General features: G+C 61.0%; 52 protein-coding genes and 4 pseudogenes (2 of these 56 cut by a window edge). 26 read left to right on the plus strand and 30 right to left on the minus strand.

Translation table 11 applies throughout. From position 1 onward, the window contains the following. The 5 genes in view from tssL to QA639_RS09045 are tightly spaced (at most 45 nt apart) and all read left to right on the plus strand, a layout consistent with a single transcriptional unit that may run on beyond the window. A protein-coding gene (gene tssL / locus QA639_RS09025; RefSeq protein WP_283089576.1) for a type VI secretion system protein TssL, long form crosses the window boundary here: on the plus strand, positions 1–1,086 show its 3' portion. The gene continues 129 nt to the left of window position 1, outside the view; only the last 1,086 of its 1,215 coding nucleotides appear in the window; its start codon lies beyond the left edge, outside the window; it ends in the stop codon at positions 1,084–1,086. 45 nt (positions 1,087–1,131) lie between these two features. Continuing rightward, positions 1,132–4,683 (plus strand): type VI secretion system membrane subunit TssM, encoded by a 3,552-nt coding sequence (tssM, locus tag QA639_RS09030; RefSeq protein ID WP_028335408.1) that lies wholly within the window; start codon positions 1,132–1,134, stop codon positions 4,681–4,683. Next, entirely contained in the window at positions 4,680–5,381 is a 702-nt protein-coding gene (gene tagF, locus QA639_RS09035) for a type VI secretion system-associated protein TagF (RefSeq protein ID WP_028335409.1), read from the plus strand. The genes tssM and tagF overlap by 4 nt, the downstream gene beginning before the upstream one ends. Before the next feature lie 6 nt (positions 5,382–5,387). Next, a complete protein-coding gene (locus QA639_RS09040; RefSeq protein WP_028335410.1) occupies positions 5,388–6,164 on the plus strand; it encodes a PP2C family protein-serine/threonine phosphatase in 777 nt (258 codons plus the stop codon). Further along, positions 6,161–7,966: a serine/threonine-protein kinase gene (locus QA639_RS09045; protein ID WP_028335411.1), complete on the plus strand. Its 1,806-nt coding sequence runs from the start codon at positions 6,161–6,163 to the stop codon at positions 7,964–7,966. The genes QA639_RS09040 and QA639_RS09045 overlap by 4 nt, the downstream gene beginning before the upstream one ends. Positions 7,967–7,974: 8 nt before the next feature. Here the strand turns inward: QA639_RS09045 and QA639_RS09050 are convergent, their stop codons facing one another. Both QA639_RS09050 and QA639_RS09055 read right to left on the minus strand, forming a co-directional pair. Next, entirely contained in the window at positions 7,975–8,955 is a 981-nt protein-coding gene (locus QA639_RS09050) for a DUF4424 domain-containing protein (RefSeq protein ID WP_283089578.1), read from the minus strand. Between the two features lie 88 nt (positions 8,956–9,043). Beyond that, positions 9,044–9,325, minus strand: coding sequence for a hypothetical protein (locus QA639_RS09055; RefSeq protein WP_157347071.1), 282 nt, complete (start codon positions 9,323–9,325; stop codon positions 9,044–9,046). A gap of 186 nt (positions 9,326–9,511) precedes the next feature. Here QA639_RS09055 and QA639_RS09060 point away from each other — a divergent pair, with 186 nt between their 5' ends. From QA639_RS09060 to QA639_RS09070, 3 genes are all read left to right on the plus strand, one after another. After that, positions 9,512–11,233, plus strand: a complete 1,722-nt coding sequence (locus QA639_RS09060) for an NHL repeat-containing protein (protein WP_283089579.1) — start codon at positions 9,512–9,514, stop codon at positions 11,231–11,233. Positions 11,234–11,391: 158 nt separating this feature from the next. Next, the gene (locus QA639_RS09065; RefSeq protein WP_028335415.1) at positions 11,392–13,170 is read left to right on the plus strand and encodes a caspase family protein; all 1,779 of its coding nucleotides are present in this window, start codon (positions 11,392–11,394) and stop codon (positions 13,168–13,170) included. Positions 13,171–13,190: 20 nt separating this feature from the next. Beyond that, complete coding sequence (locus QA639_RS09070; protein ID WP_028335416.1) at positions 13,191–13,835, plus strand: DUF4384 domain-containing protein; 645 nt, start codon at positions 13,191–13,193, stop codon at positions 13,833–13,835. A 207-nt stretch (positions 13,836–14,042) separates the two neighbouring features. Here QA639_RS09070 and QA639_RS09075 read toward each other — a convergent pair whose 3' ends face one another. Continuing rightward, positions 14,043–15,884: a caspase family protein gene (locus tag QA639_RS09075; protein ID WP_283089580.1), complete on the minus strand. Its 1,842-nt coding sequence runs from the start codon at positions 15,882–15,884 to the stop codon at positions 14,043–14,045. A 627-nt stretch (positions 15,885–16,511) separates the two neighbouring features. On the opposite strand from QA639_RS09075, the gene QA639_RS09080 reads away from it, so the two are divergent. Together QA639_RS09080 and QA639_RS09085 are read left to right on the plus strand one after the other, a co-directional pair. After that, positions 16,512–17,069 (plus strand): zinc metalloprotease, encoded by a 558-nt coding sequence (locus tag QA639_RS09080; protein WP_028335418.1) that lies wholly within the window; start codon positions 16,512–16,514, stop codon positions 17,067–17,069. A 636-nt stretch (positions 17,070–17,705) separates the two neighbouring features. Beyond that, positions 17,706–19,037, plus strand: coding sequence for a tyrosine-type recombinase/integrase (locus QA639_RS09085; protein WP_283089581.1), 1,332 nt, complete (start codon positions 17,706–17,708; stop codon positions 19,035–19,037). Here QA639_RS09085 and QA639_RS09090 read toward each other — a convergent pair. Continuing rightward, positions 18,982–19,338 (minus strand): hypothetical protein, encoded by a 357-nt coding sequence (locus QA639_RS09090; protein WP_283089582.1) that lies wholly within the window; start codon positions 19,336–19,338, stop codon positions 18,982–18,984. The genes QA639_RS09085 and QA639_RS09090 overlap by 56 nt on opposite strands. A gap of 461 nt (positions 19,339–19,799) precedes the next feature. Between QA639_RS09090 and QA639_RS41715 the strand changes: the two are divergent. Continuing rightward, positions 19,800–19,925, plus strand: a pseudogene (locus tag QA639_RS41715) (erythromycin esterase family protein); the annotation flags it as partial. Between the two features lie 67 nt (positions 19,926–19,992). Here the strand turns inward: QA639_RS41715 and QA639_RS41720 are convergent. Both QA639_RS41720 and QA639_RS09110 read right to left on the minus strand, forming a co-directional pair. Then, positions 19,993–20,169 (minus strand): annotated as a pseudogene (locus tag QA639_RS41720) (response regulator); the annotation flags it as partial. Positions 20,170–21,601: 1,432 nt separating this feature from the next. After that, positions 21,602–21,844: a hypothetical protein gene (locus QA639_RS09110; protein WP_283089585.1), complete on the minus strand. Its 243-nt coding sequence runs from the start codon at positions 21,842–21,844 to the stop codon at positions 21,602–21,604. A gap of 590 nt (positions 21,845–22,434) precedes the next feature. Between QA639_RS09110 and QA639_RS09115 the strand changes: the two genes are divergently transcribed. Together QA639_RS09115 and QA639_RS09120 are read left to right on the plus strand one after the other, a co-directional pair. Then, positions 22,435–23,526 (plus strand): IS5 family transposase, encoded by a 1,092-nt coding sequence (locus tag QA639_RS09115; RefSeq protein WP_283089586.1) that lies wholly within the window; start codon positions 22,435–22,437, stop codon positions 23,524–23,526. Next, on the plus strand, positions 23,526–23,870 hold the full coding sequence (locus QA639_RS09120) for a hypothetical protein (RefSeq protein ID WP_283089587.1): 345 nt from the start codon (positions 23,526–23,528) through the stop codon (positions 23,868–23,870). Before QA639_RS09115 ends, QA639_RS09120 begins: the two co-directional genes overlap by 1 nt. 43 nt (positions 23,871–23,913) lie before the next feature. On the opposite strand, the gene QA639_RS09125 is transcribed toward QA639_RS09120, so the two are convergent. Then, the gene (locus QA639_RS09125; protein ID WP_283089588.1) at positions 23,914–24,222 is read right to left on the minus strand and encodes a hypothetical protein; all 309 of its coding nucleotides are present in this window, start codon (positions 24,220–24,222) and stop codon (positions 23,914–23,916) included. A 47-nt stretch (positions 24,223–24,269) separates the two neighbouring features. Further along, entirely contained in the window at positions 24,270–24,740 is a 471-nt protein-coding gene (locus tag QA639_RS09130; RefSeq protein ID WP_283089589.1) for a hypothetical protein, read from the minus strand. A 386-nt stretch (positions 24,741–25,126) separates the two neighbouring features. On the opposite strand from QA639_RS09130, the gene QA639_RS09135 reads away from it, so the two are divergent. Next, positions 25,127–25,516 carry a hypothetical protein gene (locus QA639_RS09135; protein ID WP_283089590.1) on the plus strand — a complete coding sequence of 130 codons (390 nt, stop codon included), beginning with the start codon at positions 25,127–25,129 and terminating at the stop codon, positions 25,514–25,516. Here QA639_RS09135 and QA639_RS09140 read toward each other — a convergent pair. The 5 genes from QA639_RS09140 to QA639_RS09160 all read right to left on the minus strand — a co-directional run bounded on the left by QA639_RS09140 (position 25,503) and on the right by QA639_RS09160 (position 30,289). Continuing rightward, complete coding sequence (locus QA639_RS09140) at positions 25,503–26,093, minus strand: ATP-dependent DNA ligase (RefSeq protein WP_283089591.1); 591 nt, start codon at positions 26,091–26,093, stop codon at positions 25,503–25,505. The genes QA639_RS09135 and QA639_RS09140 overlap by 14 nt on opposite strands. A gap of 702 nt (positions 26,094–26,795) precedes the next feature. Continuing rightward, positions 26,796–27,557 (minus strand): DUF72 domain-containing protein, encoded by a 762-nt coding sequence (locus QA639_RS09145; RefSeq protein WP_283089592.1) that lies wholly within the window; start codon positions 27,555–27,557, stop codon positions 26,796–26,798. Between the two features lie 80 nt (positions 27,558–27,637). Beyond that, positions 27,638–27,967 carry a hypothetical protein gene (locus QA639_RS09150; protein ID WP_244481715.1) on the minus strand — a complete coding sequence of 110 codons (330 nt, stop codon included), beginning with the start codon at positions 27,965–27,967 and terminating at the stop codon, positions 27,638–27,640. A 43-nt stretch (positions 27,968–28,010) separates the two neighbouring features. Further along, positions 28,011–29,114 (minus strand): DUF305 domain-containing protein, encoded by a 1,104-nt coding sequence (locus tag QA639_RS09155; protein WP_283089593.1) that lies wholly within the window; start codon positions 29,112–29,114, stop codon positions 28,011–28,013. Then, positions 29,111–30,289 carry a zinc-dependent alcohol dehydrogenase gene (locus QA639_RS09160; protein WP_283089594.1) on the minus strand — a complete coding sequence of 393 codons (1,179 nt, stop codon included), beginning with the start codon at positions 30,287–30,289 and terminating at the stop codon, positions 29,111–29,113. The genes QA639_RS09155 and QA639_RS09160 overlap by 4 nt, the downstream gene beginning before the upstream one ends. A gap of 120 nt (positions 30,290–30,409) precedes the next feature. On the opposite strand from QA639_RS09160, the pseudogene QA639_RS09165 reads away from it, so the two are divergent. Then, positions 30,410–31,205 (plus strand): annotated as a pseudogene (locus QA639_RS09165) (SDR family NAD(P)-dependent oxidoreductase). Between the two features lie 322 nt (positions 31,206–31,527). Next, positions 31,528–34,047, plus strand: coding sequence for an excinuclease ABC subunit UvrA (locus QA639_RS09170; protein WP_283090564.1), 2,520 nt, complete (start codon positions 31,528–31,530; stop codon positions 34,045–34,047). A gap of 298 nt (positions 34,048–34,345) precedes the next feature. Here the strand turns inward: QA639_RS09170 and QA639_RS09180 are convergent, their stop codons facing one another. Both QA639_RS09180 and QA639_RS09185 read right to left on the minus strand, forming a co-directional pair. Continuing rightward, positions 34,346–35,452, minus strand: coding sequence for a DNA topoisomerase IB (locus tag QA639_RS09180; protein ID WP_283089595.1), 1,107 nt, complete (start codon positions 35,450–35,452; stop codon positions 34,346–34,348). Positions 35,453–35,515: 63 nt separating this feature from the next. Continuing rightward, the gene (locus QA639_RS09185; protein ID WP_410712149.1) at positions 35,516–35,776 is read right to left on the minus strand and encodes an ATP dependent DNA ligase; all 261 of its coding nucleotides are present in this window, start codon (positions 35,774–35,776) and stop codon (positions 35,516–35,518) included. Between the two features lie 232 nt (positions 35,777–36,008). On the opposite strand from QA639_RS09185, the gene QA639_RS09190 reads away from it, so the two are divergent. Together QA639_RS09190 and QA639_RS09195 are read left to right on the plus strand one after the other, a co-directional pair. Next, the gene (locus tag QA639_RS09190; RefSeq protein WP_283089596.1) at positions 36,009–36,452 is read left to right on the plus strand and encodes a hypothetical protein; all 444 of its coding nucleotides are present in this window, start codon (positions 36,009–36,011) and stop codon (positions 36,450–36,452) included. Between the two features lie 384 nt (positions 36,453–36,836). Continuing rightward, positions 36,837–37,118 carry a hypothetical protein gene (locus QA639_RS09195; RefSeq protein ID WP_283089597.1) on the plus strand — a complete coding sequence of 94 codons (282 nt, stop codon included), beginning with the start codon at positions 36,837–36,839 and terminating at the stop codon, positions 37,116–37,118. Between the two features lie 494 nt (positions 37,119–37,612). On the opposite strand, the gene QA639_RS09200 is transcribed toward QA639_RS09195, so the two are convergent. Continuing rightward, positions 37,613–38,050 carry a hypothetical protein gene (locus QA639_RS09200; RefSeq protein WP_283089598.1) on the minus strand — a complete coding sequence of 146 codons (438 nt, stop codon included), beginning with the start codon at positions 38,048–38,050 and terminating at the stop codon, positions 37,613–37,615. Positions 38,051–38,468: 418 nt separating this feature from the next. Here QA639_RS09200 and QA639_RS09205 point away from each other — a divergent pair, with 418 nt between their 5' ends. After that, entirely contained in the window at positions 38,469–38,720 is a 252-nt protein-coding gene (locus QA639_RS09205) for a hypothetical protein (protein WP_283089599.1), read from the plus strand. A 34-nt stretch (positions 38,721–38,754) separates the two neighbouring features. Continuing rightward, positions 38,755–38,898 (plus strand): annotated as a pseudogene (locus QA639_RS09210) (MgtC/SapB family protein); the annotation flags it as partial. A 159-nt stretch (positions 38,899–39,057) separates the two neighbouring features. Here QA639_RS09210 and QA639_RS09215 read toward each other — a convergent pair. The 4 genes from QA639_RS09215 to QA639_RS09230 form a co-directional block, all read right to left on the minus strand. Beyond that, on the minus strand, positions 39,058–39,315 hold the full coding sequence (locus tag QA639_RS09215) for a hypothetical protein (protein ID WP_283089600.1): 258 nt from the start codon (positions 39,313–39,315) through the stop codon (positions 39,058–39,060). A 148-nt stretch (positions 39,316–39,463) separates the two neighbouring features. Next, on the minus strand, positions 39,464–40,093 hold the full coding sequence (locus QA639_RS09220; protein WP_283089601.1) for a hypothetical protein: 630 nt from the start codon (positions 40,091–40,093) through the stop codon (positions 39,464–39,466). A 14-nt stretch (positions 40,094–40,107) separates the two neighbouring features. After that, entirely contained in the window at positions 40,108–40,428 is a 321-nt protein-coding gene (locus tag QA639_RS09225) for a hypothetical protein (protein ID WP_283089602.1), read from the minus strand. A gap of 1,160 nt (positions 40,429–41,588) precedes the next feature. Beyond that, on the minus strand, positions 41,589–41,726 hold the full coding sequence (locus QA639_RS09230) for a hypothetical protein (protein WP_160321702.1): 138 nt from the start codon (positions 41,724–41,726) through the stop codon (positions 41,589–41,591). Between the two features lie 176 nt (positions 41,727–41,902). Between QA639_RS09230 and QA639_RS09235 the strand changes: the two genes are divergently transcribed. The 3 genes from QA639_RS09235 to QA639_RS09245 all read left to right on the plus strand — a co-directional run bounded on the left by QA639_RS09235 (position 41,903) and on the right by QA639_RS09245 (position 44,176). Beyond that, a complete protein-coding gene (locus QA639_RS09235) occupies positions 41,903–42,760 on the plus strand; it encodes a hypothetical protein (RefSeq protein WP_283089603.1) in 858 nt (285 codons plus the stop codon). Positions 42,761–43,491: 731 nt separating this feature from the next. Beyond that, positions 43,492–43,908 carry a hypothetical protein gene (locus tag QA639_RS09240; RefSeq protein ID WP_283089604.1) on the plus strand — a complete coding sequence of 139 codons (417 nt, stop codon included), beginning with the start codon at positions 43,492–43,494 and terminating at the stop codon, positions 43,906–43,908. Positions 43,909–43,966: 58 nt separating this feature from the next. Beyond that, a complete protein-coding gene (locus tag QA639_RS09245) occupies positions 43,967–44,176 on the plus strand; it encodes a formate dehydrogenase accessory sulfurtransferase FdhD (RefSeq protein WP_283089605.1) in 210 nt (69 codons plus the stop codon). Positions 44,177–44,195: 19 nt separating this feature from the next. Here QA639_RS09245 and QA639_RS09250 read toward each other — a convergent pair whose 3' ends face one another. Further along, positions 44,196–45,053, minus strand: coding sequence for an SDR family oxidoreductase (locus QA639_RS09250; RefSeq protein ID WP_283089606.1), 858 nt, complete (start codon positions 45,051–45,053; stop codon positions 44,196–44,198). A 570-nt stretch (positions 45,054–45,623) separates the two neighbouring features. On the opposite strand from QA639_RS09250, the gene QA639_RS09255 reads away from it, so the two are divergent. Next, positions 45,624–45,839: a hypothetical protein gene (locus tag QA639_RS09255; RefSeq protein WP_283089607.1), complete on the plus strand. Its 216-nt coding sequence runs from the start codon at positions 45,624–45,626 to the stop codon at positions 45,837–45,839. Continuing rightward, the gene (locus QA639_RS09260) at positions 45,836–46,042 is read left to right on the plus strand and encodes a hypothetical protein (protein ID WP_283089608.1); all 207 of its coding nucleotides are present in this window, start codon (positions 45,836–45,838) and stop codon (positions 46,040–46,042) included. Before QA639_RS09255 ends, QA639_RS09260 begins: the two co-directional genes overlap by 4 nt. On the opposite strand, the gene QA639_RS09265 is transcribed toward QA639_RS09260, so the two are convergent. The 9 genes from QA639_RS09265 to QA639_RS09310 form a co-directional block, all read right to left on the minus strand. Beyond that, a complete protein-coding gene (locus QA639_RS09265; protein ID WP_283089609.1) occupies positions 46,039–46,293 on the minus strand; it encodes a hypothetical protein in 255 nt (84 codons plus the stop codon). The genes QA639_RS09260 and QA639_RS09265 overlap by 4 nt on opposite strands. 1,211 nt (positions 46,294–47,504) lie before the next feature. Then, positions 47,505–48,464 carry a sensor histidine kinase gene (locus QA639_RS09275; RefSeq protein ID WP_283089610.1) on the minus strand — a complete coding sequence of 320 codons (960 nt, stop codon included), beginning with the start codon at positions 48,462–48,464 and terminating at the stop codon, positions 47,505–47,507. Between the two features lie 2,030 nt (positions 48,465–50,494). After that, on the minus strand, positions 50,495–50,680 hold the full coding sequence (locus tag QA639_RS09280) for a hypothetical protein (protein WP_283089611.1): 186 nt from the start codon (positions 50,678–50,680) through the stop codon (positions 50,495–50,497). A 340-nt stretch (positions 50,681–51,020) separates the two neighbouring features. Further along, entirely contained in the window at positions 51,021–51,371 is a 351-nt protein-coding gene (locus tag QA639_RS09285; protein ID WP_283090724.1) for a hypothetical protein, read from the minus strand. Between the two features lie 333 nt (positions 51,372–51,704). Next, complete coding sequence (locus tag QA639_RS09290) at positions 51,705–51,998, minus strand: hypothetical protein (RefSeq protein WP_283089612.1); 294 nt, start codon at positions 51,996–51,998, stop codon at positions 51,705–51,707. A 521-nt stretch (positions 51,999–52,519) separates the two neighbouring features. After that, a complete protein-coding gene (locus QA639_RS09295; protein WP_283089613.1) occupies positions 52,520–52,816 on the minus strand; it encodes a hypothetical protein in 297 nt (98 codons plus the stop codon). Between the two features lie 106 nt (positions 52,817–52,922). Next, positions 52,923–53,366: a low affinity iron permease family protein gene (locus QA639_RS09300; protein WP_028337228.1), complete on the minus strand. Its 444-nt coding sequence runs from the start codon at positions 53,364–53,366 to the stop codon at positions 52,923–52,925. A 48-nt stretch (positions 53,367–53,414) separates the two neighbouring features. Then, positions 53,415–54,506 (minus strand): glycosyltransferase family 4 protein, encoded by a 1,092-nt coding sequence (locus QA639_RS09305; RefSeq protein WP_028337227.1) that lies wholly within the window; start codon positions 54,504–54,506, stop codon positions 53,415–53,417. Positions 54,507–54,724: 218 nt separating this feature from the next. Continuing rightward, on the minus strand, positions 54,725–55,084 hold the full coding sequence (locus QA639_RS09310; protein WP_028337226.1) for a PRC-barrel domain-containing protein: 360 nt from the start codon (positions 55,082–55,084) through the stop codon (positions 54,725–54,727). Between the two features lie 1,242 nt (positions 55,085–56,326). Here QA639_RS09310 and QA639_RS09315 point away from each other — a divergent pair. Continuing rightward, positions 56,327–57,030, plus strand: partial view of a DUF3618 domain-containing protein gene (locus tag QA639_RS09315; protein ID WP_283089614.1) — the 5' portion only. The gene runs 265 nt beyond the window's last position; 704 of the gene's 969 nt are visible here — the first part of the coding sequence; its start codon is at positions 56,327–56,329; its stop codon lies off the right edge, out of view.

A 57,030-nucleotide genomic window follows, 5' to 3' on the forward strand; every position in this document is an offset into this window, starting at 1 on the left:
GTCGCCGACGCCATCAAGTTCTTCGAGAAGGATATCCGCTCGGCGGGCATTTCCGAGCACCAGGCCAATACGGCGAAGTATATCCTGTGCGCGACCGCCGACGATATTGTGCAGCACATTCCGACCGACGATCGGCACGTCTGGGCCCAATATTCGATGCTCAGCCGGTTCTTCGGCGAACGCGTGGGCGGCGTACGCTTCTTCGAGATTCTCGATCATTTGAAGACTGATCCGCTCGTCAACTATCCGGTGCTCGAGCTTCAGCACGCCTGCCTTGCGCTCGGATTCCAGGGCATCCACCGGACGTCGCCGGGCGGACTTGCGAACCTCCAGGTGATCCAGCGCAACCTCTATGAAACGCTGCGCCGGGTTCGGCCCAAGCCGACCAACGATTTGTCGCCGCACTGGCGCGGACAGGCCTTGGCCGGTCGGCGGAAGCACTTGCGCATTCCGGTTTGGCTGGTGGCGGCCGTGGTCGCCGCGCTGTTAACCGGATCCTATTTCGTTCTGCGAACATTGCTGGCTGGCCGTGCAGAGAATGCTGCGCAAGTAGCGCTGGCGCTGCATCCCGGCGATCCGATCGAGCTCAAGCGCCGCGTCGTTGCGCCGCCGCCACCACCGCCTCCGCCGCCACCGCCGGACCGCATCACCCAGCTGCAGCGCATTCGCAACGCGCTTGCGCAGGAGAAGACGGCCTGCGCCATGACCGCGGATCAGACGGCGAGCTTCATCGTGATCAGGGTGTGCGATCTCGCATTGTTTGCCTCGGGCCAGGCAACCATCCTGGATGGTTTCAAGCCGATCGCGGCCCGCGTCGCGGCGACGCTCGACAAGGAACCGGGGCGAATCCGGGTGGTTGGCCATACCGACAGCTCGCCGATCCGCACCGTGCGTTTTCCCTCGAATTTCGAATTGTCGGTCGAGCGCGCCAAGGCGGTTGCCGCCGCGCTGAAGCCCGGCTTGGCCGATGGTTCGCGCGTCGATGTCGACGGCAAGGGATCGGATTCACCAATTGCCAGCAATTCGACACCCGAGGGGCGTGCCAAAAACCGTCGGGTCGAAATCTTCATCGAACGTAGCGAATAGGCGGACGCCAGAAGCTCACGCGATAAGCGACAGGTACCGGTCAATATGCTCGCCAAGGACATTCTACGCATCGTTCTCTATGGAGTCGGGCTCAGCTCGCTTGGGGCGGTGATCTACCTTGCCGGTCCCTTCGTTGCGTTCGGCGACTGGCATCCGTTGGAAAATCACATCGTCCGCCAGATCGCGATCCTGCTGCTTGGCGCTGCGGCCGCAGGCGTCACCGGTCTTCATTTCTTCAAGCGACGCAAGAATGCCAAAGAGATCGCCGACGGCGTCAGCGCTGCCGACCAGGCTGTCAGCGACGAGCCGGTGCTCAAGGAGCGCATGAAGGATGCGCTCGCAACACTCAAGACTGCGAGCGGCAACAAGTCCGGTTATCTCTACGATCTACCCTGGTACGTCATCATCGGTCCGCCCGGTGCGGGAAAGACCACCGCGCTGGTCAATTCGGGGCTCAAGTTTCCGCTCGCGCGCGGGGCGACGCCGGCGGCGATCGCCGGGGTCGGCGGGACCCGCTACTGCGATTGGTGGTTTACCGAGGAGGCGGTGCTGATCGATACCGCCGGTCGCTACACAACCCAGGATTCAAACAGCAAGGCCGACAAGGAAAGCTGGCTGTCCTTCCTGGACATCCTGAAAAAAAATCGGTCGCGCCAGCCGATCAACGGCGTTCTCGTCGCAATCAGTCTGGAGGACGTGCTGACGCTGCCGAAGCAGGAACTCGCGCTTCATGCCGATGCCATCAGGATGCGGCTCCTCGAACTGCATCAAAGGCTGAAAGTGAGCTTCCCGGTCTACGCGCTGTTCACCAAGGCCGATCTCGTTGCCGGTTTCACCGAATATTTCGCCTATCTCGGCGAGGCCGGCCGGCGCCAGGTCTGGGGCGCCACGTTCCAGACCGCCGACAAGACCCAGAATCTGGTGGGGCAGGTTCCGGTCGAGTTCGATCGCCTGCTGGAGCGTCTGAGCGAGGAAACGCTCGACCGTCTGCAGGACGAGCCGACGCCGCAGCACCGGGTGCAGTTGTTTGGTTTCCCGGCGCAGATGGCGCGGCTCAAGCCGCAGATCCACGATTTCCTCAACCAGATTTTTGAGCCGACACGGTATCACGTGAACGCCAATCTGCGCGGGTTCTATTTCACGTCGGGCACCCAGCAGGGGACGCCGATCGATCAATTGATCGGATCGTTGGCGCGTACGTTCGGCGCGGAGGAAGTCGGTGCCGGATCGTACTCCGGGACCGGCAAGAGCTATTTCCTTGCCGATTTGATTTCGAAGGTCATCATCGGCGAGGCCGACTGGGTCTCGACCGACCGCGCTGCGGTGCGCCGCGCCTTGATCCTCAAGACCGCGGCGCTGTCGGTGATAGGTTTGGTGGCGATCGGGCTGATCGGTGCGTGGCTGACCAGCTACAAGCGCAACTCCGACCTGATCGAACAGAGCTTGCAGGCGGACAACGAGTATGCGGCCGCCGGGGCGCCGCTCATCAAGCAAACGCTGATTGCCGATCATGATCTCGACAAGGTGCTGCCGCTGCTCTATCGGCTGCGGAACGCCCCGGCCGGCTATGCCTCACGGAATGAGCCGGTAGCACTGTCGGCGCGCTACGGGCTCAGTCAGCACGCGCGCCTGTTGTCGCCCGCGAAGGCGGCCTATCACACCGCGCTTGAGCGCATGTTCAGGCCTCGTTTGCTGTACCGTTTGGAAGAGCAGCTCAATGCGCGCATCAACGAGCCTGCCTTCGTCTATGAGGCGCTGAAGGTCTACCTGATGCTCGGCGGCCTGCAATCCCCGGACCGCGAGCTCATCCGTTCCTGGATGCAGCGCGACTGGGCGGACAACCTGTATCCTGGCGCGACCAACGCGGAGGGACGGCGTCTGCTCGATGAGAATCTCGTCGCCATGTTCGACCTCGAAACCGAGCAGCCGCCGCTGGTCGAGCTTGACGGCCGGCTGATCAAGCAGGCCCAGAATTCATTGGCGCGCCTCAGCGTGTCGCAACGCGCCTACGAGTTCCTGAAGTCGGAGGCTCGTGGATCGACCGCCGGCGACTGGATCGCCAGCCGCCGAGGTGGTCCGGACGTGACAGTTGTCTTCGAAACCACGACTGGGCAGCCCTTGGACAACGTGCGGGTACCCGAGTTCTTCACCTACAACGGCTTCAATCAGAAGTTCATCGCTCGACTGCCCGGATTGTCGGAGCGCATGAAGCGGGAGCGGTGGGTCTTGGGTGACGCCGGCCAGCAATCGGCAATCGACCAGCAGTATGACAATCTGGCTGGCGATCTGCTCAGCATCTACTCCAATGAGTTCGTGACGACCTGGCGGACTGCGCTCGGCAGTCTGCGTCTGAAGAAATTGCTCGCGGACAAGCCGAAATACGAGGTGCTGAGGGCGCTTTCGGCGCCGACCTCGCCGATGCGGCAAATCCTGGAGTCGGTGCGCGATGAGACGATGCTGACCAAGGAACGCCCCAAGCCGGCGAGCGGCGGCACGCCGGCCGCGCCGCCTGCGGTGACCACGCCAGCGCTGTTCAACAATGCCCAGGATGGTACGCCCGGCGCGGCGATCGAGTCGCAGTTCAAACCCTACCATGCAGTGCTTGAAGGGGAGAGCACCCGCCGGCCGATCGACTCGACGATCGCAAACCTGAACGACATCGCGCAGAATCTGACGCTGATGATCGAGAATCCGCAACTGACGGCACAAGCAACCGCGGGGCTTCAGACCCAGGTTGCAGCGCTGCGCAATAATGCCTCGCGTATGCCGCCACCGTTTTCCGATATGCTGCGGGCGGCGGCCGCGGAGTTCGAAGGCAGCATCGCCGCCTCCACGGCAGGCCAGATCCTGCAGTCGTTACGCGATCAGGTCACGCCGGTCTGTCAGCAGACGGTGACCAACCGCTATCCGTTCGTGCGGAGCAGCGGTCAGGAAGTCCCGCTCGCGGACTTCGCCAAGCTGTTCAGCCCGAACGGCGTCATGGACAAGTTCTTCACTCAGTTTCTGGCGCCTTATGCAGATACGTCGCGATCCGAATGGGTCTGGCGGAAGGAGAGCCCCGTCGGCCGATCGTTCTCGCCTGATACGCTAAAGCAGTTCCAGAATGCCGCTTATATCCGCGACGCGTTTTTCCAGACTGGCGGCGGTGTGCCGGCGGTGTCCTTTGCGATCCGGCCGCCGGCTGCGGCCGGACCGGGCATCACAGTCAAGACCGAGATCGGCGGCACGACGATCACCAGCCCGACCACACCAGGACCAGCCGCAACCCCCTCCATGTTTGGCGCGCCGCAACCCGCTCCTCCGCCGCCGCCGCCGCAGAGCAATTCACCGACGACGGTGCTCTGGCCCGGCCCATCGCCGCGGACGGCAATTTCGGTCAGCAACGAGTCCGGGTCGCCATCCGTACTCGAGCGCATCGGCCCCTGGTCGTTGTTCCGAATGCTGGAGGCTGGCTCGCTGGTCGCCAAGGCGGAATCCGCCAGCGCAACGTTCATTGTTGCCGGACGCGAGCTCAACTATCAGATTTCGACCGGATCGTTGCGCAATCCGCTAAACCTGTCAGTGCTCCGCGAGTTTCGTTGCCCGACCGGAATATGACCATGCGATGCGGCTTATTCGGCAAGATCGGCGCGAAGCGTGATTTCATCGCGATCGCGACGCCGCGAAGCTTCCTGGAAGTCTGGGAGCCGTGGGTGCAGGCAGCCATCTCCGCGAGCCGCCACCAACTCGGCGCCGCCTGGCAGGAAGCATTCCTGACCGCGCCGATTTGGCGATTCTGGCTTGGCGCCGCGATCTGCGGCACCGCCGTCGCAGGAGCGATCATGCCGTCGCTTGACGGCGTGGGGCGATACTATCCGTTGACGCTGCATGCAGTGCCGGATGGCGACGCTGCGCTGTCGCCGCCGCACATCGATCCGCAGGACGAGTGGTATGGGCAAGTGGAGACGTTCCTGCTCTCGACCCTGGACCGGGCTGCGACGTTCGAGCAGATCTCCGATGCACTGGATCGTCTCGCGCTTCCGCGTCTGCGGACGCCGGGGACTGATGGACCGCCGGTCGTGTCGCTGGGTGACGCGACGCTGGGAATGGTTTCGACGGTCGATGGGTTTGCCGGGTCGTTCGGCACGCTCTGCGGCGCCAACCCTCAAGTCTATGCCGCGGCCAGTTTCTGGTGGACCGCCGGGGGCGAAGGGTTCTCGCCGGTCGCACTCTGTTGCCGCGGATTGCCGGATCCGTTTCGCTATTCCACGTTGCTGACCGGCGACGTTGGTCGCGAAGTATCCGGGACGGGATGACGCGCGATGGCACACGTCCCCTCCTTGTTCGATGTCGGTAGCGTCACTCACGCCGGACGGGTGCGGGCGCGGAACGAGGATGCATGCCTGGTAAGGACCGACGTCGGCCTGTGGGCCGTCGCTGACGGCATGGGCGGTCACGAGGCGGGCGATCTTGCCAGCCGCATCGTGGTAGAGTCGCTTGATTCCATCGGCGCGCCAGACTCCGCGGCGGACCTGCTGGCGCAATGCGAGGCGCGTCTGTTCAGCGCCAATCAGGAGATCCTGGCACTCAGCCATGAAAGGCAGGGTGCCATTGTCGGGACCACAACGGCAGTCCTGCTCGTACGCGACGGCCATTATGCCTGTATCTGGGCGGGTGACAGCCGGGTGTACCTGATCAACCGCGACGGCATCACACAGGTATCGCACGATCACAGCGAGTTGGAGGAGCTGATCGCCGATGGCGCGCTATCGCGCGAAGAGGTTCAGGACTGGCCGAGCAATGCCATCACCCGGGCTGTCGGTGTCGTCGCCGACCCCGAGCTCGAGGTGGTGACCGGTCCGGCCGAACCGGAAGACATCTTCGTGATTTGCAGTGACGGCTTGACCCGACACGTGCGGGACGACGAGATCGAGCAGCATGTGGCTACTCGCCTTGCCCAGACCGCCTGCGACGACATGCTCGCGCTCGCGCTTGATCGCGGCGGACTCGACAACGTCACGATCGTGATCGTGCGATTGCTCGCGCCACGACCCTCAGAGCCGACGAGGACACCGCTTGATCGGGAGCCGCGACCATGACCGCGAACGATCCGTCTCGGTCATCCTACCGCGGTGTGCCGGCCGGCACCCGGCTCAACGGCATTTACGAGATCGAAGCGATGATCGGGGCAGGCGGCATGGGGGAGGTCTACCGATGCCGCGAGATCCAGACCGGATCGCCCGTCGCGGTCAAGATGCTGCTCCCTGACATGGTCGACAACGAGGCGGCGCTTGCGCTGTTCCGCCGGGAGGCGGCCGCGCTTCACAATCTTCCGCACGAAGCAATCGTTCGCTACTTCCTGTTCACGGTCGAACCCGCACTGCAGCGCCCGTATCTGGCGATGGAGTTTGTGAACGGACGCTCGTTGTCGAACATGCTCGACGATGGGCCGCTCACCTTCGAAGCGCTGATCAAATTGATGCGGCGGGTCGCATCGGGCCTTCAGGCCGCTCACGAGCACGGCATTATCCATCGCGATGTCTCCCCCGATAACATCATCGTGCCGCTCGACGATGTAAGGCGGGCGAAGATCATCGACTTCGGGATCGCCCGGTCGACGCAGATGGGTGACAAGACCATCATCGGCTCCGGCTTCGCCGGCAAGGACAACTACGCGTCGCCAGAACAGGTCGGCCTGTACGGCAATGATGTCACCGCGAAATCCGACGTCTACAGTTTTGGTCTCGTGCTGTTCCATGCCCTGACCGGACAGAAGCTCGATATGGGCGGGAGCCAGTTTCAGCTGGTCGAGAAGCGTCGGCGCGTGCCCGATCTCGGCGCAGTGGACATGCGCATCAGGCCGCTTCTCGAGAGGATGCTGCAGCCGGACCCGGCCTTGCGCCCGACCATGGCGGAGGTCGCCAACTGGACGCCGGCGGGCTCGGCTCAGCCGTCCGCGGCACCGCTCTACGGCTTCGATCCATTGGCGAAGTCGCAGGCTGGTACGTCTGCGCCGCAGGAGCGGGCGCCATCAACCACGCGGGGCTCCCGCCGCATCTGGCTCGGCGCCTGCGTCGCGGGGCTGCTGCTTCTGCTGGGGGGCGGTGGGTACACCTTCTATAGATTTGTCTGGAAGGCACCAGGCTTGGAGGCCTTGCCGCCACCTCCGAAACTCGCCGGGACATCCACACCGCCGAGCGAGCCTGCTCCGCCACCGCCAGCACGTCAGGAGCCGGCGAAGCTGCCGTCTCAGCCGACGGTGACGCCGTCTCCGTCCCCCGACGGGCCGGGGCGAGCCGAGCGCATCCGCAAATATGTTGCCCAATATGCTGGCGGCGACTGCTTCTTCATCCTGCCTGTTGCCGTGAGCTCAAGCGCAGCCGTCATTGAAGGCTTCGGCGCTTCGACCGCCCCGTTCGATACCTTCGACAAGGCGTTTCGAAAGGAGCAGGGATTTGAGGCTTCGGTCGGCGTCAGGCAGGTGAATCAGGCGCAATGTCCGGCCGTCAAGTTCCTCAGTCAGGTCGGAAGCGATCAAGCGCGTGCGCCCCGCATCAACCTGTCGGCGACGGAGCTGAAGGCTGGTGAGACCCTCAATGGGACCGTCGAGAATTTTGCCAACCGTGTGGTGGAACTGCTCATGGTCTCGGATCGCGGCGAGGTGCGCAGCTTGTCCTATCTCCTGAAGCCGGGCGTCGACTCGCTTTCCTTTGCCCTGCCGATGGAGCGTACGACCGGCCCGCAACTCCTGTTGGCCGTCGCAGCCCCGCGGGTTCTGGATTCATTGCGCCAGCCGCGACCGATGGCTGCCGACACATTCTTCCTGCAGGCGACGAGCGAAGCACAACGCGGCAACGTGGCCATCACCGCGGCTGGACGCTATGTGATGCTCACCAATTGAGCTGCCGTTCAGAACCTGCCGATCATCAGGATCTTCAGGTCGGCATCCGGCTTGAAGTCGCTTGCCGTGAACTGCCGCGCGTTGTCGGCAGATGACGGCTTGAGCCGCCCCGGACAAAAACTGACCAGACGGTCGTCGCCGCCCGGATCGATCGTCAACGTGAAGGACCGGATTGGACCCGCCCAGTTCGCGCCCGTCTTGAGCACGTAGGAAATGCGCCGCTCCTGCAGCTTTGCGGTATTGGCCTTGCTGTCACCTGTGCGCTTGTCCAATTCGGCAAGGAACGCATCCGTAATGCAATAGTCTCTCCGGTATCGCTCGACCTCCGGACCTAGCGCCGCGCTGCGACGCAGGCCCGAGCGAAGGACGGTGTCAGGGCTGGAGCCGACGCTCGGGCGATATTGATGTTCGACCGTGACGGTATGCGCCGCTGGAAACACTTGCTCGCGAACGGCGGACGTCTTGGTTATCCAGCCGGGCGTGTATTGCTGGCGACCGTTGTCGCTCATGCCGGCAGGTATCAGAAGGCCATCATCGATCAGCTTCGTGCGGGTTGTCGCCGGCAGGTCGGCCACCCGGATCTCCCGATCACCGAGTGGCAGCAGGGACAGCTTGAACTGACGGAGGAGAGCCGTGACATCCTTGTTGCCGACCATGGCGCGCTGGTCGATGGTCAGCGGCACCGGGTTGCCGTCGATCCTGGTCTCGAACTCGACGAAGTTGACCGGATTGCTCGATGGAAGCGCAATGCTCTCGGCTTCGGACAGGTCGATGTCGGGTAGCGGAAAGGCGACCGTGAGCGTGACCGGCTTGCTCGTCTGGTTGACGAATTGGTAGCGCACGCTGACCCTGTCCAGCCCGATACGAAGCTCTTCGCTTGCCATGGCCACGTCCTTGGTGCGGACGAATTGCAGCCCGCCGATGGACAATTCGGCCGCGGAATCGTTTGCCCGCGCAGGCCAGCCGGTTGCGGCCAACAGGACGATCATCAAGGCTCGCGACCTCAACGACAGCCTGCTTAACACTCCAATTGCCATGCCGGCCTCCATGCGGCGCCGCAGCGTCTGCCCGTGTGGGTCAATCGATCGCCTGGTAAAGGTCGCCCCATTCCGGCTTCCAGACGCCATCGGGGTCGCAAACCACGATCGCGAGCTTCATGTCATTGGCGAGACGGATTGCGCCGCGAAAGGCATCCTGGGCTGGCATGTGGGCGCTGACCTGGTCGCTGCTCAGGCGTCCCCCGCTTGCGGCGGCCGGCAACACGATTGACCCGGAGGCGCCGGCATTGTCGCGCCTCAAAACCAGAGTGATCGCGTCGGGCTGGATTTCGCTGACTTGCTCAAATCTGTTTCTGGCCATGATTTTGCACTGCAAGCTGAAGGAGTTCGGACTATCACCGTCCAGTGAAAGAGTTGAACGGGATCGGGGTTACTCGCCACTAATTGACGCTGCACTCGCGCAGTCTTGGATTAGGCAGTCTTGGATTAGGCAGTCTTGGATTAGTCGGACTGACGCCGCATTCGGTTCGGTTACATTGAGGCGGATATGCTTCGTCGATCTAGCTGGATCTGGCTCTCTATCGTCGGCGTGGTCATAGCTGCCACCGGGGCACGGGCCGACGATGCGGTTGTGCGAAGCTTTGCCGGCGGTTCGGCTGCATCCATGGTGGGGATCGTCGCGGCCAGCCAGGACGTCGAGCTCGCGGGCCCGCAAGCGCTCAGCGCTGACGGACAGGGAAACCTGTTTGTGCTCGATCAAATCAATGGCCGCATTCTGCAGTTCGACCCCAAACAACCGAACACGGCTCCCGATATCCTGAAGATGCCTGGCGATGTGCAGCCCACCGACCTCGTCGTCCATAACGACGACATCATGGTTTGGGACGGCGGCGTGCGGATGCTGAAGGCGGCACCAGGACAGTCCACACGCGGGTTGGGCGGCGACGTGATCCAGCTGGAGGAAGTCTCATCCCGCGGAACGGACGACCAGGTCGCCATTTCGGCCTTCGCACAGATGGGCTCGCAGGCGCTGAGCAGCCCCACCGACTTGCTGGATCAGAATACGCGCGCGGCCATCGTGAGGACGACGCGACAGCCCGACCGGCAATATATCGCCTCGCGCAGCAAGGGATCAGTGATCGCCGATATCATTCCCGACAAGGGCAATGCCGGCGTTCGGGTCGAAATCCAGACCATGGTCTCCAACGAGACCATCGGTCAGCTCGGCCTGCGCGTCCGCAACCAGCTCGGCGCCGTGGAGTTTCTCGAGATCGACAACAGCGACCGCTTCTACGTGCTGGCCGAGGACATTCCTTCGTCGGGCAAGAATGCCTCCACCTTCGTCGCACGCTATGCCGCGAACGGACGCCTTGAGGGCATCTACGAGCTGCCGCTGGAGAACACGCCCGTGACCCGGCGGTTCGTCACCGTCTCGGGCGATGGCGACGTCTATTTTCTGCGCACCAAGCCGGATGGTGTCGAGGTGGTCGGTGTCGGCTTCCGCCCCCTGGGCAAGGTATCCGTCATTGACGTCAGGCCGTCGCGCACGGCGGCCGAGCCGGCGGCGCGGCCGGATATCAGGTTCAATGCGACCGCCGCCGTGCGGCCGTCCAATCGTCAGCAGGCGATTGAGACGGCCTTCGCCTTTGAGGGCATTCAGTGGAAGCTGACACCGGCGAACTACGGCAGCGATCCCGACAGCCAATGCTCCGGTTTCAGCCGTATTCGCCGGCCGTGGTACCTGCAGGGCAAGGTAAACCAGGAAGTGCGGGGCGTGCCCTATTGCTGGGGCTGCCACGGTTCGCTCGCGAATTTCCGGCAGCGCATCGAAAGCGGGACGCTGGCGGGCAATGTCTGCACCCGTAACGAGCCACGGCCGGACGTGGCCGGTGTCGACTGTTCGGCATTCGTCAGTGCCACGTGGGGGCTTTCCGTCCATTACACGACCGCCGCCATCCCCGCGATCGCCGCGCCCGTGACCAACCCCTGGGACCTCAAGCCTGGTGACGCCCTGAACAAGCCGGGTTCCCACGTGATGTTGTTCTTGCGGTTCACGCCGGATCGCAAGGCCGAGGTTATGGAATCCTCGACGGGTGGCTGCAACGGTCGGGTCTGCCGCAACGTCTACCCGCTCGCGAGCCTGCTTGCGCGCGGATACGTTCCCGTCCGCTTTCGGGCGTTCGCAGATGATCAGACGACCGTTTCCGCGAACGCCTATCAGGAGACCGAGGCGCCGACAGGCCGCAAGACGGCGAATAAACGGCGCTGAACCTGAGGTCTTGCCAAGGCTACAGATGAACAAAGGCTACAGATGAACATGGATTACCGCCTGCGCGCTGGTTTCCGGAGGCCTGAACGGCATTCCTGCCGCTCTGCCTTACCAGTGCGGTTCCAGGGCGGACCTGCTTGATATCGAGGTGGATCGCGATGCGAACGCTCAGGGGCTTTGATCGAAGGACCGGTTGGCTGTGTGCAGCCCTCCTGTTCGCTGCGTTGATCGGCCTGCCGCTCCAGCCCGCGCATGCGGCGGCTGAACTGTCGATAAGCAATCCCGACGGTGCGGCTCTCCGGGCGCTCGTCATCGGGATCGACGACTACCAGCATGTGCGCAAATTGAAGGGCGCGGTCGCCGACGCCAATGACATCGTGTCCAGCTTGAGGACCATGGGCGTCAGCGATGTGGTCGAGCTGACCAATGCACAGGCCGACAGGGCAAGCGTGCTGCGCGAGATCAGCTCACTGGTGGAGCGGACAAAAAACAACGATCTTGTCTTCCTGTCGATCGCAGGGCACGGCACGCAGGAGCCGGAGCGCATCAAGGGCTCCGAACCGGACGGAATGGAGAACGTGTTCCTGCTGCCCGAATTCGCGACCACGCCATCCGGGTCGGTCGAGCGCATTCTGGGAAGCGAATTCAATCATTTCATCCGGCAATTCGAATTGCGCGGCGCAAGGGTGATCTTCGTTGCGGATACCTGCCATGGCGGCGGAATGGTGCGCGATATCGACCCGCGGGCGGCGGAGATGAGCTTTCGACAGGTGCCGCGCTACACGCTGCTGGTTGATGAACTGAAGCCGGTGTCGAGCAGCGACGACCCGAAGTCCGAACTCGATCTCGACCACACCGCGTTTATCGCCGCGGTCGATCGTCACACCAAGGCTCCGGAAGTTCGGATTCCCGGGATCGATGGCCTGCGCGGCGCCCTGAGTTATGCCGTTGCGCGGGCCGTGGAGGGCAACGCGGACATCAATCATGATGGCAAGGTGACCCTGAAGGAGCTTTTCAGCAATGTTCGGCAGGTGGTCTATCAACTGTCCGACCAGCGCCAGAACATCGTGACGGTATCGTCGCCGGCACGGATGCCGGAAACCGAGGTCGCCTTCGAATTGACCCGCGGCGTGGTCCTGATCCAGGGGACGGCCGCGAGAGCTGCCTCCGGCCAGGTTGCTACCGTCGCGTCCGCCGAGAAGCAGAATCCTGCGCCGCCGGCCGTTACGGCCAAGTCGCAAACCGCTCCAACCAGTGCCGCCGCGACCGCCCCGGCCGCGCCCAGTGCCGCATTGCCGCCCTTCCGCCTCACCACGCCGATCCGCTTGGCGGCGCTTGACGGCAAGATGGGCTATTTCACCAGCGTCAAGCCGCAGGACGCCAGCGTGCAGGCCGTTCAACCGACTGATAATCCCGACCTGATCTGGGACCCCGTGTCCCATGACGTGATCGCCTGGGGCGACGTCGTCGCCTATGGCGTTGACGTTGGCGGCTTGACGACAGTGGTCAACCGAACCGCGGCAATTCGGGAGCTTAAGCGCATGGCGACGCAGTCGCCGCAGCTGATGCGTATTTGGCCGGATGATCGACAGCAGCGCAGCGGACAGACCGTCGAGGTCGAATTGTCCGACGTCGGTTCGCGGGCGGTGCTGCTGTTCAACGTGTCTGGTGATGGAACCATCCAGATGCTGTATCCGGTGGGTTCCGATGCCGCGATGGCTCGATCAGCAAATCTGCGGCTGCCTCTTCGGGTGGGCGAGCCGTTCGGCGCCGAGCAGATCGTCGCGGTGACCTCGCAGCAGCGGATGGTCGATCTGGAGACGGTCCTGATGCAGCTCAACCGGCGCCGTGCCTCGGGGCAGGTGATCAAGAGTCTGGAGCGCTACCTGCCGGCGGATGCGCGGATCGCGTCAATCGGCTTCTTCAGCGTTCCCTGACAATCCTGGGGCAGCGGGCCATGTCGCCAGCGGAACTGGTTTGCCGCAAGCAATCATGGTTCGCGTTCGTGCTGCTGCTGGCGGGAAGCGGGGCCGCGTCGGCGGCGCCGCCGCCATCGGCCTCATCGGCGGGTGCGACGAATGCTCCGTTGCTCTGGCGCGTACAGGCCCCGCGCGGCCCGGCAAATGCTGCCGGCGTGTCGCTTGAGATCCTGCCGGGTCCAACTGTCAACATTGGCGGCAAGGTGTCGTTCGGCGTAACCGCCAGGAAGCCCGGCTATCTGATGCTGGTGGATGTTGATGCGGAAGGGCGGATGAGCCAGATCTTCCCGACTGCCGAGCTATTGGCGCAGTCGGTCGGACCCGACATGAATCTTGTCAAGCCTGGCGTCCAATTCATCGTTCCGACCCCGGCGGCACAGCAACGTGGATTTGAATATGTCGTCGCGCCGCCGGCCGGGTCCGCCGTGATCGTTGCGATCCTGAGCGAGCGACGTGTGCAATTGCTCGATTTGCCGGACATTCAGCGCAAGCTTCAAGGGCCGGCCGACACGTTGAGCTATCTGTCGGATTGGACCAGTCAGCTGCGGATACCGGACAGCGGCGGCGGAAGACTGTTGCCGAACAATTGGTCGTTCGACATCAAATCATATTCCATCAAGTAGGTAAGCGATCGCGTTGCACCGGCTACCCGGGCGGTTGAGGAGACTGTCCCGAGCGATCATGTGGTGAATATCCGTGTGGCGGAGGCTGCTGTTCGGTGTCTTGCGTGCAGGGCCCTGCGGTTTGGCTCCCTTGCCCCGGCATTGCCGATTGCGGGGAGGAGACGGCGGCCCGTACACGATCTCGAGCGCGCCGCCGTGCATGCCGTCCTAGTTGCAGACCTCAACATTGCCGGTACCGCCGCCGGGACCTCCGCCGCCACGGTAGTCGAGATGACATCCGCGACGGACCGGGCGGCATAGATAAGCATCACACACGATCTGGCCGCTGCCACCCGAGGGTCTCGCCGTCGCCTGTCGGCGGGGAGTGTCGGCTTGCGGCTCAGGCCTCTCGCGAACCGGACGATCGGCGCGCGACGGGCGCTCATCCATGTAACGCTTCGCCACCGGCTTTTTCCCGCGCCGCTTCTCGCATTCGTTATCCTCGTTCAGGAACGAGCCTTCGGCGCAGGTGACCTTGCGGCACTGATCGCCGTCTGCCTTGTAGCCATGCTCGCAGATCAGTGGGCAAACCCGGGCCGGTTTCAGCTTGATTGCATCGAGCGCATCGAGGCTTGCAAGCTTGACGTCAAATTTGGTTCCGGCGTGCCGGTTGAACAGGGTCAGGGAGCGACGCGAGGCCGCGTTCCACTCACCGTCGATGGAGCCTGTGAAACAGCCAACCCGGCTCAACTCGCTCTGCACCGATTTGGCAAGATCCTCCTGCGGCGGCGCCGTGTTCAAGGCGGCCACCTTCGCGCCCTCGCTATTCAGCGATGGGGTAGCGGTTGCAATACTATCCGGCTTGGCGCTGTCGGGCGCGGGTCCGTTCGCGGAAAGCATGGCGACCGTTGAGGTTTGCGATGCGGTCCGCTTCCGTTCAGCCTCAGCAGCTTGGTCCTGCGCCGCCTGCTTTGTTCTTTCTGCCGCGATACGAGCATCCTCCGCGGCCTTGAAATCTGCGGCCGCCTTTTCCTGCTCCGCTCGCTGCGCACCTTCGGACGCAAGCCGAGCCTTCTGCTGCTCCGCTTCCTGCGCTTTCCTGGTGGCGGTAACGCGCGCGTCCTCCGCGTCGATCTGATTGAGCTGAAGCTTGGCCAGGTTTGCGTAATAGCCGTCGGGATGCTGGGCGAGGAACGCGCTCATGGCGGCTTTGTTGCCGACCTGCAGGGCCAATTCGTAGTCGCGACGAATCTCCGACGAGGCGTTAGCCGGCGGCGGCGCCGGCTCTTCTGCCTTTGGCACGAGCGCAACGTCCTCACCGCCCAGCGAGCCGTAAACGTAAGGCTCCTGTCGGTTGCCGGTAGCTTGCAAGACATCATCGCGGACGAAACCGAAAGCCCTGCGCAGGTCCAGTCCAGGCTTTGCGATATATTTCACCAGCGCCGTCGCGTAGGGGCTGTTCTTGCTGTTGCCGTCGAGCGCCGTCAGTCCGGCCTTCGCCGCAAACGCGATCAGCGTATTGGATACGGCGGGTTCTACCCGTGCGAGCCCGCGGCTGATCGCGCGCGAAGCGACGGTTCGCTTCATGGTGTCGGCGAATGGATTGTTGCGGCAGGCGTCAACGATCACGACGCGCAGCTGCTTCGCGGGCTCGATGGCCAGCAGGACACGATCGAGCGAGAAGGCCTCGTCATAGATATCGGTGTCGCGTTCAAGTCTGGCATCCGTCGGGATCAGATAATTCGTCCCGTCGATCTCGATTCCGTGACCTGCATAATAGACGATGGCGATGTCTGCATCGCGAGCTTGATCGGCGAAATCCCTCAGTGCCCGCCGCATGTCGCTCGAGGTCAGGTTCAGCCGAGACTCCACCAAATCGAACCCGGCGCCCTTCAAGGTCGCGGCGATAGCGGTGGCATCATTGGCAGGATTCGGAAGTAGTGGCGCATTTTGATAGTTCGAATTTCCGACCACCAAAGCCACTCGCTTCGTTGCCCAGGCTGGCTGAGACGCCAGGAGAACTGAAGCAGCAACAACAACAAGAACTCGGAGGAGCGTGTACAAGCGCATGGCGAACGTCCAAAAATCGGCTCGAAACAACCGCAGCTTTATCGAAGGTGGCCGCGCGCAAACTCCACTGCGTCAAGCGTTACGGGCGCCAGCATACCTCCGTAGAGAACAAACCTGAGTCCAATCCATTCCTGATGTTGTCGTCCGGGGCAGCGAGATTGTTCAAGGATACACCGAAGCGTGTAGGGCCGATGGTAGACGGCCGAACAAATGTCAGCTGACATGTAAGATATTGAAATTGCTGATTTTTATATTTGGCGCCGGAATGGCTGGCAGTGCCGGCATTCGGCTGGGCTTCGCCAGGCGAGGTTCCATCTCTCGATAGTGATCTCGGAATTGAACTCGCATGCTCAGGCGATGCTCGTGCAGGATCGTCAGGGTGCGACGGCCGCGTTGTTAGTCTCGGTGGCATCGACAAGGTTCAACCCGTACGTCTCGGCTGTTTGTCGCAGCCGCGGGCCACTTCCATAGGAGCGCGAACTGCGTCTATCTGGAAGCAACGCCGATCCGTTCGAGTTGAGACGTGCGAGTCCCGAAAGAATCGAAATCTGCGTACTCGGGATCTGGCCGTCGACGTGTGGACGCCCACCGCAGGTGTCGTCGAAATCTATAGCGTTGGAGACGCACATGTCTATTCCGCTGAAAATCTACATTACGCCATTTGCCGAGAAAGGTGTCGCCGAGCCGCAAAAATGGAGTGGCGAGACAGCCAAAAAGGCACTGGATGTAGTCAATAAGATCTGGGCGAAGGCCAAGATCGCGTTCGTGATCAATGATTACGTGGAAGATAAGCCGCTCGATATGGCGAAGAGCGCGCGCAACAATGATCAGCGCGTGCTGGATGTTCTCAGTTTCCGGCATGCTCCCGACAATGCAGTCCACATCTATCTCGTCAATCCGATAGTCAATCTCTCGGCCGGTGGCGGCTCGTATCTTCATAGCGATCCCGAGCCGGCAAGCTTTGTCCAATGGTATGGCAATGACTTTGCCAACGGACGCGCGTGGGCCCATGAACTTGGGCATTTGATGAGTCTCGACCACGTCGACGTAGATTACGCCGATGAGAAGCAGGCCGCCCTGCGCAGCAACTTGATGACGAAGGGATTGAGCGTGGGAAGCGATTTGACCAGTCAGCAGATCAGCACGGCCAAAAGTTCAAAACTGGTGAAGCGATTTGGCGGCTGACCTTGGAACCTCCTGCTGCCGACTTCCATGAAACGGATGACGGCCGCCCGAGCGGTCGCGTTCTTCCCGACGTCGCCCGTTGTTGGGAACATGGAGTTCGCTCTACCAGATCCTGAGCCAAGCTAACGATCGTCCGGCGTCAACAAGGTCACGGCAGAGTGATCGTCGGCCAGGCTTGGCGTGTGTCCCTATTGTGTCCCAGCTATTTTGGGGCATCCGTGGAGGGAGTTGAGGCGATAACTAGTTAGTTTAGCAGGGTTAATGGTGGACGCACAAGGGATCGAACCTTGGACCTCTCCCGTGTGAACCACAATCCGTAGATCCAGGTTGGCCACACGCGGCCACAGTTCTGTCGAAATAATTCTTTTTATTGCAGTGGCTTATGGCTGATTTTGCCTCAGTTGGCCATAAGCGGCCATACTGCATTTTGTGTGCCCCTGTTGTGCCCGCCGCAGATTTTCCCGTGGGGCACACAATTCGTGGAAGGGTCTGTGCCTCGTTTGTTCTCGAAGGCGCCGTCCTTCCATGCTCGTGTGCCCCGGGGCGGAAAAGCAAAGCAAACTCAATGCTGCTTTCCCGCCACTTGAATGATCCGGGCGCCCGCGGGGGCACACCGTGAGGAGGAGGGTAGGGATCATGCCGGAGCCGAGCAACCAACTGACACTGACCGACGCGGTGATCCGCAGCGCCACGATGCCACCCGGTAAGGCGCAGCATTATCTCCACGACGATAAGCTGCCCGGCCTGGCCTTACGCATGCGCGCTACCGGCGGCCGGACCTGGGTTTACCTCTTCACCAAGCCAGGGGTGAGAGGGACCCAGCGCAAGACGCTCGGCCCGTGGCCCAAGTATAATGAGAAGCTCGCCCGCAAAGCCGCCACCATCGCCGTGGGCGAGGTGGTCAAGGGCATGGACCCCAACGACGCGAAACGCGAGGCGAGGCGGCAACAGGCGGCCGAGAAGCAGCGTACCACGCTAGCGGACCTCATTGTCGAAGATGGTCCCTACCAGGCCTCACTGACCGGACGTCAGGTCGTCAACTGGAGGCCTGCGATGTCGGCGTTGCGGCGCGGACTCAAAGAGAGTGCCGAGAGTGGCGTGGCGGACCTGACGCGGCGGCAAATCATGGCGGCAGTCGACAAGGTTGCGAAGACCGGTAAGCGGGGGGCGGCCAAGGACCTGCGCAAGCACACCCACACGTTCCTCGAGTGGTGCGTTGGCGAGGGGTATATCGAGCACAATGTGCTGGCTGGCTATCGCGAGCCCAAGGAGACCCGTGCACAGAGGGTGGGGCGCCGAACGAAGGGCCGTGCACTCACTGATGACGAAATCGTCAAGGTTTGGCATGCGTCCGGCAAGCTCGGCACCTTTGGGCTCCTGACGAGGGTGTGCCTACTCGGTGGCCCGCGCCGGAGCGAACCCACCCTGATCGAATGGCAGAAGCACATCATGGATGATCGCATCACCTTCGATGCGGCCTGGACCAAGATGGGTTTGCACCACGATGTACCCCGCACTCACCTTGTTGATGAGGTTCTCGCGGGCGCGAGGCATTTCCAGCGCGCGACGTCCGACTATGTCTTCCCCTCGCCAAAGACCGGCGGCCAGATGTCTGGCTTCACCAAGATGGTCAACCGTTTGGTCAAGGACGCGGGCGTCGCAAAATTCACCATGCATGACTTGAGGCGCAGTCTGCGTACCATCATGTCGCGCTGCGGCTACGACAATGAGATCCAGCGGCTCTGTGTCGGGCAAAAGCCAAGCGGAATCGATCAGGTCTACAATCACGACGAACAGTGGATCATCCGCAAAATGGCATTCGAAGCGGCTCATGACTACATTGCGGAATTGGTCGGCGCGTTGCGTGTCGGCAAGGTCGTGCGCCTGCAGCGAACGAATCCGCTCGATCCAATCAAGGCCGAGCTGCTGGGTCGTCTCCGCGAGCATTACGCGGCTGAGACGGCTTAGGAGCCTTATCGCATTTGGCCAGGTAGTCCCGCACGGCATCGACACGATAAAGCGGGCGGCCGTCGACGTAGCGCCATTTCAGCGGATGGTTCGGATCGCGCCGCCATTGCTCCAGCGCTCCGGGCGTGCGCCGGATGACGGCGGCCGTTTCCAACGCCGTCAAATTGGAGCCGCCTGGCAGCGTATCGATATCGAACGTCGCGGGGGGCGGCATGCCACGACTCTTGCGACGGCGCTTCGCGTTACGCGGCGCTTTGCTTGGCGACCCAAATGCCTCGTTCCGATTCTGGTCGTCGTTCATGCGCTCCGGACCAATGATCGGTCTGACGCGATAAGATCGTAGGCTGATCCAGCGAGAAAGAAATCAAGCGCGCAGCTAGGGCTGCTGGGCGGCTGTGGCGTACAAATAGGACGAACCGGTTCAGTTGGCCTAGGAAGCTCTCGATGCGCAAATTGCTTTCATTCGACCTTCGGCCTCATAACCTGAAGGTCATAGGTTCAAATCCTATCCCCGCAACCAAACAAGATACTGATTTGCAATCAGCTTTTGAGAGCCGCCCTTTGGGGCGGCTTTCTTGTTTTGTGCCGTTTCGCCACCGTGTCGCCACCCCGATAACCAGCTTGCGAGGTGTCGCTATCTCGCTTCGCACCCCAGGACATCATCGCTTATGTACCAATAGGTCTGGAATGGTGTTCGAGGCCTGCAAATCGCGCAGCACCTCATGACCTCGCTCATCAACTTCGCCATTAAGGGTGAATGGCTTCCTCGATGCGGCGCAGAACGCCCGGCTGATCGCGTCGGCTGAGCGCTACTACCGGATCATGTATTACGGCGGCGCCGACTCCTGGAATCTGCGGGGCACCCACATGTTCGAGACTCTCGGCCATAGCCCCTGGCGTAGATCACCGGCAGCTCCGGATCGCTTTCGCGGCAGCACTCCGCGATCTGCCAGCCGTCGATGGTTCCGGGCAGCCTGACATCGGTGATCAGCGCGTCCGCGACGTGGCGCTTGCACCGGTCCAGCGCCTCTTCCCCGGTGATCGCGTGGATGACGTGGTAGCCCGCATCGCGCAGCGCCTCGACAACGAATTTACGGATAAGGGGGGCGTCCTCGACAAGGAGTACGCTCACCGGCAGCTCTTTGCAGACATGGCGGCTGTGAGCCGCTTGAGCAGCCGTCCGGCGACTAATTGAAGATTAGCATGGACAGAAGGATAACCAAGAAGACAAAAAGGCCTGCAACAGCAACTTCGAATACGCGCTCAGTGATCATGCGTACCCCCACATATCTCGAACGGGGCGGAGAGCGCTGATCGGCTAAGTTCGTTCCCTTGGTAGGAAATCGAATATTTAAACATCCGGGGCGGGGTTTGCGAATCGACGAAAACCGGCAATTCTCGACAGTATTATCGGATAAAAGCAATTTTGGGATTACCGAAGAATGGATCTTAAGATCAGGGGCGCGCCGAGCTGGCCGCCTTGTCCGGCGTGCGGGAAGGGCATGGCCAAGATTAAGCATGACGCCGATGACGATGGTCGCGAGTGGTGCGTGTTCGAGTGCTTCAACTGTGGCCACACGGAAACGTCGGAGCCGGCGGTGTACGGGCGATAAGGGCCCATCCTTAAAGCGGCCCCAATCTGGGGGCCGCCAACCCGAACCTGACACTCGGGTTTTCTTCTGGCAGGGGGGGTGAGGGTTGGCTGGCCAGAAGCGCCAATTATACGCTTATGCCGTTTCGATGGTTCCTAGCCCGCCGGGCGTTCAGGAAAAAAGCGGCAATTTTCTCTCCCGAGAGTCACGAGGGTTATTCCGGAGCCCCTCATTTGCTGGGGCCTTTTCGATTTGGAACGAAGCGGATGCAGTAGCATTGGTCGCCGTGTTCGGCGCCGCATCGCTACCGGCGCTGAGAACGCCCAGTCAGACACTGGCCCCGGCTTCCTCTCGCTGGGGCCGTTTCTTTTTTAGGCGCATGGGATCAGCTTGCGCAGCTAGGTCGGCGGCCTCAGGCCAGGCGACGTTAGCCATTCTGCCATGCGGGCGGCTGTATCGTCCTGACGGGCCTTGCGTAACATGGCCTCTCGCTCGGGACAGGGTGGAAGGGTTTTCGTCGTCTCGCGGAGGTCGCGTGCCTCTTGGGCAAGGCGCTCTTCAAGATTCTGCGTTTGTTTGAAACGACGACGCTTGGTGGCCATTGCGCTGTCCTTTCCGTTCCGGGGAAGGCGGGAGCGCGCCTTTGCGTTCTCATCACCGATGGATACCTCGGGGCCGTGCGGTGATGTTGGGTTACGTTTTTGCCTCGACGCCCGTTCCGCGCGGAACCGGTTCGCAAAATGAAACCGTGGCACGCAGGTCGGCGTGGCGACGCAACTTATGACAGGGCGCGCATTGGATGTTTGTGCAAACCTTCGCCCATGACCGATTCACTCTTAATCAGGGCGCATCTTGCCATTGAAGAAGGGCAGAGGCTGCGCGATCAAAGGCGTCAGCTTCTCGGTAATCATGACGCGCTGATGGTGGAGCTTAGGCGTTCCATCTACGAAAGCTCTTCGATCCGGACACAGATTAAAGCCTATCGCGACGATCGAGAGTAAACCACCCAAGAAGCGCTTTTGCGCGACCGACCGAGCGCATACTTTCCTCGACGAGTTGCCTTTCGAGCCGTTCAAGCTCCCGCTCTGCTTCAACCGCGCTCTTCTTCTCGCAAATCTTGCGCGACCAATTCGATCTGCTTTGCGATCTGGCCTCAAGCAATTGAATGTCGAAATTGGTTTCGGCGACAGCCTTGTCCAAAGCGGCAAAGGCCACAGCCTAACCTAACCTATGTTAATGTCGAGGGCATCCGCAAAAAGTCGCACCCTTGGGATGACTGCACGATCCCGCCTGATTACCGGGAAACACCGGACAGACGGCAATCCAGAAACTTGCAATCCCGTACTGGCATTTTACGACCGGGCAATTTCGGAGGACTTGAATGCCAGCGTGGTCTCAAGAGGACGAGCAGCGCCTATTGCAGTTGCTTCGCAGCACAAATCTGACGCAGCGCGAGATTGCGTACAAGCTCGGGCGAACGGAGGCTGCAGTCAGCGCGCGGCTGACGATCATCAGGAGGCGAAGCGCCGAAGAGGACGAGCTTTAGCGTCATTCCCACGGCAGCTAGGAACGAACGTGGCCGAGCTTTGTTCGTCGGTCATTCGAATGCAGCTCACCATCCCCCTACCAAACCGCATTCGGACAGTGTGAGTGGAAAGCAGATGGCCCCAGCGTGCTCCGAGCGCTGGGCCATTCCGTTCGGAACAACTTGCAATTAGCGCAGTTCTAGCAGGCTGTTGAAAAAGGCGCTCGCCGTGGACCCGTGACCGTGATTCATTGGCTCCGACGGGATTCGGAGATCATGCGTGCGCGGCGGCGACAATCGAACGGGCGAGCTGTTCAGCTATGTTGATCTGGAGGCGCGGGTGCGGCGTGATCATCCGCTGCGAGCGATCCGGACGATTGTGAACGAGGGGCTTTCGGCGCTGGAGCGCGAGTTTGTCGCGCTTTATTCGCCGATCGGACGGCCGTCGATCCCGCCGGAGAAGCTGCTGCGGGCGATGCTGTTGCAGGCGTTTTATTCGATCCGCTCGGAGCGGCTTCTGATGGAGCGGCTGGAATACGATCTGCTGTTCCGGTGGTGCGTCGGAATCGGTATCGACGACGCAGTCTGGGGCCATTCTGTGTTCTCGAAGAACCGCGACCGGCTGCTGGAAGGCGACATCGCGGCCAAGTTCCTGGCGGCGGTGCTGGCGCAGCCCAAGGTGACGAAGCTCCTGTCGAGCGATCACTTCTCGGTCGATGGCACGCTGATCGAGGCCTGGGCCTCGATGAAGAGCGTGAAGCCGAAGGACGGCTCTGACGAGCCGCCGGCGCCAGGCGGCGGGCGCAATGCTGAAGCGGACTTCCACGGCCAGAAACGCTCCAACGACACCCATGCTTCGACCACCGATCCCGATGCCAGGCTGTACCGCAAGGGTAAAGGCAAGGAGACGAAGCTGTGCTTCATCGGGCATGGGCTGATGGAGAACCGCCACGGCCTGCTGGTCGACGCCTGCCTGACGCTGGCGAACGGGCATGCCGAACGGGTGGCCGCGCTGCACATGATCGAGCCGCGTGCCGACCGGCCGACAGCGATCACACTTGGCGCCGACAAAGCCTATGATGCAGAAGACTTCGTCAACGAGCTGCGCTCGATGAACGTGACGCCGCATGTTGCGCAGAACACCAGCGGCCGCAGCTCCGCGATCGACGGGCGAACGACCCGGCACAGCGGCTATGCCGTCAGCCAGCGCATCCGCAAGCGCATCGAGGAGGCATTCGGCTGGATCAAGACGGTCGCCGGGCAAGAAAAGACCTGCTTCCGGGGCCGTGATCGCGTCGCATGGGCCTTTACCTTCGCTTCTGCCGCCTACAATCTGGTGCGGCTGCCCAAGCTGATAGCGGAGGACGCCTGATGGCCAAGGTGCCTGGCTTCGCCAAGGCCTTTGCCGGCCGCTGGCGCATCGCCGACATGGACAACTGGGACAGCGACTTCCTCGATCTTGTCGAAGAGGCGCATCTCACCTTCCAGGGTAAGTCCGACGGTGCAATTGCCTTCGGTGCGCTAAAGGGCTTTCTCGACGTCCGCTACGGCGCGCGAGACGGTTCGGCCTGCGCGGAGTTCTCATGGGAAGGGCACGACGAGAATGACCCCGTCTGCGGTCGCGGGTGGGTTATGATCGGCACTGCTGGCAGGCTCGTTGGCCACTTCTACATCCACAATGGCGACGATTCAGGCTTCGTTTGCGAACGCGGCTGAGTTCTTCAACAGCCTGCTAGATCGGTACGACGAGGATGTGGGACTAACTTATCGGCCTCAGTTCTCTCCCCGGGCGCTGGGGCCGTCTTATGCGAACAGGGTCCGTTCCGGCCTGCGTCATCCTCACGAACGTCCCGCTCTCGTGGTACTCGAGCCAGCCCTGATCCTCGACGTACTCCAAGCCGGCCCAATACTCAGCCGGCGTGGCCTTGTCCTGGTAGAGCATCGGATAGTTGATCTTCTCGATGTAGGTCCGGCCGTCCTGCACGGGCTCGAATGCCCGGGCGTGCTCCATGATCCTGCGGGCGGCTTTCTCAGGGTCGGAGTAGGGACGATCACCCACGTATTTCATTTCTCATCTTGGGTTGTTTGGTCGGCAGGGAAACGATTCTCCATTCGTTATAGTCGTAGAGCCCGGCCCAGTGGTGAACAAGCATTCCACATTGCCGGCAATCGAAGCTCCCAGAAGTATTCGTATGGATTGCGCTGCGTTCCTGGCTCGCCGAATAGACGATGCGGCAGCCGGGACAGGTGAAATGAACAGTGACGGTTGGCGCCATAATGGCAGCACAACAATAAAGCCCGCTTAGTGTTCCTCGGTTGCCCAAACCGCCCTTCAACTGCATCTTTCTTGGCATGCCTCAGCGCGTCCCCATCCTCGCCGCAAGAAGTGCGGCCGTCGCGCCTGCCGCAGGCGATGCAGGTGAAGTGGGGCTCGAGGTCGGAGAGGCGCACGCGGTCCGGCCACTGATCGACCTTGCCCGGCGGCAGCTCGACGGAATGGCTGCAGCGGTGGTCCGAGCAGAAGACGAGGAGGCCGCGGGCGCCGGACTGGCGCATCTCGCCCGGGGTGATCTTGGGCTCGACCATGTGTAGGGCCTCCGAAAAGGCACCACGTCGCCGTCAGCGGCTCGAATGGCCACCCGGGCCAGCGCCATCACGTCAAAATCTTGGTCTTCGAGCGTGTCCGCCACGCCCTGACGGTTCATTTCGTGGACGATCGCCTCTGCGACCTTCATCAGTCGCGCGGTCTCAGCTGGGGTGTCTGTCAGGTGCATCAGGTCCGCGGCTTTCGAAACGGGATCACTTCGCCGTCCGCGGCCCCGATCGCCACCCGGGCCAGTTAACCAGCTCATCAGCGACGCCCTGGCGATCAAGCTCCCGGACGATTGCCTCGGTCACCTTCATGAGTCGGGTGGTCTCAGCTTCGGTCATTTGTATCAGCGTCGGCTTTTGGTGGCGGGGCGGAGGGAGAGGTGCACGGCCTATGGATGGGCCAAAAGGGGAACATAGGCAAGGCGGTGCGCCAAGGAGGACATCCCATACGCACGATCGACTGGAAGGCGCTTAGAGGCGAGGTTTTAGAGACATTCACACCGGGACCGGCGATCAATGAGGTAGCTCAATTTGCATGGGGATTATTGGACGATCTGTACAATAACCTTGCGAGGGCTCTCATGGAGAAAAAGCGTCGCAACCGCGCAAAGCAAATCCTAATCTTGGAAGATCGCTTGGCTTTGGAAGGCAAGCGCCTCAGAGACCAGGCCCGTCAAGCTACCTTATCCGATGAGCGCCAGGTCCTCTTGCGAAAGGCGCGACAAATGGATGAAGCGCGCGAAATAGTGGAATTCCTTAAACTGTCTTGAGAGGGTTCCCGTCCGAGACAAAGCGGTTCACTTGGAACTCTCGCGACATCGCCGGATGCGTCCTGTTCTGGACCTTGATCCAGTGCGGGCACCTTCCCGGCGCGGTATGGCCGATCGGCGCGCTTGACACCAGGCCCTCGAGCCCGAACTCGCAGGCCTTCCGGAAGAGGTCAGGGCCGATCTCGCCGTGCTCGTAATCCGATATAAAGATGCCCTCCGGCCGGCGCGCCAGCAGCCGCTGCAAATTGGTCTTGCCCATCGACAACGGCAGGGGACGAAGGTCCTCACCGTCCATGGCAAGGATATCGAACGCCAACATCTCGACCTCGGCATTGTGCTTGCCCGAGTGCAGGGCGTTGAAGTCGGAATAGCTGTCGATGCCGCGGATGACGGCCTCGCCGTCGATCACGAACAGCTTCTGGCGGTTCTTCAGCGCGGCCTCGACGATCCAGGGGAACCGCTTGGTCCTGATATGGCCGCCCTTGGGGATCAGCCGGACGCGATCTCCGTGGCGCTCGAGGCGCAGCCGGTAGCCGCTCGTGGAACCACTCTCGTCCGGCCGGAACCACTTTCCCAACCGTTGGCAGGCGGAAATCGAATTTAAGCATACCCGGAAGATAGGTATCTGGGCCGGTTTGGCGAATCCGAAGAAAAAGGCCCAGCGAGGGCGTACATGCTGAATCAAAAGGGGCCGTAACGCTCGGCCCCTTACCGGATAAATGAAAATTTGTTCGGAATGAAATCTAGCCCCGGCATCCAAAAACTAGAATCAAACATCCCCGATGTGGATTCCGTAGAATCCCGGGGCCAGACCGAAGGCTGAAAGAAAAGGCCCCAGCACCTCTGGGGGCCTGGAGGCCGGTGCTGGGGCCAGTCATCCTAAGATGAATCGGGACGTGACCCGAGAAGTCCGAAGTTAACACCGGTGTCAGGAATTGCTAGATTTTCACGATGTCCTAAATCTCCGCTGCGGGTGTCCTACTGCGACAGCATCCATCGCTAGCTTAGTCGCCAGTCCTTCCGCTAAAATCTCAGCTTGTTCTTTGGTCAGCCTCTCGGCAAAGGGGCCATCTTTTCTTATCTGCGCTGGCCCTTTGAGTTCGCTGTCGTAGACCATCCAACCAGTGCTTCCTTTCCGAACGAGGAAGCGGCCTCGCATCGGGCGTCCAATAAATTCCATTGAGCTTGCTCGAGTTTCTCCATCATCAGCGAACTCAAACGTCAGGCGGCTAACCGGAGGCAGTCGTTGACGGACCTTTGGAAGTCGAGCTCGTTATGGCTATCGCCGGCTCCGTTGCCGCTTGCCCTCAGTACCGCCGGTCAGGAGCGCCTTTAGCTTCAGCGCATCAGCCGGCGCGGCGCTCTTTTGGTCGTTGTCGAAATAGACGTACACGTCACAGCCTTGTCGCTTCCAGGACTTGATGCGCCGCGCCCATTGTCTCAACGTCGGTCGGCTGTAGTGACCGCGGTAGCGTCCGCTCGGACCATGGCCGCGCACATAGACGAAGTCCGCGGTGCGCTTCCAGGGTGCGGGCGCATCGTGGTGATCCGACAGGCAGAGCGAGATATTCTCGTCCGCCAACATCCGCAGGATACGGGGCTGATACCAGCTCGGATGACGAAACTCGAAAGTGTAGCGGCGTTTCTTCGACAACAGCTTGAAGAAAGACGCAAGCCTGTCCGCGTTTGCCTCGAACTGCGGGGGCAACTGGAACAGGATCGGCCCTACCTTGCCTCGCAAGAATGAAGCGCGGTCCTCAAGCAGATCGAGACTGTTCCGGGAGCGGTTGGAGAGGCGCTTCCAGTGCGTAATGAATTTGGATGCCTTCCATGCAAAGACGAAATCGACGCCGGTCTGATCTCGCCATGCCTTCACGGCGCTCGGTGTCGGAGTGCGATAAAAAACGCTGTTTAGCTCCGTGGTCTCGAAGTTTTCAGCGTAGTAACGGAGCTGATCCTTCAACGGCAGACCTCCCGGGAAGAAGAGACCGTGCCAGGAGTCGTAATGCCAGCCGGAGGTGCCGATCAGGATACGCGCCATGTTACAAATGTTCAGTTGAGGCGTTGTAGCGCCGAACACAGGTGAGACCCCGCCTCCCGTGGAGGGCTGGGCCGACTTCGTCAACGCCGTTTCGCTGCGCGCGTCTTGGTCACTCGCCGGTTATACGGCGAGCGATTGATCGGCCTCAACGAGATGCCTTCGCGTTGCGCCTTGCTGCGGATAGCTGCGATCGGGCGCTGAAGCTTGATGCTCATCACGCCGGTGGGCGTATTGCCGTTGGCGAGCTGTCGCAGCAGCCCGACGTCTGCCGTCGTCCACGGCTCACGCGAGCGACGCTTATACGAAGGGTTCGTCTTGCGCGGTCCCTTCTTGCCGATCGGTGAGCCGGGCCGCTTCCATGTTGTACGCGCCATGTTGATCCTCCTTAATCTCAAGGCACGAATGAGCACCTTGGTTCCTTTTCGATTGCTGCGTTAGGCCGAACCAAATTGATCAAAGATTGTTCGCAAACATGTTGCGTGTCGCCTGACGCACCGCTTCTATTCCATCGACACCATGCATCAGGGCGATCTGTCCCTGTTGCTCATGGCGGATCGCATGGGCCATGAGACGAAGCCGGGGATCGCCACCTGAATGCCATTCCTGGTCTGCCATCTGCACTGCGCCGGCATGATGCAGGCTCATGAGCCGGATAAACGTCGAATCGAAGCCGCCATCCGCGGCAACGCGCGCTTCTGCCATCTGCGCCAAATTCAGATAGCCGGGCATCGATGACCGTTCGTTGTCTGAGCACATCGGCATCGGCTCGCCAAACCACCCATCCCACCAACGCGCGAAGATCATGTTCTCGCCCGACTGGGATGCCACCATGAGGGCTGCCAAGTTGCGCAGATGGGAATCCCGTGCGCGTGTGACTGCAAGGCGCGCAAGGATAATTCCTTGCTGATGATGTGTGGTCATGTGGCGCATATAGCGCTGATCCGCATCCCGCTCCCTGCTGAATAGCGGGAGCGGCGCGGAGAGCGCGTCGGCCAATCCGAGTCCGGCCGAGAGGGTCAGAACGCAGCCGGCCCCAAGTGCCCACCGTTGTGCGAACCGCACGGCTGTCGTTGCCGGAGCGTGACCGATCGGCCATCGAAACCAAGCGAACAGCGGGTACATCGCAGCCGATGACAGATGAACTAAAAAGCCGATCCAGTAGGGCTGCTGCAATGTGAAGATGGGTTGCCAGAAGGGGAACAGCGGGACCAGCACGAACCACTCGGTAGCCGAGGTCAGCAGACCCCAGGGGGCTGCCAGAGCTGCAAGTGCGACCGGATGCAGGCGCTCGGTGCAGCCGCCGAGCAGACCGAAGAACAAGAGCGTCCAGGAGAAATCCGCCCATTGGTGAAAGGCGATGCCAATCGCGATTGCGGCGGTGCTGGGATCGGACGAGAGCACGCCGTCGCGCGCCGGAATGGCCGCGACCGTCATCCAATCGACCAGCGGGTCGCGACCAAGCTGACCGGCCGTCACCTGGCTGAGCAGCGTCGAGAAGCTGCTGCTGAAGATACCGAGCTGGGCTGCCGCGAGCCAGCGTGGTTTCGCAGGCGTCATGCGGCGAACGGCTTCATCACCACCTTGATGCAGCCATCTCGCTTGGCTCGGAAGGTTTTATAAAGCTCCGGTCCCTCCGCGAGCGTGGCGCGATGGGTGATGACGAAGGAGGGATCGATCTCGCCCTTTTCGATGCGCTCCATCAGCTTGGGCATATAGTGCTGGACCGGCGTCTGGGCCATCCGGAGGGTGAGGCCGCGATTGATCGCGCTGCCCATCGGGATCTTGTCTAGATAGCCTCCGTAGACGCCAACGATCGAAACGGTTCCGAAGTTGCGGCAGCACTCGATGGCCTGACGAAGCACGTGCGGACGGTCCGTTCCCATGAATGTCGCAACCTTGATGCGATCCATTACGGAATCCATGCTGGCTGTGGTCTCGGGCTCGGTGCCCACGGCGTCGATGCAAGCGTCGGCTCCGCGTCCTTTGGTCAGTTCCTGAATTCGGTCGTAAATGTCTTCCTTCTGGAAATTCAGTGTAGTCGCCCCGGATTGTTCGGCCAGTGCCAACCGCTCGGGAACCCCGTCGATTGCCAGCACCCGTTCTGCGCCCAACAGGAAGGCACTTTTGATGGCAAATTGTCCAACCGGGCCACAACCCCAAACGGCGACCGTCTCTCCGCCTTTCAGGTTGCAGAAATCAGCCGCCATGTAACCGGTTGGAAAGATGTCGGACAAGAACAGCACCTGTTCATCCGACAGGCCTGGAGCGACCTTGTACGGCCCGACATCGGCGTAGGGGACGCGCATGTATTCCGCCTGCCCGCCAGCGAAGCCACCGAGCATGTGCGAATACCCGAACAGTCCGGCAGGCGAATGTCCCCACATCTTCTCCGCCTGCCTGGCGTTCGGATTGGATCGCTCGCATCCGGAGTAGAAGCCGTTCTTGCAGAAGAAGCATTCCCCGCAGGAGATCGTGAACGGCACGACGACACGATCGCCCACCTTCAGCTTGGTGTTCTCCTTGCCGACGTCCACGACCTCGCCCATCGTCTCGTGGCCAAGCACGTCACCCTTTTCCATGCTGGGCATGATGCCGTCGAACAGATGAAGATCCGAGCCGCAAATCGCACAAGCCGAAACTTTGATGATTGCGTCGCGACCATGTTCGATCCTGGGATCGGCGACCGTTTCACATCGAATGTCGCCCTTGCCGTGCCACGTGAGAGCCTTCATGGGGAACTCCTAGCCAAAGATGCTGGCTAAGCGCAGGCTTCGCTCGATGTTCCTATTGCCTTAGGAACGGCCCCAGCGCTCCGCGATTGACAGGCGAGATCGAATGAGCGGAGAACGGTAATGGAAAGACAATTTGTGATTGTCACCGGCGCATCGACCGGTATCGGCTACGAGCTCGCTCGCATCTGCGCACAGCAGGGCTTCGACCTGTTGATAGCCGCAGACGAACCCGAAATCGAAAAGGCCGCCGCCAAATTGAGAAGCGAGCCCGGGGCGGCCGCGGTTGATGCTCTCCATGTCGATCTCGCGACTGAAGGGGGCGTTGCTCAGCTTTATGCGGCCGCGAAGGGACGGGCGGTCGACGTCCTCATGGCCAACGCTGGACGTGGGCTTGGGCATGCCTTTCTTGACCAGAACCTGGACCGAATCCGCGAAGTAATCGATACCAACGTGACGGGAACGACAAGTTTACTTCATAAGGTCGGCAATGAGATGCGTCGGCGCAACAAGGGGCGCATTCTCATCACAGGGTCTATCGCCGGTTTCACGCCCGGAAGCTTCCAGGCCGTCAACAATGCCAGCAAGTCTTACCTGAACTCACTCTCGTTCGCGCTCCGCGAAGAGCTTCGGGATACCGAGGTCCGTGACCTGCCTGATGCCTGGTGCCACGGAGACCGCATTCTTCGAGCGGGCCGATATGCTCGACACCAAGGTTGGTTCCGAGCCGAAGGACGATCCCGCATTGGTCGCCCGTGCAGGATTTGACGCGATGATGAATGCTAAGGGCGACGTCGTTACGGGTTTCAAGAACAAGATGCAGTCGGCCATCGCCAACGTGACTCCGTCTGAATTGCTTGCAAAGCAGCATCGCAAGGTGGCCGAACCCGGCACGGCCAAGCACGAGCCGGCAAAGTAGGAGAAGAACCTTATGATTTCGAAATCGATATTGCTGGCCGCGCTTCTCGCCGTCAGTCCAGCAGTCGCTCTTGCAGGTCCCGCAACACGGCCGGCCGCGATGCGGGATCCGGCCCTGTGACGACCGGAAAGGCCAATGAAGCGACGGATGCCGCGTCAACCAACGCCAAGGGGCATCCACCTAGTCAGTGATGAACAAGGCGAGCGAGAATACGGCGACTTCATCGCAGGATGCTCAACGGCAGATGCAAGGGCAACCCACGGCCGGTAATTGCATGTGGCGGTGCACGGAACTCTGCGCCCCGGCAGAGCTTCTTTCCTGGATGGATGCCAAAGCAAAAAGACCGGAAGAACCGCCGCCCGAAGCGCGTGACGGCTTTGTTCGCGTCAGAGGGGCGCGCGAGCACAATCTCAAGGATGTCTGCCTCGACATTCCTCGCAACGAACTCGTGGTCTTTACCGGCATCTCCGGATCCGGCAAGTCCTCGCTGGCGTTCGGAACCATATACGCGGAGGCGCAGCGTCGGTATCTCGAATCCGTGTCGCCATATGCGCGTAGGCTCTTCCACCAAATGCGGGTTCCCGACGTCGACGGCGTTGAAGGACTGCCGCCAGCCATCGCGCTGCAGCAGCAACGTGGATCGCCGACGACCAGATCCTCGGTGGGTAGCGTCACCACATTATCCAACTTGCTAAGGATGCTCTACTCACGCGCTGGCGACTATCCGCGCGGCCAAGAGTTGCTTTACGCGGAATCCTTCTCCCCCAACACGCCGGAAGGCGCCTGTCCCAATTGTCACGGTATCGGACGCGTCCATCAGGTCGACGAACAAATGCTGGTGCCAAACGACACGTTGACAATCCGGAATCGGGCGGTCGCGGCCTGGCCGTCGGCTTGGCAGGGCCAGAATCTCAGAGATATCTTGGTAACGCTGGGTTACGACGTCGACAGGCCGTGGCGCGAACTCTCAAAGAAGGATCGCGACTGGATTCTCTTCACCGAGGAGCAACCGTCCGTTCCAGTTTACGCCGGATACACGCCTGCGGAAACACGTAGGGCTCTGAAGAAAAGGGAAGAACCGAGCTACATGGGCACCTTCACCGGAGCTCGCAAGTATGTTCTTCAAACCTATGCCACCACGCAAAGCGCGATGATGAAGCGGCGCGTGGCCCAGTTCCTGTCAAGCGACGACTGCCCGGTCTGCAAGGGCAAGAGGCTCAAGCCGGACGCCCTCTCCGTCAAGTTCGCCCGCCTGGACATCGCTGAGATGTCGCGTCTGCCGTTGAATAAGCTAAACGCGCTGGTAAAGCCGTATATCGCTCGCGTCGAGCCAGACGAGGCCCATCCCGAGAAGGCGCTTGTCGTGCAAAGGATCGTCGAAAACCTCGCGGGACGTCTCGAAGTCTTGCTGGATCTCGGCCTTGGATATCTGACGCTCGAGCGGAGTACGCTGACGTTGTCTCCCGGTGAATTGCAGCGGCTTCGGCTCGCGACGCAGGTCAGATCGAACCTTTTCGGCGTCGTCTATGTGCTCGACGAGCCGTCGGCCGGCCTGCACCCGGCGGACACCGAAGCGTTGCTGCGGGCGTTGCAGGGTCTGAAAGCCTCGGGCAACTCGCTTTTCGTTGTCGAACACGAGCTCGACCTGGTGCGCAAGGCCGACTGGATTGTTGATGTCGGGCCGGCCGCGGGTGAGCAGGGCGGCGAGATACTCTACAGCGGACGACTTGCGGGACTGGCGGAAGTAGAATCGTCGCAGACCAGGCGCTTCCTTTTTGGCGCAACCGCCGAGCCAACACGAAAGGTTCGCGAGCCGAGCGGCTGGCTGAAGCTGCGGGGAGTCACGCGCAACAACCTCGACGGCCTGGATGCCGATCTCCCTCTCGGCGTCCTCACCTGCGTCACCGGCGTCTCGGGCTCGGGTAAGTCCACTCTGGTCAGCCAGTTTCTCGTCGAGGCCGTTGCCGAGCGGCTTGGCCAACGCCGGGAGGCGGATACGGATGAAGGCGTACTCGACGCGACGGTGCGTACGCTGGGCGGCGAGATTGCCGAGGGTCTCGATCGGGTCAAGCGGCTCGTCGTCGTCGACCAGAAACCGATCGGACGAACGCCGCGGTCCAACTTGGCGACCTACACCGGGTTGCTCGATCACGTGCGCAAGCTCTTCGCCGCGACGAAGCAGGCACGCGCCCGGCGATACGACGCCGGCCGGTTTTCGTTCAATGTCCCCAAGGGCCGCTGCGAGACCTGCGAGGGCGAAGGATATGTGTGCGTCGAGCTTCTTTTCCTTCCTAGCGTCTACACGCCGTGCCCGGCCTGCAAGGGCGCTCGGTACAACGCGAAGACGCTCGAGATAAAAATTCGCGACAAGTCGATCGCAGATGTGCTGGTGATGACGGTCGACGCGGCATTCGCATTCTTCGCAGAAGACGAGACGCTTTCCCGGTCGCTGGGCGTGCTGCGAGAGGTGGGACTGGGCTACATTAGGCTCGGTCAGTCGGCGACCGAGCTTTCTGGAGGTGAGGCGCAGCGCGTTAAGCTCGCCACCGAGTTGCAGCGGCCGCAGCGCGGCGGGACACTCTATGTTCTCGACGAACCGACGACCGGCCTGCACCCATCAGACGTTCGGAAGTTGAGCAGGCAGCTTCAAGGCCTCGTCGACGCTGGCAACACCGTGGTCCTGGTCGAACACGACATGTCGGTCGCGGCGAAAAGCGACTGGATTCTCGACGTGGGACCCGGAGCAGGCGACGACGGTGGCCGGACCGTGGCGTCAGGGCCGCCGAAGCAGGTGGCCGAGTCCGGAAGCCTGACAGCTACCTATCTGGTAAAGGCCCTCTAACCTCAACGGAGATAGAGATGCAGAGGAAGTCGACCGGCTTCATTCGAGTTTACCAGCGGCCTAGCAGCGGATGCTGGCCGAAAGAAATACGCGTGAATGCCGTGGTGTCCGGACCGATCTGGAACGCCAACCATCCCATCGACGATGCCGGATGACGCGATGAAGAACTTAGGCGAGCAAGTGCCGGTGAAGCGCGTCGGTCAACCGGCGGAGCTTGCCACACCTACTCGCAGATCCTCTGTCGAGCCACACCTCCTGCACGAAGGTTGCCGTCGCCGGAGGTAAGACGTCCATCTGATTATAGCTGGCATCGGGCATCGAGTGAGGCTCGAAGCCGCTTGTGGAGGAAGGCAAGGACCATGATCTCGTCCGAGGTGAGCTTGCTGTATTGACGCTTGAACTTCTGCGCGATCTTGGCGTCGACCATCTTGACGAGATCGCCGGACATGTAGGCGTTCAGGATCTCAGGATGGACATAGCTCTTTCGGCAGATGGCCGCCGTGTTGCCGAGTTGCTTTGCCACCTTCTCAATGGCCGCGACGACGTTCCGCTTGGCCTCTGCCTGGCTATCGTATTTCTTGAACTCAGACAGCGCGAGGGCCGCAAGTACCGTGCCGGCCCAGGTCCGAAAGTCCTTGGCGCTGAAATCCTGTCCCGTAATCTCCTTGATGTAGCCATTGACGTCGCCGGAGTCCACCGTTCGGGACGTCCCGTCGTCATCGAGATACTTGAAGAGTTCGTGCCCTGGTATCTCTGCGCACCGCTTCACGATCGCAGCGATCCGTCTGTCCTCGACCTGAAGCTTCCATTGTTTGCCCGACTTGCCGGTGAAGTCGAAGCGCAGCACGCCGCGGCCGATTGCCACGTGCTTGCGCCGCATTGTGGTGAGCCCATACGACTTGTTCTTCTCGGCGTACTCGGCGTTGCCTACACGGATGAGCGTCTTTTCAAGTAAACTAACGATGGTTGCCAGCACTTTATCGCGGGGGAGACCGTTCAGCTTCATGTCCGATACGACACGCGCACGCAGGGGTGGCAACGCGGCCGCGAACTGCATGATTTGCTCGTACTTGTTCTGCTCCCGAAGCTCCCGCCATTTCGGGTGATACAGGTACTGCTTACGCCCGCGTGCGTCCAATCCGGTTGCCTGGATGTGGCCGTAGGGAGACGGGCATATCCAGACGAACTCGTACGCCGGAGGGATGCCGATCGATTTGATGCGGCGGATGACCGCTTGATCGATAATCGGCTTGCCGTCTTTATCGTAGTAAGTGAACGAAGTCCCGGTCCGCTTGCGCCGGTAGCCCGGAGCCGCATTGCTCACATATCGCAAGCCTTCCTCCGCGATAGCGGCGGCGACATCGGCCGTGCGGTCTAGCCCTTCGTCCTTACTTACTCGCAGCATTTGTACGTCCTTGCCGTAAGCGCGGAATCCGAGGCCTCGGACAAGAAAAGTTCGATCGGTCTTTTAGTTCCCAGCCGCGTAAAGAAGTACGTTTAACCGGGCCCGCGGGCCTTCGCGCGTCATGTCCGTTGTCTTCTTATCAGAGCGAAGGCTTGGGCACCGGTTGGTGCAGTACGGCTGCTTCGCCGCCTTCAACTCCGCGAGCTTTCCATGGAACTCTTCCAAGGTTTGATGGCTGAAGCCAGTGCCGACATGCCCGATGTACCGCCACGCAGCTTCTTCACGCACCGCCAGGACCAGGGTGCCGAAGTAGGCCATCGCCATCCGGCTGCATCGCGCAGCGCGGGAAGTCTACACTTGGAGCGCTTGAAGCCGTGGCGCTACGCCATGCATCGAGTTGTGAGGAACCGGGATGCGTAGCTATTCTCGATCGTTGTGACGTTTGACTCCAGTGCGCCGGCTACAATGACGGAGCTTCGTGACCTGAACTGGCGGCGCCCGCTCTCCTGAAGCGCAATCCAGGCGAGGAGGTTGTTTCATCGAGACAGATGAGCAATTGGCTGCCACTGTCGTCTATGCCGATCTGAAGCGGCGTGCCTTGATCTGCAGATCGCCGACGCTTGGTGAGGGCGGCTGCTTCTTAACGCCAGCCGGCGAGCTCGCCATTGCCGAGATCGGAACAGCGCACGGCACTTCACCAATCAGCCCGAAGGAAATATCGCTCCTTAAGCCTGCTCGTCGTGGTCTTTACGGCATCTTGGATGCGATCGACGTCGGCGCCGTCCCGGACGGTGACGTTGAGCCGCCAAGTCCGGTCTCTCGGATAGACTTCGACATCGATAACGTATTCGCCACTGGGAACGCTTCGAAGTTCTCGAAGGGCTACCAGCTCCAGATCCCTTGCAGAGATCATCGTGGTGACCACCGCAGTACTCCATACGAGGCGGGGAATAACTCGGATCGCAAGGACGTTGTTCCTATGACCGCTTGTGAAGGATGAGTGACGAATGACGCCAACTCGTTAGCGGAATCCGATTCCTCAACGTGTCGCAGGTCTGGAGCCGGGCGACCAGGATGCGGCGCTGGCGTCCGGCTACAATGAACCGCTAGTCCGGATCGTGCCGACGGCTCGGGAGATCCTCAGGCCGAGACCGTTGCGGATTGGCTGGCATTGCTCGGCATCACCACGGTGGCGTTCCGCGGTCTGGTGGTATTGGCGCGCGATGAGCCGATCTGGCGGATGGCTGAGCGGCAAGCGCTGCAGTGAGCGCACGATCCACGTATCGGTCCCATAGCAGCTGGCAGGATTTGCGCAATCTCGTCCGGGTCATATCGGCCTGCACCCTCGGGCTTTGGGCATTTGCGGCCGGCCCTCGACCGGTCTGTGGCTCTGATCCTCGGCCATTTCGGCGACACCGGGCTCGATCTGCCGGTGATCGACGAGGGGCTCTGCCTGCACATCTGCCAAACGTTGTGGAGGAGCGCGGTTTGGACGGGATTAACTCGGTCGTTAATCCGCACGGCAAGGTCTGAATTTTGCGGCGTCGGTTGGATGAAGGATGGCAAGCCGTGGCACGGCGGCGCGACAAAGCGGGCCAATTTGAGGAGCGCCGATGGTCGACCTTGCCGATTACACGAAGCCGATCCGGGATCAGCTGAAATCTGAGGCCGACCGTTGCTAGGCTGCGGCGCTCGGCGCCCGCTGCGGTAACGGTCGAGAGCGCTCTCTGGATGCCTGATCGAGGCATAGCGACGACCGCCAAGCCGGTTCAATGCGACCTGGCCCTCCATGCAAGGGCGGGGGATGGTTCGTGGTTGAGCCTGAAACGGCCACAGCAGCGGTCGAACTGGCCTCGGTGCGCATTCGCTCGTTGGCAGCCATGGCATGGCACGACCAGCTAATACGGCAACGCCGGGAATAGGGAACGATCCCGGTCGGTTGATGGTCTGTTCAGTGCCGACCGTCATCGGCGTTGAACAAGGGATGACGTAGAAAACTCGGTCTGGGCACCTGACCGTCTCGTGCTGAGGCCCTTCCTTTGCGCGAAGCGATGCGATTTTGAGACAAAGCTGTATGACGCCCAATGAACGCCGGGTGGCTTTTGTCGTGTCGATCGTTGCCGGCGGCATGACGTACTTCCGGTAGCGGCAGGTCTACGGCTAGCCCGGGCGACTATTGGAACCATTCACGAGTTGGCTCTCTAGTTCGGAAGCGCGATTTTCCAAGTCATCCATCTCGAGTCGGATTTTGAGAGCTAAATCCGTGTCCTTTCTTTGCTTAGCCAGGGCGAGGTCCGTCTCTAACTCGCTCAGGTCCATCAAAACGTTGCCCAATTCTACGCTCGTCGCATAGGTCGGATCATCTTCAAGGTGGCTGTATCGGCTCCCGACCGCTGTACGAGATCGAGCCTCCTTATCGCGTTCGCGGTCGCCGATTGTGGAGAGATTGCTTGGCGGGCTAGCGTGCTCGTCACGTTCATCGGCGATATGTCGACTTTGGCTATCGCGATCACGCCGGGTTTTCCGCGCCAGCAGGTAAACGACCATCACAGTGGCTAGGCCGATAACGAGCGCAATGGCTAGACCGATGACGCTCATTTGTTACACCCTTATCCGTCTCCATAGGTCGAATTGACTTTAGACGCAGCCGATCGTTGCTCCCAAATCAGCTTGCGTGGATAGATGCGCCCGCCCGACACCGCCGAGCGTGTTTTCAAACGAGCACGGCAGAAGACGTTCCAAAGTAGAGAGAAATAGATGGCGCACGCATCAAAACCGGCGGCTGCAAGAAGGGCACGCCGAACAAGTTTTCAGAGCAGCCGAGCGCTGAAACCCCTACCGGGCAAAAGCCTATTCTCGGGCCGCCGATAGCCTGGCGGCCATCGCGGTGCCTCTCGAGTGCTCGTCTCCGAGGACCGGCTCACGGAGGATCCCCGGCGTCGGCGAGTGGCTCGAGTTCCGCGAGAGCGGGACCCTTTGTAAGGATGATGCAAGCCGGTAAGGACCCGTTCGCCTGATGTGCAACCTGTATTCGATCACGACCCAGGCGGCGTTCGCAAGCCTTGTCTGTCCGGAATTTCCCAGCAGTGCATTTATCGCAGTCGTGCAAAGCCAATACGCAGCCGGCGTCGCCTTGTCCCCGCAGAAAGTGGATCTTCTCGATGTAGATCCGGCCAGCTTGAGTCGACTCAAACGTCCCTGCGTGCTCGATGATCCGGCGGCTTGCGATGAAACCTTACGCCGCATTGCCGAGGTGCCGGCTGCTTGATCTAATGACGCTTGGCTTTCATTCAGGGATTGCCTTGAACAGATTTGAGATAGGCATTCATTTCGTCACGCTGGCGGCGGCTTTTGCGCTCGCTGTGCCGATTGGATGGGATCGCGAGAACCGGGCGCGCAGTGCGGGGCTGCGCACTTTTCCGCCGGTCGCGCTGGCCAACCCTGGTCAAGGACGAGGACGATCCTCATTAAGTATTTAAGGCCGGCTCTCGCGAAGAGTCTGGGATGGATCGGCGCCACCGGCCACGCCGGACTCGGTCGTCGGAAGCAAAGAAGCGACCCCAGTAAGGCATGCTGGGACCGCTGCTTTACTTCCGAGCCACAGTTTACTTCTTCATGTGATCTTTCGACGTCGCGCCACTCTTGTCCGTCGTGCCTTCCTTCAGTTTTGGGTCATTCTGGGTTGCGCCGGGATTCGCGGCGCTGGGACTGCTGGACGAGCCCTGACCGGTGGTCGCCGCCGGTGAGTTTCCGCCGCCGCTGCCGCCGCCACTGCCGCCACCACCGCCGCCACCCTGTGCGCTGGCTGCAGCAATTGAGGCGACCACGAACACGGTGGTCAAGGCGATTTTTGCGATTTTCATTTGATCGCTTCCTTCCTGTTTTTAGTGAACAGACAGGGAAACAGAACGCGTTTGAGATCGTTCCTCCTACTGCAGCGAAAAGGCCCCGACGCTGAGGAGACATGCGTCGGGGCCTTCAGTAGGCGAATTGGGAAACGGAATTTGTGCGTCAGCGACCTATTCCGGTTCCTTCGCCATAGAGTTCGCGCTCGCGCTGGATCTGATCGCTGCTGAGTGGCTCTGCCGCAGGATCAAAGCCCTTCCATCCAGACTGTTGCCATGCCGCTGTGCGCTTGCTGATGTCGACTGACGACCGATCGAGCACAGCCTCTGCTCGACCGCGATCCTGTTCGTTGACACGTGCACAGACGAGTGTTCCGCCGCGACGCACGCCCTCGGCATATCGCTGGGCTTCTTCTTCCGGAACGCCCGCTTGAGTCAACGCGCCGATGACGCCGCCCGTTGCGGCGCCTGCGACAGCACCGGCCGCGGTGGAGACGAGCCATCCAGCGGCGACGACCGGGCCGAGGCCAGGAATTGCGAGCAAGCCGAGACCCGCAAGCAATCCTGCAGCTCCGCCCAGACCTGCGCCGATGCCCGCACCTGCGCCTGCTCCTTCTGCTCGGTCGTCAACGCCGTCGCGGTCTCGATCAACTTTTCCATCCCGGCCGTGCCAGCCTTCCCCATTGTTTGCGATGACGCTGATATCGGAGGAGGGCACGCCGCTCTGCTCGAGTCGCTGGACGACACGCTCAGCGTCGGCATAGTTGTCATAGAGGCGAGAAATTGTAGTGGTCATGCTGGTCTTCCTTTCTAGTTCGCCGGGTTCACGTTGCCCTGGAAGTCCAGGCTGACTTCGGTCTGGTTGCCTCCCTTGGTGGCCTTTCCTCTCCAGACGCCATTATCGTCCTTCTTGAGGTCGGAAACGCCGGAATAACCGGCAGCTTCGATCCGTGACTTCGCTTGCCCCTCGGTAAAGCTGTTTCGGCCCGCCACGGGTACGTTCGAGTTGTTTTCACCCGAACGATTGACGGCGCTATTGCTTGGGCCGCTCTGCGCTGGTGGCGTTTGCGCCGAGACAGGCGCTGAGCTCAGCAGAGCTGCCGTGGATATGATAGCAAAGACTCGCAACATCTGTTTGTCCTCTGGTTGGGTAATTGCCGAGGACAAATGAACATCAATTGGGTTGGTTGCTAAGTGCGTTACTCAACCGCAGGCAGACTGACTTCGTTGCTTTTGAATTATCGCAGGTTAATAGATCAGCTCTGATTTGTTTCTCGCAGCAGTTGGGCGGTGCCGCAAGTTACGCTGGTCCGTTCCTTGGGAAGCGAAGGCGAACAGACCCTTGCCGGTTTGCGACATTCTCGCGAAGGTGCTGCTCTCGTGTCACTGGAATCCTGTCGGGGACCAGCTCTTCGAATTGGCCGTGGTATAGTTGCTCGTCAAAATCAACCCATCTGTGTGAGTTGGCTTTTGGTCACTTAGGCACCGGCCACCGTCGCTTTGACCGTCTTGTGTTGCGTGACAATGAAAGTGGGCGATGCTAATCGATTTCGGCGCGTTGCGGCCGATCGCGGAGGATGAGCGGAACTGCGATCTGGCGGCCTGACCAGGCCAAATCCATTCTGCGTCGAGCAAGCCCCCGACTCTCGCCCCTGCTGGCTACATGCTAAGCAATTGCCAGCACCAGTACACGGCCATCACTGTCCGAACGGCGAAAGCAGTAATGCGCGAGCTGACTGCCATAGGGCGCGTCGAGATAGGTGAATTAACGATTGCACGATGTGGGCGCGAAGCAACCAAAGCGCCATCGCGTCGTTGACCGACGTTGTTGACATCGTGATCCTGATGACGAGCAGTACGGCGGCGGCAAGATTGATCTCAAAGCCCGGGAGAAGCCCAAAATGGGGATGCGGTCTGCGGATCGTCCGGTCGGTTGCCTACAACCTAAATTTAAGCGGGAGAGGTACCCGCTCGTGGAACTAGAGCTAAGTTGGATAACCAATTTCTTCATCGTTCGAACGAAGAGCTACACCACATCGGTGCAAGTCGTGGCCTCGTTGGATAGGGCGGCCGCGCGCCACGCTGCGCAACCCGCGTCACCTTATTTGTTCGGCGGAGAGCGAATCTCTGCCGTCGTCGCGACGGACGGCCGAGCGTGATCTGGCTGAACGTCAGCGGGGCCGGCGGAATGCAATGCAGCAGAAGCAAAGCGAGCGACACCACCGTCGACTGTTCGTCACTTCGTTCTCCAACTTGTCCTGTCTATGAAAGTCGGGCAGGGGGGAGGTCTTTCAGGTCCATAGCCTTCGAAGCGGCACCACGCCGCCGTCAGCTCGAATGGCCACCCTTGCTATCTCGAGCACATCGAACCTAAGCTTAACAAGCGCATCGGCGACGCCTTGGCGATCCAGCGCGCTCGACTCGGTCATGGGTCGTCCATCCCCAGATGGCGTTCAGACAAGAAGCGTGCGCAATGCACAATGGAGCAGGTGAAACAAAGCGCCGCCTGTAACCTATCCGTTTGCTGCAGAAATTGACCACCTCTGCAGCAGCTCGCGCAATAGGAGCCAAGGTGAATGCCGGACGTTGAAGGCTCATGGAGACCATGGAAGCCTACCTCCGTCGGAAGCATGAAGAGGTTCAGTTGCTGGACGCCTGTCTTGACAAGTCCTTTGCGCCGCCAACGCCGAAATCGATCAATGAAGCGATCGCACTCAAGTTCAAGCTCACGGCGGCCATCAGAGCCCAGCACGATCTGAAAGATTGGACCACGACCGAAACCGCCTGGTCGCATCGCAGGCAATCGTCCGATAGCCCGTTCGACTTCCGGTACGACTACCAGCGCGCCGATCTCGACGTGGCCGGCCCGTCGTTTTATGATCTCGGCGATGACATCGATTGGGAGACCGTCTACACGTCTTCTGGCATGGCCTCCATATCTGCCCTGCTTTTGGCGTCGTCGCACTTGTTCGATCGAGCGGATATCGTGTCGCTGCCAGGGACGTACGGAGAGACCCTGGAGTTCATTGAAGCGTACGCTCGGCACCTGAAGAGCATCACAGCCGGGGAAGTCCTGGGCGCGCCCGCTTCAGGCGCGTCGCACCGCATCCTTCTTTTAGATTCCTGCGCATCGGCAAAGGATTTCGAGGCCTGTCTGCGGTCACCCTGGGCGCAATTCGACCTCTGCATCTTCGATAACAGTTGCCTCGCCGGTGGCTCCGGCAAGATCGCCCGGGCGTTACGGAAGGCCCGCAGTTGCGGAGTGCCCGTGGCCATGATCCGAAGCCATACGAAGTTGGATTCCCTGGGTGTCGAGTATGGACGATTGGGCTCTACGACTTTCGTCCGCTCCGCGGAGGCGGATCTCTGGGTTCGCTCGCCTCTCCGAAAGCTGCCCGATGAGATGCGGAATGCAATCAGGCTGCTCGGCGGCGCAGCGCTACCCGCCCACTTCCCGCCTTAGGCCACGCCTCGCGAGCGGGCAGAAATATGAGGTCACCAGACGGAGAAGACAGGCACGTCTGCCGTCTCAGTGAAGGAGGCAGTCAAGACAGTCAGCAACAACCGCAAGCGGTGGCGAGTGGCAAGCTTTAGACCGGGCTTCCCGTGCTGAGTGAAATAGCTGACCCCGATTCGGTCGTAGCACGATGCAAATTTTCGAAGCATGTCCGTGCGATTACGGCCGCGGGAAAAAGTAGTACAGGCCGATGCGTCTACTCCGCTTGTCGATCGGCTTTGACTGGTACGACGCAAAGGCAGTCCATTCGCGTGGTTGCCGCTTGGGGCGGTGTCACGCGGGCCCGCCAGGGGAGCTTAATTAGGTTCGTCATGGGTCTGCAAACGTAACCCGAATTGTTTGTTCCTTGCCCTTTTTTCTGGCCTGGTGCCGCTCGCGCACCCGCGCTGGCGCTTGGAGCTATTTGGGAGGCATGACCGTGGTCTTTGTCGATCCGTCCGGCGCGGGCTGCATCCTCGGCGGGCTTTGACCTTGGGGACTTTCCGGAGGAGCGCCACCCGACCCCGTGTTGACGGGCCCGGTCCAGCCTTGCGGTTGCAATTGACCTTTGTCTTCAGGCGCCGAACGCCCGGTCGGCGCCTGAATATCGTCCGCCGGCTTAGCAGGCTGTGCGGTTGCCAATCCACAAGACAGCACAAGAATTATCGATGCAAGTCGGACGCGCACTGAAGCCTCCGTTGACTCTGGTCAACGAAGAACGTCCCGCCGATCTTGCCGTTCCTGCTCATCGGGACCGAATTGCTGAGGCCTTCGTTCAAGAACGTTTTACAGGAGGACTTGAATGGCAAGAGCAACATGGAAGCGGCCCGGCCGACGATCGGCAAAGGGGCAGCGCAGAGCAAATTCCTCATACAAGTGTCGTTCGCGTCACTCGAGGTGTGCCGCGAGATGCAGGCATTGAGCTACTGATCTGGCTTGATTCGGGGAGCGCTTCAGGCACCGCCACCGCCGCCTTGGTCGGCACGACTGGTTGCGGCCTGTGCGGCATCGAGAGCCTCACCGAGGCATCACGCTCGCTTCCGCGCAGGCTGGGCCGCGTTTTTTCTCGATCCGGCCAGATCGAGCGCGCTTTGCACAATCCCTCGAATGCGTAGCTCGTGTTCCGCATGCGGCCAGCCTATTTCTCCCGGATAATACTTTGGTCGCGACCGCGTGGAGATTTGCGGGTGCGCTCGCCGGGTCAGCGTCCCGGGCGATGCCGGCGCAATCACCAGCCGCGTCTCGATCGAGCTGGTTAAATGGCGGCGGCAATCGGGATGCTCCATGCTGGTCGCCATATCGGCGCCGACGGCGCTCGCAGCGCGGCTCAATCTCGCGGAATGCAATCGTTGCGGTCGCGCGCGGCGGCGGATTTGCGATTGAATGCCGCTCTGTCAATGTCCTAGATGAACGGCTTTCCACCAGTAACTGCGACCGTCGTTCCCGACGTATAACTCGAACGCGGGTCGGCGAGCATGACGTAGACCGTCGCAAGCTCGGCGGGCTGGCCTGCTCGCTTCAGTGGAACCTGCTTTCCAAAATGCCTGACCGACTCGTCCGGCAACGTCGATGGGATCAGCGGAGTCCAGATCGGCCCCGGCGCGACGGCATTCACGCGAATGCCCTTGTCGGCCAGCATCTGGGCAAGTCCTCCGGTAAAATTCTGGATCGCGCCCTTGGTCGTGGCATACGCGAGCAGTATTGGATTCGGCATGCCCGAATTGATCGATGCCGTGTTGATGATCGCGCTGCCAGACCGCATATGCGGCACTGCCGCCTTTACTAGATAGAACATCGCGTGGATATTGACGTCGAAGGTGAGCCGCCACTCCTCGTCGGAGATAGCAGCAATATCCTTGAAACTGGCCTGATGAGCGGCGTTGTTGACGAGGATGTCTAGTCCCCCGAAATCCTCGACCGCGCGTTCGATCACGGCGCGGCAATGCTCGGGGCTGCGAAGGTCTCCGGCGACTAGGACGGCCCTACGCCCTTCCGCCTGGACCAGCGTCTTCACCTCATGCGCGTCGTCGTGCTCGTTGAGATAAGAGATGAGAATGTCGGCGCCTTCGCGGGCGTAGGCGATGGCCACGGCGCGCCCGATGCCGCTGTCGCCGCCAGTGATAACCGCTCGCTTGCCCGCCAACTTGCCGGAGCCCCGATAGCTGGATTCGCCATGGTCCGGACGCGGGTTCATTCTGGCGGTGACGCCGGGCATCGGCTGCTTCTGGTCGGGATAAGGCGGCTTTGGATAGTCCGGCATGGCTCTCTCCGCAAAGCTGTTGGATTTCAATTGCGCAGCCGAGCAAGTGTTCCTGGAGGTTGGCCCCACCGAATGGCAAGGCGAATTGGCAGGCGGGCCTTTCCCTTCCTCGCCACGCGAGCGCGTTCACCCTCAATCCGAAGGACTGCTGCGTGCAAGCTCATTCAAAGGATTGAGGCGCAACTAACTTAGTCTAGCGCTACGCCCTTCGTGACTTTGTACTTTGCTCGAAAGATGGAGCTGAAGCTCCGGCTTCCGAGGAATGCGTGATGAAGAAAACGAGAAACCGGGTCAAACAAACGACGTCGCTGCAGGAGCGAATCGCCGCGTTCGCGGATATTTTCCAACAAGCGTCTCAAATGCCTGCGGGGTCGACCGCGACCATCTCTTGAAGAGGGCTGACACGGCGGAGATTGCAGCAGACGTCGACGAACGGGTCTCCTCGACGGCATCTCAATCGCCGACGCCACAGGCTTGGAGCGCTCTCCTCCCTCCAGGTCAGGAAGAGCCTCCGCCGACCGGGGCTATTCCGCACTAGGAACGAATGCCTGCTCCTGGCGTTGCGACAGGATGATCGAGCCCATTTCAATTCTCGCCGAAGACGCTATCCAAATCGCCTGGGATTTTCTCGAACGTTCGGGAGAGATCGGCGACCCCTACACGGCAGGCCGCTTCCTGACGAAGACCATCGACGAGATGGCTGGCAACGGCGAGCATCGTAAGATCATGCTCGCAAACCGTGTCATTGAGGTCTATCGAAGGCACAGGCGAGCGGTTGCGGCATGATCAATCCCAATTGTCCGATCTGCCGCGGTCTGGGCTGGGTGTGTGAAAATCATCCGCACCTCGCGTGGACGGCGGAGCCGCACGGCTGTCAGTGCGGGGCAGGGATGACGTGCGAGTGCAACAAGTCCGACGACATCGACAAGGGCGTTGAAGAGCCCGACGTGAACGGGGTGCTCGATGAGATCCCGCCCGCCGAGAGCTAGCGTCGCGCTGCCTTCTTGCGCCGATTGTAGGGTGAGCGGTTGACGGGCCGCAGCGAAATGCCCTCGCGTGGTCTGTGCATCTTCAGGCTGATCACGCCTGTCGGCGTGTTCGCCTTCGCCAGTGACCGCAACTGCTTCACTTCCTTATCCGTCCATGGTTCGCGCGAACGGCGCTTGTACTTCGGGTTTACCTTGCGCGCTCCCTTCTTGCCGATTGGCGATCCCGGGCGCTTCCACGATGCGACTGCCATTTGCGATCCTCCTGCATCGTTAGGCTCGAATCGGGATCTTTGTTCCTAAGGACACTCAAAACAAAGGATGCAGGTCACGTCGCCCGTGGTACGCCGCGCGGCGTGGTTTGGCAGCGTCGGAGAGTTCGTAGCGCATGATTCGACCCGTTCGGTTTGAGATCGGAAACATAACGCGGCAGTCGGTTCAATGAGTCCGCGTGTGTTTGCCCACGGTGCGGTCGCGATTTGCCGCGAAAGCGAAAGCATTTTGCTCAATTTGAATTTGAGCATGGCCCTGAGTCGACATTCGCTTCTGCACCGGCCTCGCCGGATCTAACCCAGCGGAGCCTGTGGAGGTTGCCGGCCACTGTCGAATCGTATGGGATGTGATGAGATTGAAACGCCTTGCCTCCGGATCCGACGGCATACGAATAGTATGGAAGTTTGTGTTCGACTAGTCGCGGGATAAACCGTCCTCGGACGAGCACTCCGGACGGGGGTCGCCGATCGAGTCGAGCATCTTTCGTTCACAGCGTCTTCGGAAGAAACGCCACGCGGCGGATCCTGGCGGGTTGTCTCAAACGCTCGCTCTCGGGCATGCGGATCGACGCGGTCAGACATCCAGCTTTGCTCTGAGCACTCGCGAATGGTGCGGGCGTCCTGCAACACGAAGATCGTCCATCCCTGCAGAGCGTGGAACGCCGGTCGCCTTTCACTCAACATCATCTTCCCCGTCCCGAGCTGCTGACTCAGACCAGGGATTCCGAAATGCCATACTTGCGGTTTGTCCACTGTTCTGCCGGCCTATCTATAAGCCTAGGCAGCCGCCGCGGAGTCTCCCTTCTCGCCACTTGCGACGACCTTGAGCGGACCATCTGGGAGCGGACGCTGCAGCGCCTCGGCACGTCCCAAGGCGCGCGAATCCAGACATTGTTCCTCGGTGTTGTCTGGATCACCGGCATCGCGTTCGGACGAACACGTTCGATCTCGACATTGGGATCGCAGGTCAGAGAGCCATAGACGTCGATGGCAACCTCGCTTTCCTTTGCTTTCACACTCGTCCAGTTGGTCCCTAGGCTTGCGAACGCGACGAGGAGCTCGCATCCGACGCGAACCAGACCGGCACTTTCCTCCCCTTCGATCGTGTCGTATTCTGAACGACGTGAATGGCAAAACAGCACTGGCCGCGGTCGGTCAGTTGAAGGCCCGTGGCAATCCGCGGATCTCGGTAATCAGTCCTCAAGGATGACCACCACTTCCACCTCGCAACCTTTCGCCGTGGGCGTCCTGATCATGCTGCCTTTCATCTGCGCGGTCATCAGGTTGATCAGGCGCGTCCCCAGGCCACTTTTGGCCTCTGACGGGCATCCGATTCCATCATCCCGTACCGTGATTGCGACCTGCTCGTTTCTGCTCCGGACATCGACTTCCACGGTGCCCGGTCGTCCGTCCGGAAATGCGTATTTGAAGGCGTTAGTCACCAGCTCGTTGACGATCAAACCGATCGATGCAGCTTGCGAGCTCTTCACAGCGATTTCTTCGCTGGTCACCCGTATCGCAATCGGGCGCAAGCCCCGGTGGAAGTCAGCGAGGCTTCCGCACAACGCCTCCAGATAGGCCGAGAGATCGACCGTGCTGTTAACGGAGGTGTCGCGCAGCCTGTCATGGACCTTAGCGACCACCTCGATGCGTGCGAGGGCGGAGGTGATCGCCGCTTGCACGGCAGGGTTGGAGTCTGATCGCGCTTGCAGGCGCAGGATCGACATGATTGTCGCAAGGTCGTTCCTGGTCCGATGCGCGAGCTCCATCAGCAGCACGTCCGCGTAAGCCTTCGCTTCCGAGTGCTTCTCCAAGGTGGTACGCAAGGCTTCGGTCACTGCCGCGATGCACAGCCCGCTTATCAGGACAATCAAGAGCGGCAAGATCTCAGCGCTCAAAGGCGGCGGCATAAAGTATCGCAGGGCAAGCGCGGCGCTCGCGCCAGTGGCAAGGAAGCCGGATCCGCGATCGAAGATGACTGAGGCTAGGAAGATGGCCGGAATGAACAACACCAACGGATAGGGCTTCAACTGGTCATCCAGCAGGAGCTTGGTCAGGAAAGCCAAGCCGACCAGCCCCAGGCTCAAAAGATACCGTACCCAGACCGGGTAGCTGGGCTTAACTGAAATGAAATGAAGCAGAAGCCGGTCCATGAAAGGCAACGAAGCGGTTGGACGACGTGTTCCTGTCGCACGACGCAGCGCGTGAGCGTGCAGCGTGGACTAAAAGGCCGACGAGTTGTCTTGCCGCTGCGCCAGCGTTCGAATCGCCTAGGAACGATTCAGTAAAGCGTGAGTTCGTCTCGAAAGAAAATTCAGACGAGAAAACGTCAAATTCCAAGACGGTAACGCCATGATGCGATCAGTGCAGAAGCTGAGGCGCGAGTCCGAGCGCAGCCGCGCAGAACTCGCCGTGACGGTCGAATCGATTGAGGGAACAGATATCGGATAAAGCATCCGAGACAAGGTTTCCCCGCAACACATCAAATCCAAAGTCTTCGATTTGTTAAAGGGAAGACCAAGGGCGGGGTTAAGGCGGTGATGCAACGGGCCTTGGATAATCCCCTGCAGGCAGTCGCTGCGGATACCCAGTCATGGTGCCGCTCCTGCGCTCGGCGAGCGGCTACCACTCCTGACGATAGGCGCAGGTCTTGCCTTAATCAAAAGCTCGCGACGGAGCCGCGGAGGCCATCGCCCCGGCAACAGAGGAAATGCTGGATAAGGCGGCCGAGCGCGCTCAGGCACCGCGGAGCGAAGCCAAAGACCAGTCGCTTCGGTTGAAAGCCGCGCCAGGGACATCGCCCGCGACGCGCAAGGTAAGGCCGCTGGCAAAGCCAACGATCTCAGGAACCAAACGGCGCAGGCCACCACCGCGGTGAGCGACAAGCTCAGGAGCGACGTGCCGGCCGACACGGACACGGCGTCGATCGCGCCGGCAAAGGCCAGTGAGATCGTAGGCGACGATGCCGCGCTGATCGGCGGGTGACTAGGGATCGCGATCGCGCGACCATCGCCGCGGCTCTCTCCCCGAGACCGGAGCCGAGGCGACGGGCCAAGCGAGCGATCGAAGCAGGCGGCAGGGGAGGCGACGCAATCCGGGTTTGAAACGGCCAAGGAAGCGACGATGTCCGCAGCCGACGCAAAGGCGAAGAGCGTCAAAAGGCCGATCTGGACGATCACGCCAGCCGCATGACGCAAAACAGGTCGAGACGCTCCAGAGAAAATATCATTAGCAATTTAGACCTACCAGAAGACGAATTTCACCTAGAACCAGAACACAGGTTCTTCACAGACCCTGAAAGTGCAGGTGGCCGACGCCCGCACCGAGATGATGCAACGCGCCGGAGATGCACAGCGAGCGTCGATGGTATTGCCCGCGACAAGCTCAAGGAAGCGTCTAACGCAGCCAAGGAGATAGCCTCCGATCGTCGTGGTGCTGATTTGGGTGTACTGCACTCGCAGACCACGCGGTGGCGCGAAGCGGCGGCTCACTGGCAAGCATTGTGCCGAGTTTTATGGACTTTAAGTCATGACGGCGTCTTAAAGCTCCCGCTTCGCTCGGCCTTGCCCACGTCTTGCAGTAACAAGAGTCGCATGTTGGGGCCTGCGCTTGTGATGCCCGCTTCCTGAGCGAGCCATTATGCTTGGCGTGGGCGTGCGCGACCTCCGCGCTGATCTGGATGACCGGTGCTCGCATGCGATATTGTCCATCTCTCCCTTCAAGAAATTAAGTGCGTTCGGAGGCGGGATTGATGCTGAGCCGTGCGATCATTCGTATTCGACAGAGAATCCAATGCCCGTTCTCAGCAACGATGCGTAAATCGAATTTTAGCTCGCCCGAGAGGTAGTTTGCGTCCAGGACGTAGGCGACCGTCATTTCACTATGTGAATCGCGGCGATCAGCTTGGTCACGCAGTGCTTGCGTTTCCCCAACGAACGAAAGCGGCCCCAACCAGGGAGCCGCCAACCCGGCAATACGGATTTTCCTCCGGCAGTCGGGGGCGCCTTTGGCCAGCCGGAGCGACAGATAGACGCCCTGGCTTCTCGATGGTTCCTGCCTGCCAAGCGTCTGAGGGAAAAGGTGGCAATCGCACATGAGAGCGTTAACAATGGCTCCTGTCGGGTCGCGCCGACACTAGACAACTGGCCTCAGCATCGGCCTCCAGGCCCAAAGGTGCTGAGGCCTATTTTTGGCCGGATACTTCGCCGAATATATTAGGATGATTCACGCGAGTTACTTCTGAAACCGCGACGGGCGTGATGATCTGGCGTACAGGGCAGGCGATTTTCATCCGATATTTTTTCAGCCGAAACGACGACCGCTGCTTCTCGGCCGACAGCGGTTCGGCGATCCAACTCGGCCCCAGCATGATCCGAATGCTGGGGTCTCTTTGATCAGGAACGAAGCAGATGCAGCGGCATTGGTCGCCCTGTTCGGTGCCGTATCGCTATCGGCACTGAGACGGCCAGTTAAAGATTAGCCCAGCTCCCCCCGGTCGTGGGGGGGCCTTTTTGGGAACAAAGCTGCAAGGAAGCCCTGCGAAGTGAGAGAACCCAAACGATGCCTAGTTCGGCAAGGAAGTCAAACCGACGGCCATCGAAACGGGATCACGTTGCCATCTGTAGCAAGTGAGACTCGAGCACTCGTTCGTAGACGTGCCGCCTGGAATGGGCGCCGGCGTTATGCAGATAGCTTGATCGCCATTTTCATCAGCGCTGCACAACAGGAGTAGTGTATGTGGAGTCGTTGGGAAGCTGCGCTTCGTACTGCTTGGCTTTCTCAAGTAAGGCATCGCGAACTGGACCTTGCGGCAACAGTGCGGCCTGGTGGCGCGCCTCCCTCGCGCATTCAGCGAGTTTACTTGCCAGATCGTCGGTCTCGCGGCTCTTGGCCTCCCGGGCCAAGCGCTCCGCTTTCAACCTTTCGCGGTTCTCATAAAATGCCTTTTGCGCTTTAGCGTAATCGCTCAAAGCTTCTTTCGCTTCAGCCTCTCTGAATACCTTGCGGGCTTCTCTTTCCGCGCCTGAGGGTGTGCTCCTCCGCTCTCGAACGTTGACCATGTTGAACCTCCTTTTCGGGTTCAACAAACTCAACGCTCAGATAGGGATTTCGATCCTGTCGGCCTAGCTGGCTACTTGAGGCTAACGTGATTGCCGGCCCTTTCTTGGCCGGCAGTCCAGAAGGTCGGGCAACGGTGTTAGCTCGGGGCGCGGTTCGGGACTTGTCTCGGCGGCAGGTTCGCCCTCGGCTTCAATCCCGCGGCGACGGCTGATCACAAGGCCAATTAGGCCGATCAGTACCAGCATGGCTCCGGCAAGTATAAGCCAATGCGGCAACTCCAACCATGCTATCGCGGTCTTGATCATATCCACCACGACTCTCGACCCGCTGGCTCAAGTTGAATTTCGGTCGCGTCTGACCTTCTGAAATTCCGCCGGTCCTTTAATGAGCCGACGCTTACGACTGGCTTGGTCCTCTGGACTAGCTGCGGCCTCGGCCATCCCGCCGATCGCGTCTCCGGCCAATTCGCGGGCGCGTTGCTTCGTATCTTTGCGCTGTCGCCTGTCCTCGCTCTTTCGAGGGCTCTCGTTTTTTGCGCTCAAACCGATCTCGACCAGCCGGCGGACGGCCTCGGAGCGGGTCGGTTTATCATCCTGCCGAGCAGCCCAGTCGTCGAGTTGAGCCATGAACTCATCAGAAAGGCGAAACGTACGCGACGGGTCTTTGCCAGTCGCCGGGCGGCCTCGCCTTTTAGGTATTCCCTTTTTCATTGATCGCTTCGTATTTGTGCAATACCTTAAATAGGCTTGAAAAACAAGTGGCCCGCGGTGCGCTTGGCTTAGCGTTCGCATTTGATTCCGATGGCTCCTTTCGAGGCGGTGCTGACCATTGGACGGCAGGTCAGCAAGGTCTTGCCGAAGGAGAGCGGCGAGAAGCTCACCGGGATCGCATCATGGTAACCATCGAACTTGAGCGCGAGGCGGGTCCGGCGATCCCAAGACAAGTCGTCGCCATCGAGGCCGCCAAGAATCCTGATCTCGTCATCGCGGAATTGCCGGTGATCTAGCCCAGGGGCTATTCGCCCGCTGCACCTCGGCGGTCGCACCCTGAAGAAGCCCATTTGGACGAGATCGTCCGGATGGTGAGGGAGTTCGGTGGCGAAAAGTGCTTGCCGACGAACGAGGAAGATCCCTCTAGCGTCCCCGCATCACTTGCGATCGGGCTCCTTGGCTGGCGGACCGCTCTTGTTTCCCGGCAGACCTTTGACGTTGGAGGTGTCCTGATGCTGGACGGTCGGATCCTGCTGGTTCGAGCTCGAGTTGGCGCCGATGGTCTCACCCGGCTTGGCGGCTGGACCATTCTTGTTGCCCGGCTGGCCGGCTATACCGGCACCCGAGTTCTGCGCGCTCGGATCGCCGGAGACATCCGGCTTCGTGGTCTGGGCAAGTGCGACGGGGGCGGAAAGCGCCAGAGCAAAGACCAGTGCGCTCGCAATGCACCTCATGGTGAATTCCTCCTCTGAATTCTGCGGCTACTTTCAGCTCGAACGTCGCATTGGCTCGTGCGTTCCTGGAATTGGCCGCGAGGCCGTTCTTTCTTGCGCTGAACCGTTAGCCATCGGCAGCGTCCTGGGCTCTGGGTGGGCGGCGCCTGCCTGAGCCTCTTCTCCCTGCGGCGACCACCCTGGCCCGCTCCTCGCAGAGGGCGCGCAGCTCCTCCAATTCGTCGGCGGAGAGGTGCTCGATGCCGACAAACGAGTTCTGGACGCTTCCGGTTCGGATGAGCTCATCCAGCTTGACCTGGATCGCAGCGCTGTCCCGGTTCTGTGAGTTCTGGATCAGGAAAACCATCAGAAAGGTCACGATGGTCGTGCCTGTGTTGATGACGAGCTGCCAGGTGTCGGAGAATCGGAACAGAGGTCCCGTGACGGCCCAAATGACGATTACAGCGCAGGCCAAGATGAAGGCCGATGCACGGCCGGCAGCCTGCGAGGCCTTGTTTGCGATGGACGCGAACCACCGCCGCGGGTGCCGCTCGCTTTCTTGATAGCGCATGCAATCCTCCTTCTATCGAACCCAAGCCAACGCCCTGATCAGCGCCGCTCACGGGACGAGCGGAGACGCGAGCGTACCGAGGCGTTCGGAGGCGACGGGCGGGTAGGCAGGCCTGCCGGCGGCGAGAAGCCGCCCATAGTGGTCCTCGTAGGTCCGTGCCATCCTGTCTGAGGTGAAGCGCTCTTCGAACCGCGCCCGAACCTTGCGCCGGTCGATCCGTGCCAGCTCCTTCACCGCGCGCATCGCCTCCGCTTCGTTCTCGACAATGAACCCGGTCACTCCTTCGTCGATGACCTCCGGCACCGATCCGGCCCGATAGGCGATGACCGGTGTGCCGCAGGCCATCGCTTCGATCATCACCAGGCCGAACGGCTCGGGCCAATCGATCGGAAACAGCAGGGCCGCAGCGCCGGACAAAAACGACTGCTTCCCCAACTCATCGACCTCGCCGATGAGCTGGATCCGATTCCCGTCGATCTCCGGCTGAATACGCTTTTTGAAGTAGCCGGTTTCGCCTCGAGGGACCTTCGCAGCGATCCGCAGCGGCATGCCGACCGCCCGCGCGATCCGGATGGCTTCCTCGGGCCCCTTGTCCGGCGTGAGCCGTCCGAGGAAGGCGAGGTACGACCCGGGCGCGTAGGATGGCCGAAACAGACCGGCCGGCAAACCGTGATGAACCGTCCCGCACCAGTTCGCGTCCTTGAGCGGAGCGCGCTGGCTGTCGGAAATCGAGACGAAGGACGCCTCCCGAAACTGCCGAACCACCTCGCCGATCCCGGGCAGGTCGAGGCGCCCGTGCAGGGTGGTGAGGAAAGGGATCCCGCACCGGCTGAGGGCGGACAGATGCAGCCAGTCGATGTGCGCATGGATAACGTCGAACTCGCAGGCGCGACGCGAGACCGCTTCGATCAAGAGCGTGCACGCCGTGTTCGGGTCGACGCGCGGGCGCCCGAGCCGCAGGGCGCGCGGCCACACCGCATGTAGCTCTCCGCGCGTCCTGGAATCGCCGCTCGCGAACAGGGTCACCTGGTGGCCTAACTCGACCAGCTCGTTGACCAGCCAAGCCACGACCCTCTCCGTGCCGCCGTAAAGTTTCGGTGGCACGCTTTCGGCCAACGGAGCGATCTGGGCGATCCGCATCGGCCTCCGCCCCTCAGCTCTCGGCGGCGCTGCACGAGGTTGCGCATAGCAGCAGAAGGCCGGCGACAAGCGCGACCAGGACCGCTGCCACCGATAACTGGGCATGTCCGTGCGCTCGTCGGCGACGCGCGAAAACCGCTCTCATGGTGCCTCGCAGACCGACCGCGGTGACGCGGCGGCTCCTTCCTGTGCGTAACGTGCGGTGTCCGACCGCCTCGCTAGGCGACCGGCACCCCATAGTAATCGTCGACCGAACGCCTCGTTTGTGCGTCCCAATTCCAATTGCTCTCGTCGGCGTATTTGGGAGCGCCGCGGAGCTGGTCCTGGGTGACGCCGATGACGTATCCGCCGAGGTTCGTGTCGTACTTCAGAGTTTGCCAAGGCAGCGGATAATGATCGTCCCCGATGCCGAACACGCCGCCGAAGCTGAGCACCGCGTAGGACACCTTGCCGCTGACCTTATCGATCATGACGCGCTCGATGTAACCGGCTTTCTGCCCGTCGGGCCCGTACACGTCCGTGCCTTCGACCTTGTCGCTTCCAATGAGACTGGCGGTCTCCCGATCTTCCATGGCCATGTCGACCTCCTGGAGTTTGCTGTTTCGCGGTCAACGGAAGCGACATCGCATCCGTTCCTAAGGCGGCGACGGGGTGCGCCCGGGGCAGTCCATGCAGCCTTCGACGATTTGGCTGCCGGAATCGGCGCGGATCTTCATCGGCTGCACGTCTTAGTGCCGGTGCTACTTCCGACCCGAGGGTACTTTGGCATTCGAGTTGTTCGGGTTCTTCGGTTGGCCTCGCGATGCCCGATCACGCATCCAGACGCAGCGCCAGGTTTGCCATGCCGGCCATATGGCCGGCGACTCCCCGACGGTTGCGCCCTTGATGCAGCCCTGCTTCCGCCGGCGATCGATGCGAACGTCAAGAGCCACACCGCTGTCAGGATCGTCGGTGACCAGTCCCGGCAAGAAGACGAATTCCAGAGGATCGGCCCGGGATCACACTCAGGCCGCCTCCAGATTGCCTTTGCCGAGACCGACAACGAGGCAGCACGTCGGAGCCGCCCGGTCTCCTCGCTGCCGCACCTGGAAAATCTGAAGGTGATCTGGGGCTGCGCGAGCATGTCCTTCTGAGAGCCGACGGCCATCGGCCAAGCACCGCATTTCGGACAGTTCACTAGATCATTCGTTTCGAGCATCGCGCGGCTCCTCAAGCTGCGTCCCGCCATGGGCGAGGCGCCTCAGTTCCCAAGATCGGCCTGTACTTCGATGCGTATTTCGAGTGCGGTTTTCGTCATTTGGGCGGCTGCAAGCCGGTCGATTGCAACCAGTCGCTCAGGTGAGTGCCCGTCTCAGCAACGCCAGCTCGCCTAAGCAAGCTTTCGCGTTCATGCTCCAGCCGGAAAGTGACGGTCCTGCTCTTTACCGCCGCGCGGTCAAGGAGGCCAAGAAACAGGCGCACCTGCTCCAACTGATCGGGATCGCAAGGCGTGGCTCCGGATCGCGCGGGAAGATCCCGTCCACTCCGAGGGCCAAGGCGAGGAAGCCAAACCAAAGGACTAACTCGCAGCGTCCACCATACCCGTCGAGGGGGTATTTCTGCTGCAATGCCCGCCGCACACCCCAATGAGGTAGTAGCGAGTTTGCCGCGACTCTAGCTCGCTCCGACGCTACTGCCGCTCTCTTCACGATCGGCGCTGATCCAGATCACCCTGTTCGGCGCCGCGCTGACCAAGCCGCGCTCGCCGGCTGGCGGGTCGGAGGAACGATTCAATAAAGCGTGAGTTCGCTTTCAAACAAGAACGACAAGGCAGCGAAGCCATGACACGATCCCTTGAGGAATTAAGGCGCGAGTCCGAGCGGAGCCGGGCGCAGCTTGCAGCGACTGTCGATCGCTTGAGAGAGCAGATCAGCGATACCACAGAAGACCTCCGCCACAAGGTCTCGCCCGAAGCCATCAAGTCTGAACTCTCCGAGTTTGTCAGCCGCAAAACCCAGGGCTGGCTCGACAGCCTCAAGCAGCGAGCCCTGGAAAACCCGCTGCAGGCGATCGCGGCTGGGACTGCGGTTGCCGTGCCGGCCCTGCGGCTGGCACGGGGCCTCCCGCTTCCCCTCCTCATGATTGGCACGGGCCTCGCCCTAACTTCGAAGACCGTGCGGGCCGGCGCAGCGGAGGCAGCGGCTCCGACGGTCGAAACGGTCAAGGAAGTGGCGGGTGAGGCTGCCGAACGTGTCCAGTCTTTTGGCGAGCAGGCCACCGACATCGCAGGGGAGGCTCAAGCAGGGGCGGCCGGAATGGCCGACGACCTGAAGGATCGGGCGGCGCGGACCACGGATAAAATGAGGGCCGACATCGATGCCGCCTCGGAAAGCGCGAAAGACAAGATCGAGCAAGTTCGCTCGACCGTTTGCGACAAGGCGGCCGCGGCTCCGGAAACCGCCCGGCAGATGATCCATGACAATGCTGCCCTGATCGCTGGCCTGGGGGTTGCGATCGGCGCAATCATCGCAGCTTCCCTTCCTGA

Origin of the sequence: Bradyrhizobium pachyrhizi (assembly GCF_029714545.1) — a bacterium.
GTDB classification, from domain to species: Bacteria; Pseudomonadota; Alphaproteobacteria; order Rhizobiales; family Xanthobacteraceae; genus Bradyrhizobium; species Bradyrhizobium pachyrhizi.

Coding starts and splice junctions, on each gene's coding strand:
- QA639_RS09300 (WP_028337228.1), bottom strand. CDS start 53,366: ATGCGCTATCAAGAAAGCGAGCGGCACCCGCGGCGGTGGTTCGCGTCC.
- QA639_RS09130 (WP_283089589.1), bottom strand. CDS start 24,740: ATGGTCGAGCCCAAGATCACCCCGGGCGAGATGCGCCAGTCCGGCGCC.
- QA639_RS09260 (WP_283089608.1), top strand. CDS start 45,836: ATGATCAATCCCAATTGTCCGATCTGCCGCGGTCTGGGCTGGGTGTGT.
- QA639_RS09280 (WP_283089611.1), bottom strand. CDS start 50,680: ATGCTGGGGCCGAGTTGGATCGCCGAACCGCTGTCGGCCGAGAAGCAG.
- QA639_RS09045 (WP_028335411.1), top strand. CDS start 6,161: ATGACCGCGAACGATCCGTCTCGGTCATCCTACCGCGGTGTGCCGGCC.
- QA639_RS09055 (WP_157347071.1), bottom strand. CDS start 9,325: ATGGCCAGAAACAGATTTGAGCAAGTCAGCGAAATCCAGCCCGACGCG.
- QA639_RS09285 (WP_283090724.1), bottom strand. CDS start 51,371: ATGGTCAACGTTCGAGAGCGGAGGAGCACACCCTCAGGCGCGGAAAGA.
- QA639_RS09040 (WP_028335410.1), top strand. CDS start 5,388: ATGGCACACGTCCCCTCCTTGTTCGATGTCGGTAGCGTCACTCACGCC.
- tssM (WP_028335408.1), top strand. CDS start 1,132: ATGCTCGCCAAGGACATTCTACGCATCGTTCTCTATGGAGTCGGGCTC.
- QA639_RS09265 (WP_283089609.1), bottom strand. CDS start 46,293: ATGGCAGTCGCATCGTGGAAGCGCCCGGGATCGCCAATCGGCAAGAAG.
- QA639_RS09070 (WP_028335416.1), top strand. CDS start 13,191: ATGTCGCCAGCGGAACTGGTTTGCCGCAAGCAATCATGGTTCGCGTTC.
- QA639_RS09075 (WP_283089580.1), bottom strand. CDS start 15,884: ATGCGCTTGTACACGCTCCTCCGAGTTCTTGTTGTTGTTGCTGCTTCA.
- QA639_RS09065 (WP_028335415.1), top strand. CDS start 11,392: ATGCGAACGCTCAGGGGCTTTGATCGAAGGACCGGTTGGCTGTGTGCA.
- QA639_RS09235 (WP_283089603.1), top strand. CDS start 41,903: ATGGAAGCCTACCTCCGTCGGAAGCATGAAGAGGTTCAGTTGCTGGAC.
- QA639_RS09180 (WP_283089595.1), bottom strand. CDS start 35,452: ATGCTGCGAGTAAGTAAGGACGAAGGGCTAGACCGCACGGCCGATGTC.
- QA639_RS09295 (WP_283089613.1), bottom strand. CDS start 52,816: ATGAGGTGCATTGCGAGCGCACTGGTCTTTGCTCTGGCGCTTTCCGCC.
- QA639_RS09225 (WP_283089602.1), bottom strand. CDS start 40,428: ATGTTGCGAGTCTTTGCTATCATATCCACGGCAGCTCTGCTGAGCTCA.
- QA639_RS09125 (WP_283089588.1), bottom strand. CDS start 24,222: ATGAAATACGTGGGTGATCGTCCCTACTCCGACCCTGAGAAAGCCGCC.
- QA639_RS09310 (WP_028337226.1), bottom strand. CDS start 55,084: ATGGCCATGGAAGATCGGGAGACCGCCAGTCTCATTGGAAGCGACAAG.
- QA639_RS09085 (WP_283089581.1), top strand. CDS start 17,706: ATGCCGGAGCCGAGCAACCAACTGACACTGACCGACGCGGTGATCCGC.
- QA639_RS09155 (WP_283089593.1), bottom strand. CDS start 29,114: ATGACGCCTGCGAAACCACGCTGGCTCGCGGCAGCCCAGCTCGGTATC.
- QA639_RS09305 (WP_028337227.1), bottom strand. CDS start 54,506: ATGCGGATCGCCCAGATCGCTCCGTTGGCCGAAAGCGTGCCACCGAAA.
- QA639_RS09215 (WP_283089600.1), bottom strand. CDS start 39,315: ATGAAAATCGCAAAAATCGCCTTGACCACCGTGTTCGTGGTCGCCTCA.
- QA639_RS09160 (WP_283089594.1), bottom strand. CDS start 30,289: ATGAAGGCTCTCACGTGGCACGGCAAGGGCGACATTCGATGTGAAACG.
- QA639_RS09090 (WP_283089582.1), bottom strand. CDS start 19,338: ATGAACGACGACCAGAATCGGAACGAGGCATTTGGGTCGCCAAGCAAA.
- QA639_RS09185 (WP_410712149.1), bottom strand. CDS start 35,776: ATGGCGATGGCCTACTTCGGCACCCTGGTCCTGGCGGTGCGTGAAGAA.
- QA639_RS09050 (WP_283089578.1), bottom strand. CDS start 8,955: ATGATCGTCCTGTTGGCCGCAACCGGCTGGCCTGCGCGGGCAAACGAT.
- QA639_RS09060 (WP_283089579.1), top strand. CDS start 9,512: ATGCTTCGTCGATCTAGCTGGATCTGGCTCTCTATCGTCGGCGTGGTC.
- QA639_RS09205 (WP_283089599.1), top strand. CDS start 38,469: ATGTGCAACCTGTATTCGATCACGACCCAGGCGGCGTTCGCAAGCCTT.
- QA639_RS09170 (WP_283090564.1), top strand. CDS start 31,528: ATGGATGCCAAAGCAAAAAGACCGGAAGAACCGCCGCCCGAAGCGCGT.
- QA639_RS09250 (WP_283089606.1), bottom strand. CDS start 45,053: ATGCCGGACTATCCAAAGCCGCCTTATCCCGACCAGAAGCAGCCGATG.
- tagF (WP_028335409.1), top strand. CDS start 4,680: ATGACCATGCGATGCGGCTTATTCGGCAAGATCGGCGCGAAGCGTGAT.
- QA639_RS09120 (WP_283089587.1), top strand. CDS start 23,526: ATGGCCAAGGTGCCTGGCTTCGCCAAGGCCTTTGCCGGCCGCTGGCGC.
- QA639_RS09230 (WP_160321702.1), bottom strand. CDS start 41,726: ATGACCGAGTCGAGCGCGCTGGATCGCCAAGGCGTCGCCGATGCGCTT.
- QA639_RS09275 (WP_283089610.1), bottom strand. CDS start 48,464: ATGGACCGGCTTCTGCTTCATTTCATTTCAGTTAAGCCCAGCTACCCG.
- QA639_RS09200 (WP_283089598.1), bottom strand. CDS start 38,050: ATGAGCGTCATCGGTCTAGCCATTGCGCTCGTTATCGGCCTAGCCACT.
- QA639_RS09255 (WP_283089607.1), top strand. CDS start 45,624: ATGATCGAGCCCATTTCAATTCTCGCCGAAGACGCTATCCAAATCGCC.
- QA639_RS09080 (WP_028335418.1), top strand. CDS start 16,512: ATGTCTATTCCGCTGAAAATCTACATTACGCCATTTGCCGAGAAAGGT.
- QA639_RS09220 (WP_283089601.1), bottom strand. CDS start 40,093: ATGACCACTACAATTTCTCGCCTCTATGACAACTATGCCGACGCTGAG.
- QA639_RS09290 (WP_283089612.1), bottom strand. CDS start 51,998: ATGGCTCAACTCGACGACTGGGCTGCTCGGCAGGATGATAAACCGACC.
- QA639_RS09145 (WP_283089592.1), bottom strand. CDS start 27,557: ATGGCGCGTATCCTGATCGGCACCTCCGGCTGGCATTACGACTCCTGG.